41 protein-coding genes and 5 CRISPR repeat arrays are annotated in these 40,404 nt (G+C 71.2%); of the genes, 9 read left to right on the top strand and 32 right to left on the bottom strand.

All coding sequences use genetic code 11. From position 1 onward, the window contains the following. Positions 1-303: 303 nt before the first annotated feature. Both ACZ63H_RS32855 and ACZ63H_RS32850 read right to left on the bottom strand, forming a co-directional pair. Positions 304-645 (bottom strand): hypothetical protein, encoded by a 342-nt coding sequence (locus ACZ63H_RS32855; protein WP_467944080.1) that lies wholly within the window; start codon positions 643-645, stop codon positions 304-306. 139 nt (positions 646-784) lie between these two features. Beyond that, positions 785-979, bottom strand: coding sequence for a hypothetical protein (locus tag ACZ63H_RS32850; RefSeq protein WP_467944079.1), 195 nt, complete (start codon positions 977-979; stop codon positions 785-787). A 556-nt stretch (positions 980-1,535) separates the two neighbouring features. On the opposite strand from ACZ63H_RS32850, the gene ACZ63H_RS32845 reads away from it, so the two are divergent. Beyond that, entirely contained in the window at positions 1,536-2,702 is a 1,167-nt protein-coding gene (locus tag ACZ63H_RS32845) for an alanine--tRNA ligase-related protein (protein WP_467944078.1), read from the top strand. Between the two features lie 86 nt (positions 2,703-2,788). On the opposite strand, the gene ACZ63H_RS32840 is transcribed toward ACZ63H_RS32845, so the two are convergent. From ACZ63H_RS32840 to ACZ63H_RS32815, 6 genes are all read right to left on the bottom strand, one after another. Further along, positions 2,789-3,229, bottom strand: a complete 441-nt coding sequence (locus tag ACZ63H_RS32840) for an ASCH domain-containing protein (protein WP_467944077.1) — start codon at positions 3,227-3,229, stop codon at positions 2,789-2,791. 255 nt (positions 3,230-3,484) lie between these two features. Further along, positions 3,485-3,781: a hypothetical protein gene (locus ACZ63H_RS32835; protein ID WP_467944076.1), complete on the bottom strand. Its 297-nt coding sequence runs from the start codon at positions 3,779-3,781 to the stop codon at positions 3,485-3,487. Between the two features lie 113 nt (positions 3,782-3,894). Continuing rightward, positions 3,895-4,200 carry a hypothetical protein gene (locus tag ACZ63H_RS32830; RefSeq protein WP_467944075.1) on the bottom strand — a complete coding sequence of 102 codons (306 nt, stop codon included), beginning with the start codon at positions 4,198-4,200 and terminating at the stop codon, positions 3,895-3,897. 15 nt (positions 4,201-4,215) lie between these two features. Beyond that, positions 4,216-4,416 carry a hypothetical protein gene (locus ACZ63H_RS32825; protein ID WP_469871386.1) on the bottom strand — a complete coding sequence of 67 codons (201 nt, stop codon included), beginning with the start codon at positions 4,414-4,416 and terminating at the stop codon, positions 4,216-4,218. Next, positions 4,413-5,393 (bottom strand): AAA family ATPase, encoded by a 981-nt coding sequence (locus ACZ63H_RS32820; RefSeq protein WP_467944073.1) that lies wholly within the window; start codon positions 5,391-5,393, stop codon positions 4,413-4,415. The genes ACZ63H_RS32825 and ACZ63H_RS32820 overlap by 4 nt, the downstream gene beginning before the upstream one ends. 2 nt (positions 5,394-5,395) lie before the next feature. Next, positions 5,396-5,563, bottom strand: a complete 168-nt coding sequence (locus ACZ63H_RS32815) for a hypothetical protein (protein WP_467944072.1) — start codon at positions 5,561-5,563, stop codon at positions 5,396-5,398. 874 nt (positions 5,564-6,437) lie between these two features. Here ACZ63H_RS32815 and ACZ63H_RS32810 point away from each other — a divergent pair. Next, entirely contained in the window at positions 6,438-7,304 is an 867-nt protein-coding gene (locus tag ACZ63H_RS32810; RefSeq protein WP_467944071.1) for an NAD(P)H-binding protein, read from the top strand. A 128-nt stretch (positions 7,305-7,432) separates the two neighbouring features. Continuing rightward, a complete protein-coding gene (locus tag ACZ63H_RS32805; RefSeq protein ID WP_467944070.1) occupies positions 7,433-7,975 on the top strand; it encodes a DUF1707 domain-containing protein in 543 nt (180 codons plus the stop codon). A gap of 36 nt (positions 7,976-8,011) precedes the next feature. Here ACZ63H_RS32805 and ACZ63H_RS32800 read toward each other — a convergent pair whose 3' ends face one another. After that, positions 8,012-8,368 carry a hypothetical protein gene (locus ACZ63H_RS32800; RefSeq protein WP_467944069.1) on the bottom strand — a complete coding sequence of 119 codons (357 nt, stop codon included), beginning with the start codon at positions 8,366-8,368 and terminating at the stop codon, positions 8,012-8,014. Here ACZ63H_RS32800 and ACZ63H_RS32795 point away from each other — a divergent pair. Further along, positions 8,356-8,658 carry a transposase gene (locus tag ACZ63H_RS32795; protein ID WP_469871391.1) on the top strand — a complete coding sequence of 101 codons (303 nt, stop codon included), beginning with the start codon at positions 8,356-8,358 and terminating at the stop codon, positions 8,656-8,658. The two genes, ACZ63H_RS32800 and ACZ63H_RS32795, sit on opposite strands and share 13 nt — an antisense overlap. On the opposite strand, the gene ACZ63H_RS32790 is transcribed toward ACZ63H_RS32795, so the two are convergent. From ACZ63H_RS32790 to ACZ63H_RS32685, 22 genes are all read right to left on the bottom strand, one after another. After that, positions 8,648-9,154 carry a hypothetical protein gene (locus ACZ63H_RS32790; protein WP_469871384.1) on the bottom strand — a complete coding sequence of 169 codons (507 nt, stop codon included), beginning with the start codon at positions 9,152-9,154 and terminating at the stop codon, positions 8,648-8,650. The genes ACZ63H_RS32795 and ACZ63H_RS32790 overlap by 11 nt on opposite strands. Before the next feature lie 321 nt (positions 9,155-9,475). Continuing rightward, a complete protein-coding gene (locus ACZ63H_RS32785; RefSeq protein WP_467944066.1) occupies positions 9,476-10,549 on the bottom strand; it encodes a hypothetical protein in 1,074 nt (357 codons plus the stop codon). Positions 10,550-10,876: 327 nt separating this feature from the next. Further along, entirely contained in the window at positions 10,877-11,146 is a 270-nt protein-coding gene (locus tag ACZ63H_RS32780; protein ID WP_469871382.1) for a hypothetical protein, read from the bottom strand. Positions 11,147-11,191: 45 nt separating this feature from the next. Then, the gene (locus ACZ63H_RS32775; RefSeq protein WP_469871380.1) at positions 11,192-11,989 is read right to left on the bottom strand and encodes a hypothetical protein; all 798 of its coding nucleotides are present in this window, start codon (positions 11,987-11,989) and stop codon (positions 11,192-11,194) included. A gap of 120 nt (positions 11,990-12,109) precedes the next feature. After that, the gene (locus tag ACZ63H_RS32770) at positions 12,110-12,646 is read right to left on the bottom strand and encodes a DUF6197 family protein (RefSeq protein WP_469871378.1); all 537 of its coding nucleotides are present in this window, start codon (positions 12,644-12,646) and stop codon (positions 12,110-12,112) included. Between the two features lie 68 nt (positions 12,647-12,714). Continuing rightward, positions 12,715-12,903 carry a hypothetical protein gene (locus ACZ63H_RS32765; protein ID WP_469871376.1) on the bottom strand — a complete coding sequence of 63 codons (189 nt, stop codon included), beginning with the start codon at positions 12,901-12,903 and terminating at the stop codon, positions 12,715-12,717. Positions 12,904-12,990: 87 nt separating this feature from the next. Further along, complete coding sequence (locus tag ACZ63H_RS32760) at positions 12,991-15,138, bottom strand: chromosome segregation protein ParM (RefSeq protein WP_469871374.1); 2,148 nt, start codon at positions 15,136-15,138, stop codon at positions 12,991-12,993. A gap of 82 nt (positions 15,139-15,220) precedes the next feature. Continuing rightward, entirely contained in the window at positions 15,221-15,640 is a 420-nt protein-coding gene (locus tag ACZ63H_RS32755) for a conjugal transfer protein TraB (protein ID WP_467944060.1), read from the bottom strand. A gap of 21 nt (positions 15,641-15,661) precedes the next feature. Next, entirely contained in the window at positions 15,662-17,860 is a 2,199-nt protein-coding gene (locus ACZ63H_RS32750) for an ATP/GTP-binding protein (RefSeq protein ID WP_469871372.1), read from the bottom strand. Positions 17,861-17,990: 130 nt separating this feature from the next. Further along, the gene (locus tag ACZ63H_RS32745) at positions 17,991-18,299 is read right to left on the bottom strand and encodes a hypothetical protein (protein WP_189757308.1); all 309 of its coding nucleotides are present in this window, start codon (positions 18,297-18,299) and stop codon (positions 17,991-17,993) included. Further along, positions 18,296-18,772: a hypothetical protein gene (locus ACZ63H_RS32740; protein ID WP_469871370.1), complete on the bottom strand. Its 477-nt coding sequence runs from the start codon at positions 18,770-18,772 to the stop codon at positions 18,296-18,298. The genes ACZ63H_RS32745 and ACZ63H_RS32740 overlap by 4 nt, the downstream gene beginning before the upstream one ends. Before the next feature lie 115 nt (positions 18,773-18,887). Continuing rightward, positions 18,888-19,052: a hypothetical protein gene (locus ACZ63H_RS32735; RefSeq protein WP_469871368.1), complete on the bottom strand. Its 165-nt coding sequence runs from the start codon at positions 19,050-19,052 to the stop codon at positions 18,888-18,890. Positions 19,053-19,241: 189 nt separating this feature from the next. Further along, the gene (locus ACZ63H_RS32730; protein ID WP_469871366.1) at positions 19,242-21,815 is read right to left on the bottom strand and encodes a hypothetical protein; all 2,574 of its coding nucleotides are present in this window, start codon (positions 21,813-21,815) and stop codon (positions 19,242-19,244) included. Positions 21,816-21,958: 143 nt separating this feature from the next. Then, positions 21,959-22,396 carry a hypothetical protein gene (locus tag ACZ63H_RS32725; RefSeq protein WP_469871364.1) on the bottom strand — a complete coding sequence of 146 codons (438 nt, stop codon included), beginning with the start codon at positions 22,394-22,396 and terminating at the stop codon, positions 21,959-21,961. Between the two features lie 110 nt (positions 22,397-22,506). Further along, on the bottom strand, positions 22,507-22,701 hold the full coding sequence (locus tag ACZ63H_RS32720) for a hypothetical protein (RefSeq protein ID WP_469871362.1): 195 nt from the start codon (positions 22,699-22,701) through the stop codon (positions 22,507-22,509). Between the two features lie 108 nt (positions 22,702-22,809). Further along, entirely contained in the window at positions 22,810-23,001 is a 192-nt protein-coding gene (locus tag ACZ63H_RS32715) for a DUF5999 family protein (RefSeq protein ID WP_469871389.1), read from the bottom strand. A 196-nt stretch (positions 23,002-23,197) separates the two neighbouring features. Beyond that, positions 23,198-23,722 carry a DUF6197 family protein gene (locus ACZ63H_RS32710; protein ID WP_469871360.1) on the bottom strand — a complete coding sequence of 175 codons (525 nt, stop codon included), beginning with the start codon at positions 23,720-23,722 and terminating at the stop codon, positions 23,198-23,200. A gap of 14 nt (positions 23,723-23,736) precedes the next feature. Beyond that, on the bottom strand, positions 23,737-23,928 hold the full coding sequence (locus ACZ63H_RS32705; protein WP_469871358.1) for a hypothetical protein: 192 nt from the start codon (positions 23,926-23,928) through the stop codon (positions 23,737-23,739). A gap of 103 nt (positions 23,929-24,031) precedes the next feature. Continuing rightward, positions 24,032-24,385 carry a hypothetical protein gene (locus ACZ63H_RS32700; protein ID WP_469871356.1) on the bottom strand — a complete coding sequence of 118 codons (354 nt, stop codon included), beginning with the start codon at positions 24,383-24,385 and terminating at the stop codon, positions 24,032-24,034. A 150-nt stretch (positions 24,386-24,535) separates the two neighbouring features. After that, the gene (locus ACZ63H_RS32695) at positions 24,536-24,823 is read right to left on the bottom strand and encodes a hypothetical protein (protein ID WP_469871354.1); all 288 of its coding nucleotides are present in this window, start codon (positions 24,821-24,823) and stop codon (positions 24,536-24,538) included. Positions 24,824-25,005: 182 nt separating this feature from the next. Further along, a complete protein-coding gene (locus ACZ63H_RS32690) occupies positions 25,006-25,329 on the bottom strand; it encodes a WhiB family transcriptional regulator (protein WP_469871352.1) in 324 nt (107 codons plus the stop codon). A gap of 182 nt (positions 25,330-25,511) precedes the next feature. After that, a complete protein-coding gene (locus tag ACZ63H_RS32685; RefSeq protein ID WP_469871350.1) occupies positions 25,512-26,108 on the bottom strand; it encodes a hypothetical protein in 597 nt (198 codons plus the stop codon). A 333-nt stretch (positions 26,109-26,441) separates the two neighbouring features. Between ACZ63H_RS32685 and ACZ63H_RS32680 the strand changes: the two genes are divergently transcribed. The 3 genes from ACZ63H_RS32680 (at position 26,442) to ACZ63H_RS32670 (ending at position 29,227) form a co-directional block, all read left to right on the top strand. Continuing rightward, complete coding sequence (locus ACZ63H_RS32680) at positions 26,442-27,200, top strand: GntR family transcriptional regulator (protein ID WP_469871348.1); 759 nt, start codon at positions 26,442-26,444, stop codon at positions 27,198-27,200. Next, positions 27,197-27,763 (top strand): P-loop nucleotide/nucleoside kinase family protein, encoded by a 567-nt coding sequence (locus ACZ63H_RS32675; protein ID WP_469871346.1) that lies wholly within the window; start codon positions 27,197-27,199, stop codon positions 27,761-27,763. The genes ACZ63H_RS32680 and ACZ63H_RS32675 overlap by 4 nt, the downstream gene beginning before the upstream one ends. Before the next feature lie 231 nt (positions 27,764-27,994). Further along, a complete protein-coding gene (locus tag ACZ63H_RS32670; protein WP_469871344.1) occupies positions 27,995-29,227 on the top strand; it encodes an XRE family transcriptional regulator in 1,233 nt (410 codons plus the stop codon). A gap of 2,185 nt (positions 29,228-31,412) precedes the next feature. On the opposite strand, the gene ACZ63H_RS32665 is transcribed toward ACZ63H_RS32670, so the two are convergent. Further along, complete coding sequence (locus tag ACZ63H_RS32665; protein WP_469871342.1) at positions 31,413-32,585, bottom strand: hypothetical protein; 1,173 nt, start codon at positions 32,583-32,585, stop codon at positions 31,413-31,415. A gap of 41 nt (positions 32,586-32,626) precedes the next feature. Then, positions 32,627-33,080: direct repeats of the CRISPR family, unit length 28 nt; unit sequence GAGCTACCCCCGCGGGCGCGGGGACGAC. 1,730 nt (positions 33,081-34,810) lie between these two features. Then, positions 34,811-35,266: direct repeats of the CRISPR family, unit length 28 nt. Positions 35,267-36,885: 1,619 nt separating this feature from the next. Continuing rightward, positions 36,886-37,164: a CRISPR direct-repeat array (repeat unit 28 nt). A 94-nt stretch (positions 37,165-37,258) separates the two neighbouring features. Then, positions 37,259-37,531: a CRISPR direct-repeat array (repeat unit 28 nt). 414 nt (positions 37,532-37,945) lie between these two features. Between ACZ63H_RS32665 and ACZ63H_RS32660 the strand changes: the two genes are divergently transcribed. Together ACZ63H_RS32660 and ACZ63H_RS32655 are read left to right on the top strand one after the other, a co-directional pair. Then, complete coding sequence (locus tag ACZ63H_RS32660) at positions 37,946-38,194, top strand: antitoxin MazE7 (protein ID WP_392119436.1); 249 nt, start codon at positions 37,946-37,948, stop codon at positions 38,192-38,194. A gap of 3 nt (positions 38,195-38,197) precedes the next feature. Then, complete coding sequence (locus ACZ63H_RS32655) at positions 38,198-38,575, top strand: toxin Doc (RefSeq protein WP_469871341.1); 378 nt, start codon at positions 38,198-38,200, stop codon at positions 38,573-38,575. A 1,257-nt stretch (positions 38,576-39,832) separates the two neighbouring features. Beyond that, positions 39,833-40,288: direct repeats of the CRISPR family, unit length 28 nt; unit sequence GAGCTACCCCCGCGGGCGCGGGGACGAC. Positions 40,289-40,404 lie beyond the last annotated feature (116 nt).

Here is a 40,404-nt window from a genome sequence, read left to right as displayed (position 1 = left end):
CAGCAAAGGAAGAAAGCACCCACTGAGGGCAAGCCGACCCTGTCCTCCCCCCCTTCGGGGGTGTGGGTTTCCGGCCGGCCCCCGCCGGGGCGAGGGGCCCGCCCCCCACTGCGGTGTCGGGTGCTACTGGGTGGTCTCGGTGATGACGAGGAAGGTGTCGGTGGTCAGGTTTCATCACGACCCGGGCGTCCGGTGTGCCCTGGGCGCGCTGGGCGGCGGCGTATTCGTCGGCGGGCCAGAGGCCCCGGGGGTGTCCGGCGGGGAACCGCTCCAGGACGGTCCGCTGGGCAAGGCCGTCGGCGGTCATCGGGTGTCGCCTTCCTCGTAGGCGTCGATCAGGTCGCTGATTACCTCGGGGCTGGCGGCTTCGCCGACCCAGTGGCCGGACGCGGTGAACACCGGGACTTGGTCACGGTCGGCGTCGAACACGGCGATGTAGGTGCCGAACCGCTCCAGCAGGAGGTCATAGAGCACGGGGGCCGGGGCGGCCTCGAGGACCTCCAGACTGTCGACGCTGACGCGGGCCGGAGTGGTGGGGTCGTCGGGCTGGACGACGGTGCCAGTGACGCGCAGGAGGTCACCGGTGCGGATCTCGCGCAGCAGCACGTCGGCGATGCGCGGGTCGGCGGTGGTGCAGGTGTACACGGTGTCCGGGACGCCGGGGGCGGTTCGGTCCAGGACGGTGGGGGAGTGGATCAGATCGAAGCGGGCGATGCCCCAGCCGGTGTCGGGGTGGGGATCGCGTCGACGTAGCCGTCGATGGCCAGGTGCGTCTGGTGGTTCATCAGCGGGCCTCCACCGGGGGCTTGGTTGAGCGGGGTCGGGGGGAGTGTTGTGTGAGGACCAGGAGCTCGTGGTTGCGGCGCTTCTGGGCATCGGTGAGCGGGCGGGCCTTCGCGCCGTGGCGGTGCCAGAGCGGCGAGGCCGGCGGCTCCGGGTAGGCGAGGGCGTGGTCGACGTCGCGCTGGGTGCTGTTCATGAGTGCCTCCAGGTGGAGGGGGTCAGGCGTGGTCGTCGTCGTGCTGCCGGCGTTTGGGCTGGAGGTCGGAGGCGAACCGGCCGAGGCGGGCCTCGGTCGGGTTCGCGGCGATGCAGGTCTCCGCGCACTTCCCTGTCGAGTTCTTCTGTTCAGACCTGCAGGCCGCGCCTGTCGTCCGGGGACAGGTATGACTGAGCGCGCGTTATGGCGCTTCTGAGCATCAGAGGTGGCGAGGCAGCTTCACCGCTATCGGGTTCCGGCCGCTTGCCTGGCGGGACCCGCGCGAGGCCAGACGTTCTGGCGGAAAATTCGTGTGCCTCAAAGGACTGGGCGGGTTATTGTCGCCCGCATGAACGTCACCGGCCGAAGCGCCATCGCGACCGCGCGAGCGACCAGCTCGCCGGTTGCCGCCGTCTGACCTTCTCCCTTTCCCACCGGCGACCGGAAACGGCCCGTCGGTGGTCCCGTGGCGTTCTTGGCTTCTTGCCCCGGCGCGATGACCAGCGTGGTCCGTTATCCGGTGCCTTCCCCGCTGTGACGCGAAGGAGCCGCCCCCATGAACACGGAGACCATTGTCCGCACGTTCGTCGAGTACTTCGAGGAGCGTGATCACCGCCAGATCACCGGCTCGACGCTGCTGCCACCCCCTGGCGACTCGGTGCTGTTCACCACCTCCGGCATGCACCCGCTCACCCCGTATCTGGAGGGGCGCCCCCATCCGCTGGGCCAGCGGCTGGTCAATGTGCAGCGCTGTCTGCGCACCACGGATCTGGAGGAGGTCGGCGATGCCACCCATCTGACTGTCTTCGAGATGCTCGGCACCTGGTCACTGGGCGACTACGAGGGCTCACTGAGTCTCGGCTGGGGGTACAGGCTGCTCACCGATGGACTGGGGGTCGATCCGGGCTTGCTCCATGCCACCGTCTATGGCGGCGATGACCAGATCGGGCCAGACACTGCTTCCCTGCAGTTGTGGCAGGACCTCGACGTTCCCGTCGAGCTCACCGTGGAGGACAACTGGTGGTCCAACGGACCCGTCGGCCCGTGCGGCCCCGACTCGGAGATCTTCCTGTGGAGCGGTGACACCCCACCCCAGTCGACACCCACACGCGACGACCGCTGGGTAGAGGTCTGGAACCACGTGATGATGCGCCATCGTCGACTCGAGGACGGTTCCCTTGTGCCGCTTCCCCAACGCAACGTCGACACGGGGCTCGGCCTGGAGCGGCTGGCCTCTCTGCTGCAGGGCAAGTCGTCAGTGTTCGAGTGTGACGTCTTCGACCCCTGGCGCCGTATCGTGCCGGCTCTGTGGCCACTTGACGAGCCGTCGCTGCGCCTGGTCTACGACCACCTGCGATCAGCCATCGTGGTACTGGGCGACGGAGTGCGCCCGGCCAACACTGGACGGGGTTACGTGCTCCGCCGCCTGCTGCGACGAGTGCTCACCGTTCTGTGGCGGGACGATCCGTCGCGCGGTCTCGGAGACCTGCCGGACGAGTTGGTCTCACACACCCTGGACCACTTCCGCCAGGAAGTAGATCCCAGTGACGTGCGCCGACTGCTGCTCGAGGAGGAGTGCCGGTTCAGTCGGCTCCTTGAACGAGGTCGGCAGGTGCTTGCCCGACCCCGGTTCCAAGGCCCGCTGAAGGAGGAGGACTTCCGGTACCTCCACGACACCCACGGTCTGCCTCGCGATCTAGTCACAAGCCTGCGGCAAGAGTGATGGCGGGGACGAGAGTGGGTGCAGACCAAAATGAAGGAATCGGGCCTTACGGACTGCCCACAGCGGCTTTCTGCGACTGCGGCTGGTCACGGCCGGAAGTCGGGCAGCTGCGCAAGCACCCGCGTCAGCAGCTCCGGGGTCGGCTTCCACGGACCGAGCAGTCCGGTGGCGGGGACCGGCAGCGGCAGCTCCTGGATGTCGGTGAGGACCAAGTGCCAGGCGCCTGGGTGCGCCCACCGTGTGCAGGGCGGGGAGCCTTCGGTGTCCTGGTGGCAGTCGGTCAGGCGCGCGACGCCGAGGACGGCCCCGCTGGTCAGCTCCCGGCCGCGGATCGTGTGGGCGACCAGCGGGAGCCGCAGGGCGGCCGCGTCGATGCGCTGGCCGGCGTGCAGGAGCATCCAGCCCCGCCAGCTCCAGGGCTTGGGCCGGTTCTCGATGCTCTTGGCGCCGGTGAGGATGCAGGTGGCGTAGGGCTGCTGGACGGTGATGCCGCGGATCCAGTCGCCCTCGGGCAGAGTGATGGTCATGCGGCACACCCCCGTCCGGCCGGGGCCGACCGTCCGGCCCGGGTAGCGGTGAGCTGCTCGTGCAGCGCAACCGCCTGCTCGGTCCGGCCGGTGAAGGGCCGGGTGACGGTGGTCATCGCGGGGGTGCGTTGTCCGGTTCGGGTCCGGACGCGCGGGACGCAGTCCATACTGGGGATCTCCCTCTCGTCTCGTACGGGGTGGGTGGCCCGGGGCAGGCGGTTTGGTTGTCCGCCGTGCGCCTGTCCCGGGGCGTAGCTACAGCGCGACGTCGCTGTTCCAGCTGAGGGGGTTGTGCCAGAGGCCGGCCGTCGCGGCCGTCCACTCCAGCTCCCAGCCGGGCCGCAGCCCGCGCGCCGTCCAGGTGTCCGGCTGCCCGCTGGGGATCTCGCGTCCGGCCGTGTGCGCGGCGAGTGCTGCGTCGTACGCATGGTGCGCGCGGCTCAGGGCCGTAGCCGGGGAGTCGGCGACGCCGGTGAAGACGTGAAGTCCGCTTCGGCCTGGGTGGGCGGGATCGTGTATCGGGACGTCGACCTCGTAGGTGCGCAGGATCATGACGCCCATCTCCCTTCGTGCACTCGTGTGGTTAAGGGGACACTGCGACCGTCCCCGCCTCGGGCGGGTGCCGAGGCCGGGGCAGCACAGAGTGCGCTCAACCCGGTGAGGGGTCAGCCGGCCGTCGCGATGGCGTCGCGCAGGTGGGTGCGCGCCCGAGCCAGAAGCGCGCGCTGGCCGCTGTCCGGGCCGGTCAGTGCGTCGGTGAGGTAGCCGACGGCGTGGTCCAGATCCTCGCTGGCGCCCTTCCAGGTGCCGAGGCCGGAGAAGCCGAGGACGTCGCGGACCTCTTCGACCAGGCCGATGAAGACGGTCGCGGTCGCGCCGCGCGGTACCGGGATTTCGATGAGGGCGGCGAGGTCGGCGGCGAAGCAGGCGTGGAGCGCGGCGAAGGTGTCGGTGCGGGTCTGGACGGCCATGGCGGGGTCTCCTTGTCAGAAGTCGAGCCGGATGGTGATGGGGATGCGCGGGTCACGGGAGCGGGTGTGGACGGTGCCGCGGTGTGCGGCGAGGCCGGCGGCGCCGCCTTGGATCGGGAGATGACAGACGGGGCAGCCGTGCCACCACGCGTCACCGTCGGGGAGTTCGGCCGGGGTGAGCGGGTGCGGGTGCGGGCCGTCGGCGGCCCGGCTCATCCGCGGACCGCCTCGGTGTACTGCGCTTCGAGGTCGGCGCGGCCTTCGGGGTCGTCGTCCAGGTCGTGGTCGCTGGCCTCCTGGTCGAGGTCGTCGAAGCCGTCGTGGACGGTGCAGATGGTGTCCTCGTGCCGGTTCAAGCCGCCGGTCAGGGCTCGGACCAGGCAGGTGACGCTGTAGGCGGGAGCCCAGGCCGGAGCGGTGCATTCGTCGTCGTGCGGGCACGGCACCAGCACGTCGAATCCGTAGTCGCCCTCGCCGTCGACGTCGGTGCGCAGGGCGAGGGTGAGGTGCTGCTGGCCGAGGCGGATCTCCGCGACGCGGTCGCCGCCAGCGAGCGTCGAGCCGGGCTTCCACTGCCACAGCGGCAGGATCTCGGGACCGAAGAATCGGCGAACGAGGAGCAGGGCGCCCAGGCCGTCGCCGCCGTCCAGGCCGAGGTCCGCCTGGCGGTTCTGGCTCAGCCGCTCCAGGAACGGCCGCAGCCGGCCGAGGGCGTCGGCGAAGACGAATTTGCGGAAGCCTTCGGCCTTGAAGGTCCGTTGTGAGTCGACCATGTCCCTGTGCTGCTGGCGAACCACGGCGTCCGGCACCGTGCAGTTGGCCTGGCGCGGGCCCTGCCGCGTGATGCACACGGTGGCGGGGGTGGGGACCAGGACCGCGATGGGCAGCATGTTGTGTCGCAGGGCGGCGGCAACCAGCGGCTCCCGGGCGGCTCGGCTCACGTTGGTGGCGTCGACGACCGTGAACAGCCTGCGGCGCATCCTCGCTTCCAGGAGCAGGTGCAGGGCGGCGACCGCGTCACCGGTGGCCGCCTGGTCGCCGGCGTCGTCGCTGACCGTCTCGCGCAGCGCGTCCAGGGACAGGACCTGCGAGGCGGGCCAGGTGGCGGCGAGCGTGGACTTCCCGGCGCCGGAGGGGCCGATGAGGACCACGAGGCTGTGCTCGGGAATCGGCGGGTGGGTCGGCTCGGTCATGCTCACTCTCCTTGTGGGTGAAGGGTGCGGGCAGCCCGGAGGTGCTGTCCGGCGTTGTCAGTGATCAGCGAGGTGGTGAGGTCGTCCTGGGTCTGCTGGAGGGTCGGGGCGACGGTGGTCTCGGCCATGGCGATGGGGGCGGTGAAGGTGGGGGAGGGGTGAGGGTGCATGCTGGATGTCTCCCGGGCCCGGAAACGGGTGCGGGAGTGGGTGGCTGCCCCTTTTTGCCGATGCGCGGCCACCCTGCAGGTCCCCGCCCTCGGCCGTGTGGCCGGGGCGGGGCGCTGTCTGCCTAGTAGGGGGTCTCGGACTGTGGCTTCAGCTGCGGCTGGAGCGGGTGGCGGTGGTGGCCCGGGCGGTGTCGGCGAGCGGCACGGTCAGCTCGTGGCCGTGGTCGACGGCGTCCTCCAGGCGCTGGATGAGCTCGGGGGCCAGGCCTGGGTCGCCGGGCGCCGGTCAGGACGCTTTCGGAGTAGAGGACGTCGGCGAGGAGGCGGCTGCGGACGTCGAGGACGCCGGGCTGTACGGCCAAGGCGGTGGTGTTGCGGTGGCCAGGGCGGCGTGGTCGGCGGCCGCGCGGTAGGCGATCTCGGGCTGCTCGACTGGCGCCCGCCACGCCTATGAACCGCCCGTTCTTCCACGGGCAGTCCGGCGAGTGCTCGCCGATGGCCTCCTCGGGGGCGACGGCGCAGGCCGGTTTGTCGGCCATGCTGCGGCAGCGGTGGCAGTCCCTGACGATGCCTCGTCCTCATCGGACGGGAGCACATTCAGCCGCCGGCGGTGAGTCTCTGGCCGTCCCTCACCGAGACGTCAGGCGGAGCTATTGGGGCGGGTACGAGTCGTGATCGATGTGCGGGGGACGCCTGGGGCGGGTCCTGGATCGGCAGGTCGTCTTGCGCGACGCGATCGCCGCTGACGAGCCAGGACTGGGAGCTCATCGGCCGTGCTCGCCGATCGGCGAGTACGGCCTGTACCCGGCGTGGTCACGGCAGGAGTTCGACAGCGTCATTGAGTACCTCGGGGTCGTTCCGGAATACCTTGGGTATGGCCGAGGCTGAGCTGATCATGGGTGAGATTCTGGTGATTGGCGCGACCGGCAACGTCGGCCGACAAGTTGTTGTGCAGCTCCTGGCCGCAGGTGCCGCCGTGCGTGCATTAGCGCGTGAGCCCGAGTTGGCCGAGCTGCCTGAGGGGGTCAAGGTAGTGGGCGGGGACCTGACCCGGCTGGACACGCTGGAGGGAGCACTGGCCGGTAGCGACACGGTGTTCTTGATCTGGCCGTTCCTTACGACCGAGGGCGCCCCTGCCGTGCTGGAGGCGATTGCGGGGCATGTCCGCCGCATCGTCTATCTCTCATCGTCGGGGGTGAACGAAGACGCCGAACGCCAGACTGACCCGATCAACCAGCTCCACGCCGACATGGAGCGGCTGATCGAAAGGTCCGGAGTGGAATGGACCTTCCTAAGGGCGAACACCATCGCCTCCAACGCGCGAGGGTGGGCCGAGCAGATCCGCACCACGCACGTAGTCCGTGGTCCCGACATCGCCGCCACGGCGGTGATCCACGAACGCGACGTCGCGGCCGTGGCGGTACATGCGCTGACCGAAGACGGGCATGCGGGCATGAAATACGTCCTGACCGGCCCGCAGGTAATCAGCCGAGCCGAGCAGGTACACATGATCGGGGAAGCGATCGGCCACCCTGTGCGCTTCGAGAAGGTCCCGGTAGAGGTCGCACGTCAGCAGATGCTCGCTGATGGCAGGCCGCCCGCTCTCGTCGAGGCCCTGTTGGCCAGCGCTGATACGCGACCCGAGTCGAACCTGATCACATCCACGGTGGAAGAGATCACCGGGGCGCCGGCGCGCACGTTCCGCTCATGGGCGGAAGAGCACGCTGATAGTTTCCGCTAGTGCTGTGACCGCACAGGTTCGCCGGGTTGGACGATCAAGCTGACGAGCGGTTGGCCTCCCCATCGGATGCCTTGCCCGCTATGGACCTTGACGCGTTCACGTCGCCGATACGGCAGTAGGGTGAAACGGTGACCTCCTTACCGGAAGACTCGCCGCTGCCGATCGGCGAAGACGACCGTGATACGGCCGTGCAGCGCCTGCAGGAGGCGTACGCGGAAGGGCTCATCCAGCACGGGGAGTTGGATGAACGCCTCCACCAGGTGCTCACCGCCAAGGCGCACAGCGAGCTCGTGTCCGCTCTGGGCTCACTCCCGGCGGAGCACCCGGGCACCACGTCAACGATCGCTGCCGCCAGCGGACGGATCCAGCGGCGGGGCGCATGGCGGGTACCTCGGATCCTCAAGGTCGAGTCCGCATACGGAAGGGTGCGCCTGGATCTGTCCCGGGCGATCATGGAGCATCCGGTCGTTGATATCGAGCTGCAGCTCGGAACCGGCGGGGCCAGAATCACGGTGCCTCGCGACGCGGTCGTTGACGTCGAGGGTTTGCGCACTGGGTGGAAGGACCTGCGCTACAAGGCACCGCGGCGTTCCCGCCCCGGTGGGCCGACGGTCCGCATCTCTGGGACCATGGGATTCGGACGATTGAGGATCCGCCATGCCTGGCATTGAGGCTCCATCGGCACTAAGGCGTGGTCGAAATGTGGATCACAGGGTGGATGTATCTGCAGCCTGGTCGTAGAGCCGCTCGATCTCAGCGACCGCCTCAGGGAGGTGGTGGTTGGGCTTCTCGTGCCAGTAGTTCGCCAGTATGCCGGGGAGCCAGCGCAGATGGCGTTCGTACAGATCAGCACCTGCGGGGGTGGCTCGCAGGTCGCCATCTGCCTGCTCCAACAGACCGCAGTGGAGGGCGGCTGCTTCGTGGAGGTCAGCCCCGAAGAGCGATTTGAGGTACTGGTACCTGTCCGCGCGCTGCGGGTCGCGGGCTTCTTCGATCAGACCCCGGACCACGGCCAGGACGTGGACTGGGCTGATCACATCGTGCGGTGCTGATGACCGGCTCATTTCGCCATTGTCTCCTCTTCCTTGGGCCGGGACAGGAGATGCTCCGTTTTGTGACTCGTGGGGATCTCACAGACGAACAAGGGCGGCAACTGGCATCGCTGTTGCCGCCGGCGCCGAAGCTCGGTCGTCCTCCGCAGGACCGCAGGCAGGTCCTCAACGCGATCTGGTGGCGGGCCCGGACCGGTTCGCCGTGGAGGGCTGCGCCCGAGCGATGCGGGCCGCGGGAGGCAGCCCCGGACGCCGCGCGGACGCATTCGATGCGTGTACGGCGCGGGCTGGTCACCGGGTGACGGCCTTGGCCGTGGCGATGAGCGCGGCGACGGTCTCCCATCCGTGGTGCCAGGAGTGGTCGAGGTGGAAGGCGCCGTTGATGCCGTGCGAGGCCAGCTTGTAGAAGTTGGTCTTGCCGGTCTTGTCGGCGAGCTTCTCCAGGACGCCGTGGCCGGGCACTCGCCGGTCCGCGATGTAGTGCGTGCCGAAGGACAGGGCGAGCGCGGCCGCGGCCGCGCCGGCGTGGACCCGGATGCCCAGCGCGCGGGCTCCGAGCCCGGCGACGACCGCCTGGGTGGCGGTGTAGGTGAAGCAGTGATGCAGGCACGCCTTGCGGCCGTCGGCGGTGCCGTGGGTGGTCTTTTCCTTGGTGACCGGGTCCTCGTAGGTCACCGGGGCGTCGTCGGTGGCGCCCTTCACGCGGGCGCAGAAGTCGTTCTGAACCCAGAAGTCGCCGACCGCGCTGGCGGCGCGGGTCAGTCCAAGGAGGGCGGCGAAGACGGCGGGACGATGCATGCTGGAGGTCTCCTGATCTCGAAGAAGGTGAGGGAACCGGGTGGCCGGCCCTTTGCCGATACGCGGCCACCCGGCGGTCCGACCCCGGTCGGTGCGGCCGGGTTGGGTCGTTTAAGAACGGGGGCTCGTTGTCCGGCCAGGCCGGGACGGGCAGGAACCGCACACGCAGCTCACGCCGGTCCGACCAGCAGCTGCACGCCTCCATCTACGGAGTGCGGGCAGGATCTGCTTCGCTGCCACGTGGTCGCGGATCCAAGCCGTCCCGGCCGGAAGCATGGCCACGGCCAGGTTTGCGAGGACGGACATGCAGAATCTGCCCGTTCACACGGCCGTGGATGCGGCTTGGTCCTCCTGGCCCGGCTGGACGGTGCCGTTCTTGCGGCGGGCGAGCTGCTTGTCGAACTGGGCCTGCCACTTCTCCGGGTCGTAGCCGGCGTTCTTCGCGGCGTCCCAGACGAACTCGCCGAGCGCGCCGTCGTCGAGCTGACCGGCGGTCTCGGCAACCACGGCGGCGGCGAGTTTCGGGTCGGCGCGGTGCAGGGCTTCGAGGTAGCGGTAGGCGCTCCAGGCCATGACGCCGGAGGTGGCGTAGGCGGCGAATGCCTGGGAGGAGATGTCGGTGGCGAACATCTCGTGTGTGGTGCGCAGGGTGTGCTTGAGCAGGTCCTCGACCGTCTCTGCGATGCTCTCTCCGGCCTCGTAGCGGCGGCAGCCGACTTCGGCGGCGGGAATGCCGTCCGCCATGGTGGCTGCCTCACTGACGGACAGGGCCGGCTGCCACAAGGTGTGGACCTGGCCGAGAGTGGTGAGCGTCTCGGCGCCCACGCCGTCACGTCGGGTTCGGGCGGGCATCTGAGCGCCCAGGAAGTCCTCGCCAACGATGAGGACGGTCTGCTCGTCGGCGGTGACACGGACGCGGACCATGTCGTCAGCCGCGGTGAACCGGCCCAGCAACCGGGTGTCCAGGACCGGGAACTCGCCGCCGGTTCCGTCGGTCTGCTCGAGGACGCCGCGCAGGATGCCCCGCCAGTCGAAGAAGGCCAGGCTGTCGTCGACCGCGACACCGAGCTCGCTGCGCCGTGCGGAGAACCGGACGCGTCCTTCTGCGAGGGTGATGCTGACCGGGGCGCTGCCGGGCTGGGCGCCGGCCCATTCGCGCAGCGCGGTCAGGCAGCCGGCCGGGAGGGTGCGGGCGAACGGCTCAGCCGCATCGAGGCCGTGGTGGCGGTAGCGGGCGGCGGCCACGGTGTACCGGTCGCTGGCGACCGCGTACAGGAAGGCGGCGTCGGCCTCCAGGCGGACGCCGTGCAGCGGCTCGGTGAACTCGTCGCCGATGTGGCCGATCGTCCGGTCGATCAAGCGGCCGAGCTGGTGGGCGTTGATGGTGACGGGCACAGGTGCCTCCTCGTGAAGAGGGTGGAGTGGACGGGCGTCAGGACGCGGGGCGGCCGGCTAGGTGGTCCAGGCGCCGGGCAGCCGGTCGGGACGGTGCGGGTAGCGGGAGCCGGGACGCTGCGGGCGAGGCCGGCCGATCCGGCGGCGCGGGCGGGGGATGAGCACGAGTGATCTCCTCCAGTGGTCGGTGGGCAGCGCTGCGTCCCGCCGACGTCGTGCTGGTGTAGGCGGGACGCAGCGGGTGGGGCGTTCGGCCTGGCGGCCTGTCCGGTCCTCGCCCGGCCCCCGGGGGGTCGGGGCGGGGCGAGGGCCAGGCAGGGTGTCAGGTCAGTGGGCGGGGCGTAAGCGGCGGATGACCCATGACCGCAGCCGGTCGAAGCGGTTCGGGTGGATGTGCCGCCAGGCGGTGGGCCACAGGCCGTGTTCGGTGGGGAAGGCGTGGGACGCGCCGCACGTGCACGTCCAGGCGTACGGCTGGGGGCGCGTGTCGTCGCGGGTCGCGGTGACTTTGACGGGGAGGCCGTCGTGGCTCCCGTGGAAGGTGCCGACCCAGAACTCGGTCCGCTCAGGCTGTGTCTTCTCACGCTGTGTCTGCATCGGGTTCCTTCGGCGTGGTGGCGGCCGGACAGTGCGCGTGCGAGGTCAGCGCTGGAACAGGTCGACGTTGTCGGGACGGTGGTCGTCGCCCGACGGGGCGGGGGCGGGGATCGTGGTGTGCAGGTGGAGCTCGGGGCTGAACTGGTACTGCGGCGGGTGGTTGTAGATGAGGGGCCGCAGGGTCAGGCCGCGCAGGGCGAAGATGCTGGCCAGTGCCCACATGAGGGCGGCGAGTCCGGTGGCGGCGGCGCGGCCCCCGGCCGGGGCGGCGGACCAGATCATGGCGAGGCTGCCGATGCCGAACAGCACCCAGGTGATGCGGGCGCCGGCGTTGCCGAAGAAGCCGCCGACCAGGGCGAGCAGCCCGGTCAGTTGCCAGAACGCGTACAGGGCGGCGGGGGCGACGGCGAGGTGCGCGGCCTGGTCGGCGAGGAACACGCGGACGGGGTGGTCGACCGTGCCCCACAGGCCGCTGCCGTCGCGAGCGCTGGTGGCCGGGACGTCGGACAGACCCTTGAGTGCGGCGGAGGTGATGTCGCCGGCGGCATCCAGCAGGACGATGACCGCGCAGACCCCGGTGAGGCTGAGCACGGCCTTGATCCAGTTGGCCATCTCGTGCCAGCCGAGGCGCCGGGCCTGGAACAGGTCCTCCCACCGCTCGTACAGGAAGCCGCCCTGTTCCCAGGACGCCTCCCATACCTGGCGCAGCCCGGCGAAGCGCTTCGGGCGGGGCCATTCCTTCGCGTCGGGCGGCGGGGGCGTCTGGTTGAGCAGGTCGAGGAAGTTCGGGTTGTGCTGGCCGTTGATGGGCTGGCCCTTGACGGGCTTGTCGTCGGACTGCATGGCGGGGCGTCTCCCTCGCTCGGATGAGTGTGATGGACGGTGGTGCGCAGGCCGGACGGCCTGGCCCGCACCCGACCGCGAGGGGGACGGGTGCGAGGCAGGTGGTCCGGAGCAGCGGCTTCAGAGGCCGCGGGAGTCGGCGAGGTGGGCGGCCTGGTCGACCATGCGCAGCGGGGTGCGGCCGGTGGCGAACGCGTCGTTGAAGGAGGGCACGGAGTCGACGTCGTCGCCGAACTGGCGGCGGATGGCGTCCAGGAGCACGGCGATCGCGCTGGCTTCCAGGCTGTTGTCGCCGCCGGCCTCGGCCCGGATGGCTCCGAGCATGCAGCGGGCGCCGTCCTCGTCGACCAGGACGTCCTTGCACCAGCCGCCGGTGAGCAGCCGGTGGTGCGCACGCTGCAGCAGGGCCGCGACCGGTGTCGGGTACAGCTCCGGCAGCGGGGCCGGGCCGGTGTCGACGGGGCCGGTGACGACGTCGGCCAGGTTCACGGGCTCGATGTCGATGTGCGCGGTGTTGACCTCGTAGGCGACGGCCGCCTCGTCCAGCTTCACGGTCATCGCCGCGTCGATCAGGGTGAGGCGTTCCTCGAGGGACAGCTCCGGTGGGACAGGAGCTGCGGTGGTCGCGGTCTGTCTGTAGGGGTGGGTCTGGGGCATCGGGGGCTCCCTGGGCGTCGAAGGGTGTGGGGCGGGTGTGGCGGCCTTCGACGCCGGCGGCCGGGCGGTCAGAGGCTGGCGATCCAGCCGGTGACGGTGCTGGTGGCGCTGGTGATGACGGGGGCGGCGCCGGTGGAGGCGAGGAAGAAGCCGAACCCGGTGCAGGGCAGGGCGGGTGCGAGGCGTACGGAGCCGCCTCGGATGAGGACGACGACGATGATGCCGAGCAGGACGACGGCGGAGATCGATACGGCCACGGGCGGTGTGTCCTTCGCAGGTGCGGGCAGGACCCGGCCGGATGGCCGGGCCCTGCGAGGGGGCTGGGTGAGGGGCGGTGGGTCGGGTCAGACGCCGGAGAGGTTCTTGATGGCCTCCAGTGCCTGGCGGGGGGAGGCGGCCTGCTCGGAGCGGTGGTTGCCGTTCTTGGTGCCGCGCCCGCTTCCGCTGTTGCCGCCGCCTCCGCCACCGCGCCGGCGGGGGCGGCCGTCGTCCTCGTCGCCTTCGTCGGGCTCGGGCCAGAACTCGCCGGGCCTTACGGGCTCGTTCCAGTCGAACCACAGGCCGCGCTTGTCCAGCTCGCTGATCTCGTGGTCGGTGAGCCGGTAGACCTCGTCGGGGAACAGCCGGGAGAGGTCGGTGTCGAAGTCGGCGTACAGCGACCGCATGAGGACGGCGCGGCCGTTGTCGAGGACGATGACGGCGACGCCGCCGGTGGAGACGCCGTTTTCGGGGTCGGCCTCGCCGCGCATGGCCCGCTCGATCGCGGATCCTTCGGTGCGGGAGTAGCGGGCCGGGATGGTCGGCACGTCGTACGGGTTCTCCATGGTGCCCTCCGCGGCTTTGCGGGTGGCGGCCGGTGAGCCCATGTTGAAGATCACGGGCCTGGAGTTCTGCCGCAGGTTGTCCTTCATCTCCGTGGAGAATCCGTTGTGTGCGAACGGGCTCTGGCCGGCCGGGTTGAAGCCGATGCCGTACTTCAGGCCGGTGACCGTGAGGTCGTCGCCGTCCTTCTGGATGAACTCGCCGAAGTCCGGGTCCTGGGCGGCGGTCATGAACTCGTCCGCGTAGACGTTCAGCTGGCGGTAGGGGCAGCGCGGGTCGCCGGGCTTGTAGTCGTGCGGCTGGCCGTCGTGGGGCCAGGGCATCTCGGCCCTGATCTCGCACAGTGCCTTCGCCGCCCGCAGGGAGCGGGCCATCCACAGGGCGTTCGAGCCCTGCCGGTCGATGTACTTCCCGAGGACGGTGGTCTTCTCGTCCTTGCGGACGGTGGCCAGCCACACCACCTGGCAGGCCAGGGACTGGGCGGCCATGTTGATCGCGAAGAACTGGGTTTTCCCGGAGCGGGAGACGCCGAGGGTGAGGCCGTGGGCCGGGGCGTTCTTGTCGTGCTGGTACACCATGGTCTTCACCGGCTGGCCGGTGATGGTGAACCCGCACACGTACATGCCCTTGGCGTCCGGGGTGAGCAGCTCGCGGGTGGCGGGGAAGATCTGGGACAGCGGCGGGGTGTCGAACGCGCTGATCAGGAACTCCGAGCCGTCGATGAGGACGAATACGCAGGAGTCGTCCTCGGGCAGGTCCAGTCCGCGGCAGACCTTGGGCAGGTCGATGCGCGGGGACTCAGTGGAGTCGGTCATCTTCGCCCGGTAGAACGTCACCCCGCGTTCGTTGTCGCGGGTTTTGTGGACCAGCTCGGAGCCAGGAGCGCCGCCCTTGGGGCCGGCCACCCGGTCCGCCCAGCGCTCGGCGTCGGTCGGCTGGGTACGCCGCCTCGCGTTGGCCTCGGGGGTGACGAGGGCCTCCATCCAGCCGGGGCCTCCCTGGCGGCCGGGCTGGATGGCGACGTCCGCGAGGGTGACGTCGGCGGCGGCCACGCCGAACGCGGCTCCGACGGCCTCCGGGGTCAGGCCGCTGATGGGCCGGCCGGTCTCCGAGGCGCGCAACAGGACTGTGAGGTCGTGGTGCATGCCGGGGTGCCGGGTGGCCTTGACGATGTGGGTGCGGGCGGGCATCCCGGCTCGCTCCCACAGGATCCGGGCCTCGCGGGTGAGATGGTCGGCGCCGTCGTCCGGCTGGGCCACGCTCGGCTCCGGCGCAGCCACGGCGGGCATCAGCTGAGGGGCGGGGGCGGCGAGGGCGGGCCGGTGGCCCCGGCGGGTGTGCCGGGAGAACGGCATGACCACGAATCCGGCCGCCGCCCATCCGGCGGCGATCAGCCCGTCGAGCCAGTAGGGGCCGAGGCCGGGAGTGTGCTTGGCGGCGACGTCGACGGCGGCGGCCAGGACCAGCGGGGACCAGCGCAGGATCTTGCGACCGGCGCCGGGCTCGTCGCTCTTGGCGGCCAGGACCCAGCCGCCGATCCCGGCGGCGCCGGCCAGCTGCACCACGGTGTTGACGGGGCTGTCGGGGAAGGCGTTCGGGGCCACGGCCAGCACGGGCGCGGCGAGGGTGTAGGCGAGGCGTTCGAGCGCGGCACTGCGCGGCGTGGTCACTGGTGTACTCCTTCAGTAACGAGTCGGGCGGCCCCGCGAGGTGCGGGGCCGCCCGGAGCGTGGGTGGGTGGGGGAGTGGGGGTCAGCGGTTGAAGAACCCGGGCTTGGGGGTCTTCTCACGCCGGTTGGAGCGCACGTCGTCCAGCGCGCCGTAGAGCCGGGCGTGGGCACGCCGGGTCTTGTAGGTGAGGTCGACCGTCTCCTGCGCGAGCTCGGTCAGCGTGCGGACTTCCCGGGCGGCGCCGGCCAGGGCGGTGGCCACGAGGTCGGTCAGGGTGACGAACTTCGGGTCCAGTTCGGCGTTGGTGATGTCGGTGGACACCCCGTCGGTGTGGTCGGCGTTGTTCTGCATGCTGCGGCGCAGCCCCTGCAGTTCGACCGTGGCGTCGTCCATGGCCTTGCCGAGCTTGTCCAGCTTGGCCTGCACCGCCTTGTACCGGTTGTCGTCGTCGGCCACGACGGGCGCCGCGCTGGTGCCGCGGGGCGTGAGGGAACTGCTCATCAGCGGAATGTCCTCTCGGGCTTAGTCGTGGTGGGCGGCGGCCGAGGCGTGCTTGAGACCGGCGTCTTCCTTGGCGGCCATGTCCTGGCCGTAGACGCGGGCAACCTCCCTGGCCGCCACCCCGGCGGCCTCCCTGGCGAGGCCGCACTGCTCGGCACACCGCTTGGCCTGCGCCTTCATACGGCCCGCGGAATCGGCCAAGTCGGCGATCAGGTCAGTGACCTCGGTGGTGACGTTGTGGTCGCCGGCCAGATCGGCGGACATCTCCCGCAACGCGTCCGCGACCCTGCCCAAGGCCTCCATGAGGGCTTCGGCACGCTCCTGGTCGGAGGCGGCCCTGATGGCGATGTTCGCCATCTCCACCAGGTACTCGCCGAACGTGATGTCCGTCCGGTGCTGGGCCGCCAGCCCCTGATGCCCAATACGCCTGCTGACGTGCGAACTGCTCACGCTGCTCCCTTCTGTGCTGGCGGGCCGACTGGTACCGGGCCGCTGTGGGTGCTTCTCCGGCGCGGGCGGCAGGCCCTTCACGCCGGTGGTCACGGCCGCGGGCGCGTCGGGGACGATGTCCGCGTCGACGATGTCGTGCTCGTCGCTGCCGACAGGGCGCTCGGGCGGACGGGTGGGGTGCTCGGGCCACACGTACCTCGGGGTGGTGTCCTCCGCCCCGAACGGGCTGTCCGCCGTACGGCCGCGCCGCCCGGCACCGCCCGTGCCACCACGCCCCTTCTGGCCGGTGCGGCGGGTGCGTCCGCGCCGCCGGGTGCGGCCGGTGCCGGTGCGCCGGCGCCGCTTCCGGCGCCGCTCCTTCGAGCCGCCAGACGGCCCGCCGGCGGCCTTGGACTTCTTGCCCGGCTCATCCGACGCCGTGCCGCCCCCTCCGGCGGCGCCTTCAGGGCCGCCCTCGGCGGCCTTCTCGACTTTGCCGCCGCCGGCCCTGTCCTTGTCAACCTTGTCCTTGGTGCCCTTGTCCTTGGCCGGGTCGGCCTTCTCAGTACCGTCCTCGGCGGCCTTCTTGTCAGCGCGGCGCTTGTCCCAGCGGTCCTGGATGCCTTCCATCACCGCCGCACCCAGGGTGGTGCGGTCCTCGGCAGCCTTGGCGGCCTCCCGCTTCGCCTTCCTGGCGGCCTTCCGCTCCGCTTTCGCCCGGCGCCGCTCCTCCCACCCGGCCTGCCGGTTGGCGCGGGCCTGGTCGCGGTCCTTGCTGCGATCGGCGAGATGGGCGGCCTGGCGGGCACCAGCGCGTTCCTGGCGGCCGCGGACCCGTTCAGCCCGCGGGCTGACGGCCGGCGAGTTCTGCGACGCGCCGCCGCCCTTCGAGCCACCATCGCCCTTCGAGCCGCCCTTTCCGGCCCCGGAGCTGCCCGAACCGCCCGAACTGCCCTTGCCGGAACCGGGCTTGCCTGACCCGGAGCCTCCAGAGCCGTTCTGACGGCCTTTGGCGCCGCCGGACGGCTCATTACCTTTGGAGCCGCCTCCACGGCCGCCAGCGGAGCGGTCAGAGCTTTTCCCGGTACCCTTGGGCGAGTTACCTCCCCCGGAGCCGCCGGACCCTTGCGTCCCCGAGCCGCGGGCGCCACCGGAGCCCCGGCCCGGGCCGCCGGAGCTGCCGCTGCCTCCCCGTGAACCGCCCCCACCCCCGCCGCCGGCCTTCGAGCGGCCCTTGTCGACGCCCATGCCGGAGCCGGGCGACTTCATACGGTCGGCGTCCGCTTTTCCGCGCGCCGCCGCTTTGTCGCCCTTCGCTTTCATCATCGCGGCATGGAGCTTTCCGTTCTGCTCCATCATCGCGACTTCCTGCGCGGTGCGGCCCTCCAGCAGCGCGACCTTCCGCGCTATTTCCGCCTCACGGAAAGGCGCTTCGCTTTCATGCCGCGCCCGCGCCCTTTCCAGCCGGAATTCAAGCCAGTCACCGAGACGGTCGGCGAGAGAGCGAGGCTGAACGTATTCACCCTCCTCGTATTCGCCGTCATCTTCACCGGTTTCCGGTTCCGTAATTCCTTCCGAACGCAGCGCCATTGCCGGATCCGGGGCGGCCGGAATCGGCGGCAACTGCATCGTGGTCTCCTCCGGGGACTCCGGAGGAGCCTCCGGAATTTCTTCCGGAGGCGGAATGGTGTCGGAGAAATCCGGGACCGGCGGCGGCGCGTAGGTGGAATCACCGCTCCAGGGGCCGCGGACCAGGGTCCCGCTGCCGGACTCGTCGGACTCGTCGGACACGGTGCACCTCCCTCCAGGGGACTTGACAGACAGTGGGGTCTCGTGTGCACGCGCGTGCACGTGCACGTGTGCACGCTTTACGCGAGAGAGGCCCCCGCCGGAGCCCGGCGGGGGCCTTCGTTGGTGACGGTCAGTGACGCGGGCCGTGCTGCTCCAGCACCTGCTGCGCGTACTGCATGAGGTGGTTCCACAGCCTCGCGTCGCCTGCTGCCCGCTTGTCGACCGCGAGCATGAACAGGCGGCACACGCTGGTGAATCCGCCAAGAACGTCATTGCGTCCGGCTTTGACGTCCTTGCTGATACGGGACCGAGTAACACGGAGCCAGAATTCCATCCGGCCGATCTCGCCTCGGCTTTCGATCGCCTTGCGCTCTTCCTGCTTCAGCCAGTCGTTCCGCCCTTGAACGGAGCGTTCGATCCTGGTAAGGGGGCGCGTCACGCTGACTCCCTGTTACCCAGGTCGTAAATCGACGTAGGTTCACCATAGCCGAGATCCCGGCTGTGCGCACCCTGCTGCTGCGGGTCGGGCGCGGCCTGGAGCTGCGGCGGGTTCTTCTTCCGCTGCTTTTCCAGCTCCTTTTCCTTCCTTTCCCTCACCGTATTCACAACGACTTCGTCATGGGCGCGGCGCTTATAGGCGCTCTTTTCCAGGCCCTCGGTGAGGTTCTTCAGGTTTTTCAGGACGTTTCCGAGGGCCCTTTCGACGGGCAGCGCGCGCAGCCGGGCGTGGTACCAGCGGTCGCCCTCCACGTGGGTGTCGCGCAGGTGGACCTGGGTCTCGATCGCGAGGGTCTCCAGGTTCTTGCCGATGTCCAGCAGGACCCGCTGAACGTCGGCCAGGTACCGGGCAGTTGCCTCCGGGTTCTGCGCGACGTCGCGCAGAGGGGAGTGGGTGGGGTCGGTGCTGTTCACAGCGGGGATTCCCTCCTGGTGTACTGGGCGGAACTGGGACTGCTTCCGGCAGTCGCAGCGAGGGCCAGCCCGCTTGCCTCGGGCTGGCCCTCACTGGTGTGTGCCGGACGGCTGATCAGAAGCGCCACTTGCGCAGCAGCTGGAACGGGTGGCATCGCCAGCAGGCCGGCCCGTGGTCCGGGCCGGTCCACCCCTGGCCGAGGTAGGCGAGCATCGTGGGGATCGCCAGAACGGCGAAGGACACGGTCAGGGCGCTAACCACGTACAGCCAGGTGGGCATGTGAACTCCTTCGCGTGACGGCTCGTACGAACCGCTGCTCTGCGGGCTGTCCGGCCCGTCCTATCCCTGCTTGGGACGCGGAGGCGGTGAGGTGGCCTGCCGACCGTGGCCGTCACCGGACCGCGCTCGGTGGGCGGGCGCGGTCCGGTGGCGACGATGAGCGGCAGGACGGTGGTGCGGGCGGTCCGGTCAGCGGACCGCGTGCTGCTTGAGGGCGACGGCGATCTGTCCGGCGCGGTCCGTGGCGATGGAGCCGCCCTCGGCCCGGACCGCCTTGGCGATGTTGGCCCGGTTCAGCGGCTCGTTCGCGGTCCGGAGCCGGTCCAGCGCAGTCCGCTCCAGGTCCGTGAGCGTGATGACCGTGCGGTCCGGACCGTCTTCCCCGTCCCGGCCCGGACCGCTTGCGCTGTCCGGCGTCTCCTGGTCGGCCGGTCCGGTGCCGTCCGCATCGGGCGGTCCGGGGGCGACGTCGGCGGTCCGGACCGTCACCTTGCGCGTGCCCGCCGTGCTCTGGGTGGCGGGCACGGTCCGAGGTCCACGGTCCGGACCGGGAGCGGTCGGCAGGTCAGCGCTGTGCGGTCCGACTGGACCGGCCTCCAGGGCGAGCGCCGGTCCGCCGGTCCGGTCCGTGGCTGCTGCGGTCCGGACCGGGCCGTGGACCGCCTTCCGGTCGGCCGGACCGGACCGATCCGCCCACCCGCCGTGCTGGACCGGGCGGACCGGAGCAGGGTTTCCCAGCGGTCCGTTGCGGTCCGCGCGGGTCAGGGTGAGCACGGTGGGGATGGCGGCCGGTCCGTGGTCGTCGGCCCCGACGCGGGGGACGACGACCCGGTGCAGGGCCAGACCGGTCCGGACCGCCTTGCGGTCCGCGAGCTCGGCCCCGGCTGCGGCCCAGGCCCGGTCCAGCGTGGTCAGGCGCGGGTCGGTGATCGCCAGCGACCAGGCGGTGAAGCTGTGGACCGGGTAGCGGATCCAGCGGACCGCCCCGATGGACGGGCGGGCCTTGGCGACCTTGCCGTCCTCACGGAGCTTGCGACGGTGGATCAGCGAGGCGTACAGCTCCCACAGCACCATGCCCACGATGCTCATGGCGGCGAACGCCACCGCCTTCGGCGTGAAGTGCCAGTAGGTGATCTGCTCCGTCCAGATCTCCTTCTTCGCGTCCCAGACCCGGCTGCCGGCCACCGGCTGCCCGGAGGCGTGCCAGAAGTTCATGACCGCCGCCCCGAGAGCGAAGATCCATGTCGAGACCCGGTAAAGGGTGCCGGCGTCGCCGCTCTGGCGGGCCTGGTGGTACATCCAGCCCACGAACGCCGTCGACAGCTCCCAGGCGGCGGCGAACAGGATCGTGAACGGCACGACCCACCCGAGGATGTCCTCGGCGAACCCGGCCTGGCCCGTCCACGCCACGGCCATCGGAGCGGTGATCGGACCGACCACCATCAACCGCTCCGCGTTGACCTTCACGAACTGCTGCACGCGGTCGGCCACGGACGGCTTCCCGGCGCGAGAAGCGGCCCGCAGCTCACGGGCCCTGGCCTTACGGGCCTCCCTCGCGTCCCGGCGCTCCCCCTTGGCCTCGAGCTTGAGACGCTTGCGCTCCAGGGCCCGCTCGGTACGGTCAGTGGCGCGCTTCATCCGGGCGGCGGCTTCGGCCACCATGTCGTCGGCGGCCTTCAGCGTGACCTCCGCGTCCGCTTCCCGCACCCGGGCCTGCGCCAGGGCCTCCTCGGCTTCCTTGAGCTGCGCGTCCCGCTTCGTGCGGGCCGCGGCCAGGACGCGGTCGGCTTCCTCACGGGCGGTGCGCTTCAGCCGCTCGGCGTCCTCGGCCGCCGTCGCCCGCAGCCGGTCGATGTCCTCCTGGGCGAGCGCCCGCGTCCGAGCCGCATCCGCGCGGGACGCCTGCCGCTCGCGGGAGGCGTCCTCACGCAGCTCGGCGGCCGCCTTCTCCGCTTCGCTGCGCACCTGCGCGGCCTGGGCGGCCGCGCTCTCGCGCAGCCGGTCGGCCTCAACGCGCGCCTGCTCAAGGAGCTGTTCGGCGTCGGTGGTAGCGCGGGTGCGGGTCTCCGCCGCAGTGCGCTCCGCGCCCGCCAGCAGCTCGGTACGCGCGCGCTCCGCGTCGGCGAGGGCCTTCGCGGCGGCCTGAGCGGCCTCGGTGCGGACCTGCTCCGCCTGCGCGGCCGCCGTGGCGGCGACCTCGTCGGCCTGGCGGCGCGCGTCGACGAGCAGCTGCTCAGCCGCCTGCTTGGCGTCGGCGAGGACCTGTTCGGCCTCGCCGGCCGCCGTCGCCGTGACGGTGTCAGCCTCCGCGCGCGCGTCGGCGAGCAGCTGCCTGGCCTTCGCGTCGGCGTCGGCCAGGACCTCGTCGGCGTTGGCGGCTGCGACAGCCGCAGCCTCCGTACGGACCCGGTCGGCGTCCGTCGCAGCGACGGCCAGGAGGCGGGACTGCTCGGTCGCGGCCGCCTCGGTGATCGAGGCGGCCTCGGTGCGCGCGCCAGCCAGCAGCTCGGCGGCGCGCACCTCGCCGTCGGCGAGGATCCTCGCGACGTCGTCGGCGGCCAGGTCCCGAAGGTCGGCCGCGCGGTCCGCGGCGTCGGCCACGACCGAGTCGGCCTCCTCGCACACCAGCGGCACGGTGTCCTCGAGGGCGGCGGCCTGCGCGGGAACGACGGCTGGCGCCTGTGCCTTGGCGCGTCCGGTGGCGCGGGGCTTCGCGGCCGCGGCGTTCTGGCGCCTGCGGCGGGTGGCGGTCCTGGGGGCCACGGTGTTGTCCTCTCTTACTTCCGGCGCCTCCGTGAAAGAGGTCACCGCGGTCGGCGTCGGGTCGGTAGGGTCGGCAGCAGGCCCTCCGGGGCCCCGGCAGCTGTAATGCCGGGGGCTCGGAGGGCCGTGCGCGTGGGCCGTGGTCAGGCGCGTTGGGCGTCCTGCGCGGCGTCCGTGGGGCCGCGGCGGGCGTAGGCGGCACCGGCCAGCAGCAGGGTGCGGACCTGGCCGATGGTCCGGCCGGGCACCGTGTCCCACAGCCGCGGCTCGGCGGCGCCGGCGCCGGTGCAGGCGCAGATGATGAGCTCCAGCACCTTGACGGCCACGCCCTTCAGGTCGAGCGGGCCGTCCAGGACCTCCCACAGGCCGAACGCGCCGGGCTCCCAGCCCTCCCTCTCCAGCAGGGCCAGGGCGTTCTCCAGATAGGTGGCGGTCTGGAGGCCGGTGACGGGCTCGCCACTGGTGCCGTGCCACATCCGCGAGCCCGTGTACCAGAGGGCTTCCAGCTCGGCGGCCCGGTTCAGCAGGGCCTCGTTCTGTGCCTCCAGCTCGGTGGTGGAGGCGGCGATCGGCGGGGTCATGGGGTTCCTCTCCGTCAGTGGTCCGGACTGTCCGGCTCCCCGTCACCGCCCGACCCGGCCGCCCGGGATACGGGTGGCCGGCGCGGGCGGATCAGGCAGCCGTCAGGCCGTCAGCGCTCCAGCTGGCGCTTGAGTCGCTTCAGGTCGGCGGTGGACATGCCGGCCACGGCGCGGCGGACCGCGTCCTCACCGCCGGAGGCAGCGGCGTCGATCACCCTGCGGGTCCGGCTGTTGGTGGTGGCGGCACGGGCCGCCTGGGCGGTGACCTGGGACAGGGCGGCGGCGAATTCGTCGAGGGTGCGCATGGTGGTCCCCTTTTGCTCTCGGGTGTGGTCCGGACTGTCCGGCTCCCCGTCACCGCCCGGCCCGGCCGCCGTGGGGTCGGCGGTCGGTGCGGGCGGATCAGGCAGCCGTCAGGCCAGCGCGGCGACGGGACGGTGCGGGTCGATGACCCGGCCATCGGGGAGCAACTCGCCGGTGTCCTCGAAGAGCACCAGGCCGTTGCAGAGCAGGCTCCAGCCCTGTTCCGGGTGGGCGGCCACGACGTACGCGGCCTCCCGGTCGGAACTCTCGGCGACCGGGCACTTCGGGGTGTGCGTGCACAGCGAGTCCGGCAGCCGGGTGGTGCCGGTGACGATCGGGATGGTGCGGTCCATGAACTCTCCCGGAGAGGAAGGGATCCCGAGGCTTTCCCGGGCTGGAGACGTGCGAAAGACGGGCCGCCCGTGGTGCGGGCGGCCGGCCCGGTGGAGCAGCAGGGTGCGGGAGGGAAAGTGGCCTGCCGTCCCTGGGGGCGGGCGGTCAGGCGGGGCCGTAGCGGCGGGCGAACGCGGCCGCCGCGGCGAGGACGTTCAGGACCTGGTCGACGGTGCGGCCGGGGTGGGCGTCCCAGCTCTCGTAGTAGGCGTACGGGGCACCGGTGGCAGCGCGGACCAGGAGCGCGATGATCTCAGCGACGGTCAGACGGGTGTCGATGCTGAGCAGGCCGTCGGTGTCGATGCGCTCGGCGTAGATGAGCGCATCCCGCAGGGAACGTCCGGAGGCCGGGCCGGGCTTCCAGCCGGCGGTCCGCAGGATCTGCGCGGCGCTTTCGGCGTGCTCGGCCAGCGCCCGCCCGGTCAACGGCATCCCGCTGCCGCCCCACGCCAACCAGTCGATGCCCCGTGCGAGCCGCCGGGCCTGCTCGATCCACACGGTCACCGCCTCCGTGCTGAGCACCGGCGCGGACACGCCGGTCAGGTACGTCTCCACGTCCTGGGCGAGCGCCATCTCGCCGCGCTCCTGGGCCTGGCGGCGCAGAACGATGTCATGGGCGAAACCGGTCACGGTCAATCTCCTCTTCAGCGTTGCCGCTGCTTCTGTCGGGTGAGGTGGAGGTCGGTAACGCGGTGCCCGGCATCCCACGCCGTGGCGGCCGCCAGCGCGGCGGCCGCCAGCAGCAGGCGTGCCAGGGGATGGGCGGGACCGACCGCGAGCGCGGCCCGTGCGGCGCGATGCTGCGCCGCCCGGGCCGCGTCTATGAGCGGCACCATCACTTCGGGCGCTTCTCCGACTGGTCGTTGACCTCGCGGACCCTGCGCGACAGTTCTTCGTGACCCTCGTCGTCCAAGGCGGGGGCGGGGATACGGTTACGCATCAGGCCACCGCCATCCCGGCCGCCTGCATGTTGGTCTGGCAGTGGCCGCGGCACTGCCAGGACCCGCACAGACCGCAGGCGTCCTGCTCCTCCTCGTACAGCCCGTCGAGCCGGGCCCGCATCTCGGCGACCGTGCGCGGGACGCGCCGGCTGGCCGGGATCGCGGCGTCCTGGGCGCGGACGACTGCCAGGAGGTGCTCGCCGAGCGCCGCCTCGGGCTCGACGCTGGGCGTGCGGCGAACCGGACGGGGGCGGTCGGGGCGGTGGCTGTTGATGGCGGTCAGGACCCGGTTGAACATGTCGTCGCCCTGTGGCGCCCGGGAGACCGGGCGTGTGATCATCGTCGTGTTCAAGAGAGTCTCGCTTTCTTGATCACGGACGGTCCCGGGAGGTCAGAGTTTCGGGGCCGTCCACTTTTCGTTTCGGCTGGCCGGTCGGCCTGCCACGACCCGTCTCCCGCCCTGTTCTGCTCTGGTGGGCGGGAGACGGACCGTGGCGGGCCGTCAGGCGGCTGGCACGTACGTCCGCTTCGCGGGGCGGATCAGGTAGTCGCTGTCCGTCCACACCGTGCCGACCGCGACCGGCTGCGCGTCCGGGCGGAGGGTGTCGCGGACGATGACCGCCCACCGGGCCGCCGTCCGGCGCAGCAGCTGCGCGGCGTCGACCGGGTCGGTGACGAGCGCGAGGACCTCGAACCGGCCGTCGACGTTCTGGTAGATGGCGCCGGGCCGACGGGGGCCGATCTCGTCCTGGACACTCGGGCGGGTCTGGCGGGATGCGATGCTGTGCACGTGGTCTGTCCTCTCTCATGGGATGACCGCGAATAAGAACCCCCAGGGGCGCATCCCTGGGGGTTCATCGCGTGCGGGCCCTTGGCGGGGCAGTGCGTCCTGCGCACTCCACCGGCCACCGGACCCCGTCCTGGGGCGCGGTCGACGGTGGGCAGCGCAGGGCTGCGGGATCGAGAGGGGGCTCAGGCCTGGTTGGCCCCGGCCCGCTTCCACCGGCGGCGGGCCGCTCGGCGCCTCATCGCCCGCCGCTCGTCCTCGGACAGGCCACCCCAAACACCGTGCTCCTGCCCTTTCTCCAGCGCCCACTGCAGGCACTGCTCGATGACCGGGCAACGGCGGCAGACGCTCTTGGCCTCCTCGATCTGGAGCAACGCGAGGCCGGTCGTGCCCACCGGGAAGAACAGTTCGGGGTCTTCCTTGCGGCACTCGCTGGCCGCCCGCCAGTTGGTGTTGGCCGGCAGGTCGGCGGAGGGGGAGTAGCTGCTGCGTACGATGGAGCGGTTCATCAGGGCCTCCCATCAGGCTCTGTGTGCGAGAACAGCACCGGGACTGCCCAGCCCGGTGCTGCTGACGGCCCCCGGGATCGCCCGTCCCGGGAGCCGTTGGCTGCTGTACGAGCAGCCACGGCCCCGGCCGCCCCCGTTGGATGCGGGGCGGCCGGGGCCGTGGTCGATCGTGCGGGAACGGGTCAGCGCGCGGGACGCTTGGGACGAAGCGTCGTGAGCGGCACCGGCGGCGCGCCCAGCGGCGCGTCACCGTCGGGCAGCTCCGCGCGGCGGGCGTCGGAGGCGCGGACTGCGGACTCGGTCGCCGCCCACTGCTTCTCGCGCAGCAGCCACAGAGGCCGTCCGTTCTCCGCCGACGGGTGCTGCCGCGCGGCGATCTGGCTGACGGCCAGGGCCGGCCTGACCGTCGGCTTGCGTCGCACGGTGGTCCGGCGGCGGTGCATCGTCTCCGAGTTGCCGTCCGTCAGGCGCTCCTCCCACTTCCTGACCGTGACGTCGACCGTGACCAGGCGGTTGCTGCCCAGGCGGCAACGGACGGCCGGGGCCTCGAACGCGCGGCCGGTGTCGTGCGGCACGAGCTTGGGCTTCTTGGTCTGGATGCCGGTGATCGGCACCCACGTCTGGCAGTCGGGGCAGACCACCGACGCGCAGGCGGGACGCAGGTCGTACTGGTGGGGGCGGAGGGTGGAAAGAGCCAGCGCCGGACGGGGGTTGACGGTGCGGGAGCGGGTCCGGCTCTGACGGGGGCGGGCGGTGCGCTCAAGGGCGGGAGCAGGCATCTGGACTCCTCATGGACGGAGTGGCAGGGAGCGGGTCGCGGTGCTCTCTCCGCCCTCCGGGCCGCACGGCGCGAGGCCGGCGTCCCGCAGGACAGACAGCGCGCAGCGCTGCAACGTGCACGCAGTCGTCGGCCGTCAGGCTCCGGGGGAGTTCGATGGTGCTCTCAACCCCGGCCGCCCCGAAGGGCGGTCGACCACTGCGGTCTCGGTGGTGCTCACTCGGTGCCCTGGTGGGGCACCGACGCCTTACATACATCAGGTTGCATCAGGTACCCTCAGGTGTCAAGCGGTATAGTGAGGCACCTAGCGGGAATTTGAAGGAGGCGAAGGAACATGCCAGGGCCACCCCAAGCCGACAATCGGCCGCCGTACGCGCGCATCGCGGGCCACTACCGCAACCTGATCAGCTCTGGGGAGCTCGCGCCGGGCGACCTTCTGCCCAGCATCAAGGCGCTGGCGACCAAGTGGGGAGTCAGCACAGCCACCGCAGACCGGGCGATGCGACTGCTGCGCGAAGAGAAACTCGTGCGGGGCATCCCTGGCGTCGGCACTGAGGTGCTGGCACGGCCCATCTCCCTGTCCTCCGGCGCGGAGCGCCACGACCGCAGCAGCAAGACGCAGTCGTCGTGGGGCGTCGGCGAGAAGTCCGCCGGCCACACCGCCGGCATAGTCGAGGCTCCCGAAGACGTCGCTATCATCCTGGGCATTTCGCCTGGTGACGACGTGATTCGTCGTAGCCGCGTCTACCGGGACGGTCATGGGATCGTCTCCCATTCCACATCATGGATTCCCGCGGAGTTCGCCCAAGCCGTCCCCGAGTTGGCGCGAAGCGAGCGACTCAAGGGCGGGCTGTCACTCGACTTGATCGCGCGGGCAACCGGGCGATACGTCGTGAAGCGCGTGGATGAGGAGACGGCTCGCATCGCGACGAAGCGCGACCTCGAGCTCTTGGAGTTGGAGACCGATACCGTCGCGGCGATCCTTGTGTTGACCGCGCGCTTCCTGGATGCCGACGGCGAGCTGCTCGAGTACGGCGTGGACTTGGGCGCCCCGGGCCGCACCCGTCGCACGACGTCAGAGGTGTTGCGGTGACCACAACCGGCCCGGCACCGCGCGCGATCCTCATGTCGGGTCTCCAAGGGGCCGGCAAGACCACCCTCGCTCGCGCCTTGGAGGAAGTTGGCTTCCGGCGCCTGTGCCCCGACGAGGAGATGTTTCGCCGCTATGGCCACTACGGCAGGGACTTCCCCCGCGGCGAGTTCAAAGTTCGGGAGGCGCCCGTACTCAGGGATATCGCCCAGGATCTCCAGGGCCTCCTGGCGGCCGGACACGACACCGTGCTCGACTACGGCATTTGGACTCCGAAAGAGCGAGTTCAATGGGCAGCGACCGTCATGGAGGCCGGCGGTGAGCCTGTTCTCATCTACTTGCCTGTGCCACATGCGGTGCGCTGGGACCGAATCCGAAAGCGCAATGAGCAGTCGCTGGTCGATGCCAACAGCATCGAGTTCAGCGAGGAAGACCTTCTCAGGCACGCTGGCCGCTTCCGCCCACCGACTACTGATGAACCGCACATCCTGTACGACGGTCACCCGGAGACCGTGCTGGCCGCGCTCCGCCGTACACGTCCTCCCATGGATGGCGGCCGCCATTGACTCCTGCCTCCCACACGCAGCTTCTACCCTTGATGACCACGACCGTGCTCGGGTCCTGTGACGGCGGAAAGTGACATCGGCCGGTGACATACGGAATGTCACCACCACTTGTCACCTTCGGACGATCAAGAGGCCGTGCCATGCTCGGCCGCAGAAGGGCCGGCTGCCGCTCAGGCATCACACTGCCGGGGCGCAGGCCGCCGCTGGACCGCACGGGGAAGGGGAACGGCGATGGATGAGCGTCCCAGCTGGGCACGCCGGATGGTCGAAGAGCGCGCGGCGCGGGACTGGTCGCAGACCGACGCTGTGCGCGCGCTCATGGTTCGGCTTCCGGACGACCAGGTCGTGAGCGAGCAGGACCTGCTGCGCCAGTGGAAGCGGTGGGAGGCGGGTGAGGCTCAGCCAACGAAGTACCGGTCGGCGATCGCTCAGACCTTCGGTACGACCACAGGCGCCTTCTTTCCTGAGCGCAGCCGGCGGGACGGCCGCGCGGAGGTTCTGCAGGTCAGCGGTATGGACACGGTGGACATCATCGCGCGGCTGCGGGCCTCGGACGTGGATGTCGCGACGCTGGACGCACTAAGGATCACGGCAGACCGGCTGTGCTGCGAGTACGCGTACATGCCCGCCGATCAACTGCTCCTGGAGGGCAAGGCGTGGCTCGCGCGTGTCGTCGGCCTCCAGCACCAGCGAGTCAGCCTGGCGCAGCACCGCGAGATCATCGCGCTCGCGGGGAAGCTGTCGCTCCTGGTGGGTTGTGTTGAGTACGACTCCGGCCGGCCCCGCGACGCGGAGGCGACACGGCAGGCCGCGCTGATGCTCGGACAGGAGGCCGGAGACCTAAGCGTGCAGGGCTGGGCACACGAGATGCGGGCGTGGTTCGCCCTGACTCGGGGCGACTACCGCGGCGTTATTGCGGCTGCGGATGCCGGCATCGCCGTGGCGCCGAACGAGAGCGTGGCCGCGCAGTTGTACGCACAGAAGGCCAAGGCGTGGGCGAGGTTGGGTGACCGTTCGCAGACCGAGGTCGCGCTCGATCAGGGCCGCCAGATCCTGGAGCGGCTTCCGTATCCCGAGAACATCGAGAACCATTTCGTAGTCGACCCTGCAAAATACGACTTCTACCGCATGGACGCGCTCAGGAAGTCGGGTGAGAACCGGCTTGCGGAGCAGCTGGCCAATGAAGTCATCCGGGCGGGCACGGATTTCGACGGGACGGAGCGGTCGCCCATGCGAATCGCGGAGGCCCGCGTCACCCTGGGCGTGGTCGCCGCACGTGAGGGCGATCTGGACACCGCGCTCACCTACGGCGAACGGGCCCTGACGGGGGAGCGGAAGTCGTTGCCCTCGCTCGCGATGGTGGCCGCTGACCTCGGGCAAGCCCTTCAGACTCACTACGGACACGCCTCCGAAGCCCAGGCATTCGTCACCCACCTCCGCGAACTTCGAGGAGGTGGCCAGTGACTGGGAGCGCCTCAGGAAAGAGCGAGTTCCTGCAGATCGGTGACCCTACTGGTGCGAAGCGCAGCGATGGGGCCGTACCGACACGTAGTCGTGAGGCGCATCCCAAGTGGTCGTGGAACGGTAGAGTGATCCCGATCGTTGATCAAAAAGAAAAGTGGCCCCGTCCACCGGCCTTGGACAAGCCGGGAGGGGCCACGTGGCCGAGGGACCTTGTAGGAGGGGCCCCAGAGCCTGCCGAGCACCCTTTTCGCCAGAAGGAAGGTGCCGACGTGATCAGGGTACCCGCACCCGACACTCGACACACCGCGCCCCGCCGTGGGGTCAGCAGCCACGCCAGCTGCTGGTCCGTCGACGGGGCGTCCGTGGTGTCTCAGACATCCCGCACCCCTGCTGAGGGGGCGGTTATGACGTAGATCTCCGGGGGCGGCGCCTGCTCGACAGGACTTCTGGCCGCCCCGGGCTTCGACTCACTGGTGATTGCCGTCACCAGGACCTAAGCCCATCTCCTCTCCTCGAGGTTGCCGCCTCTTGGAGGAGCTGCCCGCCCCGGTGCCACCCGGCTGCGAGCGGTTCGAACTCGGTTCTCCCCAGAACCCGAAGCACCCCGAAGGGGCTTCGTCATGCCGTGAGGCGAGCCCCTCGACACAGGAGTCATTGTGCATGACCATCCTGCGGGCCGCCAGCTTCGGCATGCCCGCACATACCTGCCATACGGCGCAGACCAGCCACATCGCCGTGTGACCGTGGCTGACATCACGTCGTGCGCCGGTCCCGTGAGCCCGATCGCCGAGGGTGAAAAGCACCGGCCTGGAGTGCGCCCGCTCGGGCTCGGTGCCGTCAGGCGTCGTGTTCCGCGTGACGGGACCGGTTCCAAGATCTTTAGTCGCCTGGCAGCGTGCGGGGCTTTCGACTCTGATCGGACCCTGCCCACAGGCGCCTTGGCCCACGGTCGCTGGATGACTGCGATCACGCTCTCTGTCTGGGCAGGCCGGTGAGTGCCATGGCGGCGCCGGCCGCTGCCGGGTTCCGTGTGCCCGCTCCACGGCGCGTGCGGACGCGTCTTGGGCCTGCTCCGGTCCAGGGTGTACCGGCGCCGAGGTGTGAGGCGGGGCATCCGCTGGCCCTGGGGCGTGCTGCCCGCGCCCGGCTCCGTGCTGCTGTGCGGACGCTGCTGGACGTGGCCGGCCTGGACGGTGCGCCGGACGCGGCACGCCTGGCGGTGCTGGTACTGGCCTCGCGGACGCCCGCGGAAACTGGTGTGGTGGAAATCCGCACCTCCGAGCTGGGCCGGTGGCTCGGGCTGTCCGCGTCGTACACGGCCTCCAACGTGGTGCCGGTGCTACGCCGGTCCGGCGTAGTGGAGGTGGAAACGGCGCCGGGCGAGTACGGCCAGGACGCCGGCCTGAGGTGCAAGGTGCTGCCACTGTGGGCGGCGCAGGATGTGGTCGGGCACCCGTTGAACCTGTCGAAGAAGGAGTACGCCACTTTGTGGCGGTTGCTTCAGGCCGTGATGGGGCCTGGCTGGACTCACCGGGACGGCTCGGTCTCCCCGGCTGGGCTGATCGGTACGCGTACCGGCCGGGGCGCGGCGACGGACCGTCTGGCTCTGCTGCTGCTGGTGCTGGAGGCGCGGGAGACCGGCCAGGTCCGGCTGTGCGGCGGGGCGGTGGACACCAAGCGTGGCCGGGCGGCGGCGACGGTCGCTCGGCTGCTCAGTTGCTCGGCGTCGGCTGGGGAGCAGGTGCTGGAGCGCCTGGAGCACCGGGGCCTGGTGCACCGGCCCCGTCTGCAGACGCGGTCCGGGCTGGCGAGCCGGTCGCGTTTGGTGGTGCCGGCGGTCGCTGCCGCGCATGGCCGCACGGTTGCCGCTGTTCGGGAGGACCGCGCAAAGGCCATGGAGTCAAGGTTTTCAGACCCCGACGTTGCGGCAAGGCCTGGTGAGGCACTGAAGCCGGAGACGGAGCCGCAGGTCAACAGCTTGCCAGTGACGGATGAGGCGGATGTTTCAGACCCCGATGTTGCGGTAGACCTTCACACTGATCACCCTTCTCTGGGTACTGCCGTCTTTCCACCTGCTGTGTCTCGTCGGTTTTCCGGCGTAGGCCGTGGTGGGCTCGGTAACCTGCCGGACCGCGCGTGCGTGCGCGAGGACCGGACCGTCCTCGACGGGACCGGCGTTGCCGCATCAGCGTCGCCGGTGGCACATGGCGGCCCGCTGCGCGGGGAAAAGCCGAAGGAGTCCTCGGGCGATGAGCAGGGCGGGCAGTGTGCTACCGGTGCTGGGACCGGTAGTCGGCCGAAGGCCCTGGGCTGGGGAGAGGCGCGGCATCGGCGGAGGATGGGCCTTCCGGCTGATCTTCGTCTGCGTGTGGTGTTGGGGCCGGTCGCCGGGTTGTGGGAGCGGTTGTCTGGCTGGCAGCAGGACCAGGTCGAGGCGGCCACGAAGGCGGAGCTGAGGCGGCTGGCCGGCCTGCTGGAGCAGCCGGAGGCTGCGCCGCGGCTGCTGGCGGACCGTCTGGCCGACCGCTTGGAGGAAGTCGGTGGGGAAGCGCTGGTGCGTGATCCGATGGGCTGGCTCATCGGGCGCGGTCTGGTCCAGCGGCAGGCTTGCGCGGACCCGCGCTGTGACGACGGGATCCGTGTCGACACCCGCGCCGACTGTCCCACCTGCACCACGGTCATCGCCAGCCGGCGCGGTCAGCGTGCCCGACTGCGGGCCCTGGTCGACGAGCAGCTCGCCGGCACCGGTACAGCCCAGCGGCGCGCGGTCTACGAACAGCAGCTGCGCGAGCACACACTCCGCGAAGCGGCGCGGGCCGAGGCGCGTCGCGCGCGGGAGACCGTCGCGGTCCAGGCGCGGCGGGCGGTGGCAGCCCGCCGCCGTGCACAGCAGGAGGCAGCTGCGCAGGCGCGCCGGTCTGCGCCCTGCGCGGAGTGCGGTCTGCCCGACGCGGCCGGACTGTGCCCGCAGTGCACCCACCGGCAGCGCATCCAGGACCTGCTGCACGAAGCGGTCGACCTGGCCGTCGCCGTCCGCGCGGACCTCGACGACCCCGACGACGTCGCCCAGCTCACCGAACGGTGCCAGGCCGACACCCAGGCCCTGCTCACCAAGGCCAGCAGGCACCACGACAGCCGGCCGGAACTTCAGCCCCTCACCGAACGGGAAGTGGCCGACCGCATCCTGGCCGAACGCCGCACCAGCGCCCTCAAGCGCCTGCTCGTCAGCGAGGAAGCCCACGCAGAGGCGGAGACGGTGTACGAGATGGTCCTGCGCCGCCACCCCACCGCTCACCGCGCTGCGGAGGAGGCCGCCGAACAGGCCCGGCACCGCACCGCCCAGTACCTCCTGCAGCAACGGCTCGGCCAGCTCCGCGTACTACGCATCCGTGCCGCAGCGAGCTACCCCCGCTCGCGCGGGGAGGACGCAGGCCGTGATGGCATGGGAAAGGTGGACGGGGAGCAACCCCCGCTCGCGCGGGGACGACTTCAGAGCCCCCCGTCCGACTCCGGGCGGGGCAAGCAACCCCCGCTCGCGCGGGGACGACCGTGACCCAGGCGCAAGTACGCCCCGCGCGATCGAGCAACCCCCGCGGGCGCGGGGACGACAAGACGTATACGCGCCGGGCGCGCGTGTACCGAGAGCTACCCCCGCGGGCGCGGGGACGACATCTCAGCACAGCGAGTGTGTGCCCGCTACAGAGAGCTACCCCCGCGGGCGCGGGGACGACCATGACTGCGCCTTTTGTCTGCTCGCTCACATGGAGCTACCCCCGCGGGCGCGGGGACGACCTCGAGGTCGGCCTTTCGCGCGCGGGTGGCCTCGAGCTACCCCCGCGGGCGCGGGGACGACACTTGATGAGCTGGGACGATGCTAGCGGGACCACCCGTTTTCATTAACGTGAGTTGTGGTGTTGAACGCAGCATGCGCCGAACGCGCGGCAGCCACCCGAGTCGGTCGTCAGTCCGTGAGAGGCGTCTCCACCGGGCTGCTGCTGGGGGTGGGCGACGGCAAGTTCGGCGGTGCGCTCCCTGGGCCCCGCTCGCGCGGGGACGACACGGTGGGGTCAAGGGTTATCGGGACATGTCCCGGGCAACCCCCGCTCGCGCGAGGACGACTCCGCCGGGTCTTCCTCGTGCCAGACCGCCCGCGAGCAACCCCCGCGGGCGCAGCGACGACTGCGGCGATGCGGGGCCGGGTCGGGCTGGAGCAACCCCCGCGGACGCGGGGACGACCACTCCGGGACGTGCCCCTCCGGCGCCCGGTACGAGCTACCCCCACTCGCGCGGGGACGACGACGGGATCACCCGAAGGTTCTCGGGCCACCCCGAGCTACCCCCACTCGCGCGGGGACGACCCGGCCAGCCAGTCCTTCGTGCGGGCGGCGGCGGAGCTACCCCCACTCGCGCGGGGACGACGTGCGGATCGTCGTCACCAGCAACCGCACCGTCGAGCTACCCCCACTCGCGCGGGGACGACACTTCTTGAGCTGGGGCGATGCTAGCCGGGGGAGCCGTTCTCATTCACGTCGGTCGTAGTGCTGGGATGGCAGCGAGCGCAAAACGCGTGCCAACCAACCTCGCAGCCGCTCGGACCACGGCGGGCATGGGGACGGTCCCGGACGCGGAGCAGCTGGAGCCGGCGGAGAAGAACTGCCCCCCGGCGGGCGGCGGGGACGACACCCCATGGACGAAGGCGACTTCCAGGCAGGTGGAGCTACCCCGCTCCCGCGGGGACGACGAGCCGATAGCGGCGGCACCGAAGCCGTACCCGGAGCAACCCCTGCTCGCGCGGGGACGACAACGGCTGGCACCCGCACATGAACCTGCTGGTCGAGCAACCCCCGCAGGCGCGGGGACGATGCCCTGGCGCGGCCCGCGCTCGGAGCGGGTCTGGCTCGAGCAAGAGCTACCCCCGCTCGCGCGGGGACGATGTGCAGAGCTCCACGCAGACCACGCTCCTGTGGGAGCTACCCCCGCGGGCGCGGGGACGGCACCCCATGACCGCTCACCCGATCCCGACCGGAGGAGCTACCCCCGCGGGCGCGGGGACGGCCGGTCGTCCGAGCGCACCCCGAGCTGACGTCGGGAGCTACCCCCGCTCGCGCGGAGACGACACAGCCTTCGCGTTGCGCAGGGAGCGGCAGACCGAGCAACCTCCGCTCGCGTGGAGATGACACACGGCGGTCCTGCGGGGAGCCGCCGACCAGGGAGCTACCCCCGCTCGGGCGGGAACGACGCCTCCTCGTCGCTCTTGCCGCGGGTGGTGAGCGAGCGACCCCCGCAGGCCCGCGGGCGCGGGGACGACCCGCAAGCAGTCCGGCGGCACCAAAGGCTCAAGGAGCAAACCCTGCTCGCGCGGGGACGGACGGGCGCGGGGACGACGCCCGGTGCGTGCTCGCCGGCACGGCCTCCGAGCAACCTCCGCGGGCGCGGGAACGACGGGCACGGTCCGACGCTCGAAGACGAAGTGTGCGAGCTACCCGCTCGCGCGGGGACGACGGCCAGGGCCTCCCCTCGGCCGGTCGGTCCACGCAGGCGCGAGGACGACAACGCCGTGAAGCTCACCGACGAACAGAACGACGAACTACCCCCGCTCGCGCAGGGACGACGGCGGCGCCCCCTTGGTGTACGACCAGTGCCAGGAGCAACCCCCGCTCGCGCGGGGACGACCCTCCGAGGGTTCTGCCACCGGTTGGGAGCCGGGAGCAACCCCCGCTCGCGCGGGGACGACTCCAGCTCGGTGAGCGCGGTGGTGACGGTGTCCGAGCAACCCCCGCTCGCGCGGGGACGACCGCGGCGAGCATCTCCGCGTACGCCTCCGCGACGAGCAACCCCCGCTCGCGCGGGGACGACCCCATCGGTCAGTCCCTGCTGGACGGCCGAGAGGAGCAACCCCCGCTCGCGCGGGGACGACTCCAGCAGCCGCAGCAGCGTCGCGAACTCCTTCGAGCTACCCCCGCTCGCGCGGGGACGACAAGCGGCATCTCAAGCCGCTAGCGTGGCCATGAGAGCTACCCCCGCTCGTGCGGGGACGACACTGTGAACTGGGACGATGTTAGCGGGAGCGGCCGTTTTCATTGACGTGAGTTCGACTGCCGCCGTCTCGGACAGCCGGGCCCTGGCAGGGTCGCGCCGGTTGCCGCAGGAGACGACGGCGGCGGGCCGCGCGGCGGGGTCGGCGGCGGCCCACAGGACGGCCGCCGTACCGGTGCTCGCGCCGAAGTAGCCGAGGGCGAGCCCTTTGGTGTCGGGTTCCTCGCGCAGCCAGGAGGTGGCGTCCAGCAGCCGGCCGGCCAGCAGCGCGATGTCGAAGACGTTGCCCCAGTCGCCCCCCGGCGGGGTCCAGGAGGTGGCCCTCCGAGCTATCCCCGCGGGCGCGGGGACGACGCCAGAGCGGCAGCTCTCACATGATCTGGCAAGGAGCAACCCCCGCTCGCGCGGGGACGACCCCGCCAGACCAGCGCGGGATCGGCGTCGTAGGGAGCAACCCCCGCCCCGCGTGCGCGCGGCCGGCGTCGTCCCCGCGCCCGCGGGAGCAACCCCCGGTCGCGCGGGGACGACGTCGGGCCGGGATCACGTTCGGGGCTCGCGGGGGGCAACCCCCGCTCACGCGGGGACGACTGGGTGCTGACCGGGGAGACGACGGCGTACGTCGAGCAACCCCCGCAGGCGCGGGGACGACGGGTCTCATCGCTCCGGGTCTCACCGCCCGGACGAGCAACCCCCGCAGGCGCGGGGACGACAGTTCCGGCCCGCGAGCGCCGGACACCGGCTGAGAGCAACCCCCGCAGGCGCGGGGACGACAGCCCGTCGCGGGTGATGGCCCGGGTCGGCGCCGAGCAACCCCCGCAGGCGCGGGGACGACGTGGTGGACGCGGTGCGGTTGGCCGTGCTCGTGGAGCTACCCCCGCGGGCGCGGGGACGACCTGGAGGCGCCGGCCGAGTCCGAGCCCGAGCCGGAGCTACCCCCGCGGGCGCGGGGACGACACGTTGGTGTGGATGCCGTTGTGCGTGAAGTACGAGCTACCCCCGCGGGCGCGGGGACGACTCTTGATGAGCTGGGACGATGCTAGCGATGCCGGCCGTTTTCATTGACGTGAGTTGTAGGGCTGGACGCAGCATGCGCCGAACACGCGGCAGTTACCCGAGTCGGTCGTCAGTCCGCGAGAGGTGCCTCCACCGGGCTGCTGCTGGGGGTGGGTCGACGGCAAGCTCGACGGCGCGCCCCCCGGGGACCCCGCTCGCGCGAGGACGACGGCGCCCCTCGCGGTGACGAGGACGGCGATGACCAAGAGCTACCGTCGCTCGCACGGAGACGCCCTGGCGAACGTCTCGGCGATGGTGGCCATGAGCGAGCTACCCCCCGCGGACGCGGGGACGACAGTGCGTGGGCGACGAGGAGCAGGTGGCTGAGCGGGCAACCACCGCGGGCGCGGGGACGACGGCCATGATGATCTCCTGTCTGGTATGTGGTGGGAGCTACCCCCGCGGGCGCGGGGGCGACGGCGCCCAGCGGTCCGACTTCGCCTCCCAGTTCGAGCAACTCCGCAGCGCGGGGACGACCTCGGCGCCCTGGTGCTGCCGCGCGTCGTCAGCGAGCAACCCAGCTCGCGCGGGGACGACATCCCGGATGAGGTCGATGCCGGCGTGGACGCCGAGCAACCCCCGCTCCCGCGGGGACGACACCCCCGAGGAGATCGCCGGCCTCGTGGACTGCGAGCAACCCCCGCTCGCGCGGGGATGACGCCGCTAGTGGTCTACCTTGGTCCCGCGCCGACGAGCAACCCCCGCTCGCGCGGGGACGACCGGGGGCGAGGACCGGTTGAAGTCCTCGATCCGGGGCAACCCCCGCTCGCGCGGGGACGACGTCTGCCGTCCGTACGCGTACGCGTACGCGTACGCGTGGGGGCAACCCCCGCTCGCGCGGGGACGACTCCCGATGGTGCAGAGCTCCACGCAGACCACGCGGGCAACCCCCGCTCGCGCGGGGGACGACGCCGTGGTGGCGCTGACGTACTGGATGAGCAGCGGGCAACCCCCGCTCGCGCGGGGACGACCGCTGTTCCTGCTGCTCCCGCAGGCCGGCCATCGGGCAACCCCCGCTCGCGCGGGGACGACTCCCGCGATCCATGAGTCAGCGAGCTGACGGTGGGGCAACCCCCGCTCGCGCGGGGACGACATCACATCGGGTAGCTGGCTAACGGGGGCAAGGGGGCAACCCCCGCTCGCGCGGGGACGACGCCAGCATCCGCTCCCACGGCGAGTGGTTCCGCGGGCAACCCCCGCTCGCGCGGGGACGACACTTCTTGAGCTGGGACGATGCTAACCAGGGGAGCCGTTTTCATTCACGTCGATCGCGGTGCTGGGCGCAGAACGCGTGCCAGCCACCGCTGCTGCCGCTCGGACCCCGCGGGCATAGGAACGGTCCCAGAGGCAATGAAGCAGCCGGAGCCGACGGGGGACTGCCCCCGCGGACGCGGGGTCGACGGCCCAGGCCTCCCATCGACCAGTCGGGCACCTGAGCTATCCCCGCTTGTGCAGGGACGACGACGCACCGCCCGGCCCGGCCTGCCCCGGCACCGAGCAAGATGGAGCAACCCCTGCGGGCGCGGGGACCGCCGATCATCCGCGTCACGTTCTCCGGGACCGAGCTACGGCGTGTCCAGGATTGCACGCTGGTATTCAGGATGGTAGTCGCGGGTGCATACTCAGGGTATGGCCGATACAACCGTGAAGATCGACACCGAGACGCGGGACCGGCTCGCCGCCATCGCCGCCGCCCGGAACACGAGCGTGCGAGCTCTGCTCGCCGACCTCGCAGTCCAGGAGGAGAACCAGATGAAGCTGGGCGCTGCCACCGCCGCCTTCCGTGCTGCCGTGTCCCGGCCCGGCATCGCCGAGGCGTTCGACCGTGACTTCGGCGGCCTGCCACAGGCCGCCGGCCACAGCCACCGGGCGGCCTGACCCTTGGACCTGCACATCGACATCCGGTGGCTCCTGGACCGGCAGGAAGAGCTGCTGGGCAAGGATCTCGCCGTCGCCGACTACTCGGCCCTCGTGGCTGCCGTGGCCCGGCACCGGGTGAACACGCCGCACATCGACGTCGGCGCTCCCGATGCCTACTGGCGGGCGGCCGCCCTGCTCGAACAACTGGTGCTCCTGCGGCCGCTGCCGGCCCGCAACGAGTTCTTCGGCTACGGCGTGGCCATCGCCTACATCCAGGCCTCCGGCGAGAACGTGGATACCACGTACGAACCGTGGCGCGACCTGATCACCGACATCCGCGCACTCCGCCTCACGGTCTACGACATCGCCGACCGACTGCGCTCGATAGCGGCCCGCTGAACAACGCCCCGGACCCTGCAGAAGCCCGCATCACCAAGATGGCAGAACTGACGCTATTCGCCTCGGCAGCCCCCGGCCTCCTGGCACCTCGCCTCGGGCACCAGGATGACCGACCGCTGCGGCAGTAGACCGTCTCGCAGGCGGAGCTAACCCCTGCAAACGCAGGGACGACACAGCCCAAGTGCCCACGTAGCCCTTACCGTACGAGCTACCCCCGCTCACGCGGCGATGACGGGTGGAGCAACCCCGAAGCCGTGCCCGGCCGGGAGCTACCCCTGCGGACGCGGGGACGGCGGCCCTGGAGGGCCGGGACGGGGGTCGCGCGCGGAGCTACCCCCGCGGGCGCGGGGACGACACGCGGACTCATGGGGCATCACAGACCCCGTGAGAGCTACCCCCGCGGGCGCGGGGACGACTACCCGCCAAGGAGCCCTCCGTGGATACCCCGTGAGCAACCCCCGCTCACGCGGGGACGACCTCAAGGAGCGCGAGGAAGCGTGGGAGAAGCGCGAGCAACCCCCGCTCACGCGGGGACGACAACAACCTGCTCTGGGTCGTGAACGGGAACAACGAGCAACCCCCGCTCACGCGGGGACGACCCGCCGAGACGCTTTGCGAGATCGTGAGCACCCGAGCAACCCCCGCTCACGCGGGGACGACGCCGCATAGCGTCGGCCGGCGTTCCAGAAGACCGAGCAACCCCCGCTCACGCGGGGACGACGCGTCGAGGGGCCGCCAGTCCGGGTACTCGATCGAGCAACCCCCGCTCACGCGGGGACGACGATGACGGCGGGGACCGGGTCCGGCGTAAGGGGAGCAACCCCCGCTCACGCGGGGACGACATCACTCAGTGTGTGGAGCGTAGCCAGAGCCGCGAGCAACCCCCGCTCACGCGGGGACGACATCATGTCTAGGACGATGACCTCCTCGTGATCCGAGCAACCCCCGCTCACGCGGGGACGACACTTCTTGAGCTGGGGCGATGCTAGCCGGGGGAGCCGTTCTCATTCACGTCGGTCGTAGTGCTGGGATGGCAGCGAGCGCAAAACGCGTGCCAACCAACCTCGCAGCCGCTCGGACCACGGCGGGCATGGGGACGGTCCCGGACGCGGAGCAGCTGGAGCCGGCGGAGAAGAACTGCCCCCCGGCGGGCGGCGGGGACGACACCCCATGGACGAAGGCGACTTCCAGGCAGGTGGAGCTACCCCGCTCCCGCGGGGACGACGCACGGTGGGCCGCCTTAAGATCGTCGATCGACGAGCCACCCCTGCTCGCGCGGGGACGACAACGGCTGGCACCCGCACATGAACCTGCTGATCGAGCAACCCCCGCGGGCGCGGGGACGACGAGTCCCGGCGTGGGTGGTGCTCCGCGTAGGCAGAGCTACCCCCGCGGGCGCGGGGACGACATGATCGTGGGCGGCGGCCACTCCCGGATCCGCGAGCTACCCCCGCGGGCGCGGGGACGACGACCCGACCGTGCCTCCCAAGAGGAAGATCAACGAGCTACCCCCGCGGGCGCGGGGACGACCGGACGCGGGTACCGCCACTCTGCCTGTACAGGGAGCTACCCCCGCGGGCGCGGGGACGACCTGACGAGAGCGAGGCCGCGATGACCAGCAGAGGAGCTACCCCCGCGGGCGCGGGGACGACGAGCACCTTGAGGTATTCGATGAGGTGCTGCCCGAGCTACCCCCGCGGGCGCGGGGACGACACTTCTTGAGCTGGGACGATGCTAAGGGCTGTCCCGTAAATGATCTTTGAGTCGCCAGAAGGGGGTCGGTCGCGGTGCGGTCCACTCGCCTATCCGGCGAGGGCGAGGTTGTGCAT

Source organism: Streptomyces sp. NPDC104831, from assembly GCF_055583025.1.
Note: the sequence above shows the minus strand (reverse complement) of the source record. Positions and strands in the feature narration are given on the sequence as shown.

Coding starts and splice junctions, on each gene's coding strand:
- ACZ63H_RS32735 (WP_469871368.1), bottom strand. CDS start 19,052: ATGCCCACCTGGCTGTACGTGGTTAGCGCCCTGACCGTGTCCTTCGCC.
- ACZ63H_RS32790 (WP_469871384.1), bottom strand. CDS start 9,154: ATGCATCGTCCCGCCGTCTTCGCCGCCCTCCTTGGACTGACCCGCGCC.
- ACZ63H_RS32755 (WP_467944060.1), bottom strand. CDS start 15,640: ATGAGCAGTTCCCTCACGCCCCGCGGCACCAGCGCGGCGCCCGTCGTG.
- ACZ63H_RS32835 (WP_467944076.1), bottom strand. CDS start 3,781: ATGATCCTGCGCACCTACGAGGTCGACGTCCCGATACACGATCCCGCC.
- ACZ63H_RS32775 (WP_469871380.1), bottom strand. CDS start 11,989: ATGCAGTCCGACGACAAGCCCGTCAAGGGCCAGCCCATCAACGGCCAG.
- ACZ63H_RS32810 (WP_467944071.1), top strand. CDS start 6,438: ATGGCCGAGGCTGAGCTGATCATGGGTGAGATTCTGGTGATTGGCGCG.
- ACZ63H_RS32725 (WP_469871364.1), bottom strand. CDS start 22,396: ATGACCCCGCCGATCGCCGCCTCCACCACCGAGCTGGAGGCACAGAAC.
- ACZ63H_RS32800 (WP_467944069.1), bottom strand. CDS start 8,368: ATGAGCCGGTCATCAGCACCGCACGATGTGATCAGCCCAGTCCACGTC.
- ACZ63H_RS32690 (WP_469871352.1), bottom strand. CDS start 25,329: ATGAACCGCTCCATCGTACGCAGCAGCTACTCCCCCTCCGCCGACCTG.
- ACZ63H_RS32720 (WP_469871362.1), bottom strand. CDS start 22,701: ATGCGCACCCTCGACGAATTCGCCGCCGCCCTGTCCCAGGTCACCGCC.
- ACZ63H_RS32685 (WP_469871350.1), bottom strand. CDS start 26,108: ATGCCTGCTCCCGCCCTTGAGCGCACCGCCCGCCCCCGTCAGAGCCGG.
- ACZ63H_RS32815 (WP_467944072.1), bottom strand. CDS start 5,563: ATGCACCCTCACCCCTCCCCCACCTTCACCGCCCCCATCGCCATGGCC.
- ACZ63H_RS32770 (WP_469871378.1), bottom strand. CDS start 12,646: ATGCCCCAGACCCACCCCTACAGACAGACCGCGACCACCGCAGCTCCT.
- ACZ63H_RS32660 (WP_392119436.1), top strand. CDS start 37,946: ATGGCCGATACAACCGTGAAGATCGACACCGAGACGCGGGACCGGCTC.
- ACZ63H_RS32795 (WP_469871391.1), top strand. CDS start 8,356: ATGACCGGCTCATTTCGCCATTGTCTCCTCTTCCTTGGGCCGGGACAG.
- ACZ63H_RS32780 (WP_469871382.1), bottom strand. CDS start 11,146: ATGCAGACACAGCGTGAGAAGACACAGCCTGAGCGGACCGAGTTCTGG.
- ACZ63H_RS32845 (WP_467944078.1), top strand. CDS start 1,536: ATGAACACGGAGACCATTGTCCGCACGTTCGTCGAGTACTTCGAGGAG.
- ACZ63H_RS32840 (WP_467944077.1), bottom strand. CDS start 3,229: ATGACCATCACTCTGCCCGAGGGCGACTGGATCCGCGGCATCACCGTC.
- ACZ63H_RS32825 (WP_469871386.1), bottom strand. CDS start 4,416: ATGAGCCGGGCCGCCGACGGCCCGCACCCGCACCCGCTCACCCCGGCC.
- ACZ63H_RS32830 (WP_467944075.1), bottom strand. CDS start 4,200: ATGGCCGTCCAGACCCGCACCGACACCTTCGCCGCGCTCCACGCCTGC.
- ACZ63H_RS32850 (WP_467944079.1), bottom strand. CDS start 979: ATGAACAGCACCCAGCGCGACGTCGACCACGCCCTCGCCTACCCGGAG.
- ACZ63H_RS32680 (WP_469871348.1), top strand. CDS start 26,442: ATGCCAGGGCCACCCCAAGCCGACAATCGGCCGCCGTACGCGCGCATC.
- ACZ63H_RS32820 (WP_467944073.1), bottom strand. CDS start 5,393: ATGACCGAGCCGACCCACCCGCCGATTCCCGAGCACAGCCTCGTGGTC.
- ACZ63H_RS32670 (WP_469871344.1), top strand. CDS start 27,995: ATGGATGAGCGTCCCAGCTGGGCACGCCGGATGGTCGAAGAGCGCGCG.
- ACZ63H_RS32705 (WP_469871358.1), bottom strand. CDS start 23,928: ATGGTGCCGCTCATAGACGCGGCCCGGGCGGCGCAGCATCGCGCCGCA.